This is a genomic window from Paraburkholderia sp. BR10872 (assembly GCF_040965835.1).
Lineage (GTDB): Bacteria > Pseudomonadota > Gammaproteobacteria > Burkholderiales > Burkholderiaceae > Paraburkholderia > Paraburkholderia nodosa_A.
The window spans coordinates 57,672-104,070 of sequence record NZ_JBFRCN010000028.1; the positions used below are offsets into that span (position 1 = coordinate 57,672).

Annotated in this window: 43 protein-coding genes, 1 tRNA gene and 1 riboswitch (1 of these 45 running past the window's edge); of the genes, 23 read left to right on the forward strand and 21 right to left on the reverse strand. The window is 66.0% G+C overall.

Annotation, left to right across the window (positions count from 1 at the left end; translation table 11 throughout):
• Both AB4Y43_RS21770 and ribB read left to right on the forward strand, forming a co-directional pair.
• A protein-coding gene (locus AB4Y43_RS21770) for a helix-turn-helix domain-containing protein (RefSeq protein ID WP_368728752.1) crosses the window boundary here: on the forward strand, positions 1–262 show its final stretch. Its footprint begins 404 nt before the window's first position; the window shows 262 of its 666 coding nt (coding positions 405–666); the start codon falls outside the window, past its left edge; its stop codon occupies positions 260–262.
• 113 nt (positions 263–375) lie between these two features.
• Positions 376–549, forward strand: a riboswitch (FMN riboswitch).
• A gap of 164 nt (positions 550–713) precedes the next feature.
• On the forward strand, positions 714–1,442 hold the full coding sequence (gene ribB, locus AB4Y43_RS21775; protein WP_069262877.1) for a 3,4-dihydroxy-2-butanone-4-phosphate synthase: 729 nt from the start codon (positions 714–716) through the stop codon (positions 1,440–1,442).
• Positions 1,443–1,453: 11 nt separating this feature from the next.
• On the opposite strand, the gene AB4Y43_RS21780 is transcribed toward ribB, so the two are convergent.
• Together AB4Y43_RS21780 and glpK are read right to left on the reverse strand one after the other, a co-directional pair.
• A complete protein-coding gene (locus AB4Y43_RS21780; protein ID WP_368728753.1) occupies positions 1,454–2,140 on the reverse strand; it encodes an HAD family hydrolase in 687 nt (228 codons plus the stop codon).
• A 141-nt stretch (positions 2,141–2,281) separates the two neighbouring features.
• Positions 2,282–3,817 (reverse strand): glycerol kinase GlpK, encoded by a 1,536-nt coding sequence (glpK, locus tag AB4Y43_RS21785; RefSeq protein WP_368728754.1) that lies wholly within the window; start codon positions 3,815–3,817, stop codon positions 2,282–2,284.
• Between the two features lie 210 nt (positions 3,818–4,027).
• Between glpK and AB4Y43_RS21790 the strand changes: the two genes are divergently transcribed.
• Positions 4,028–4,405 carry a hypothetical protein gene (locus tag AB4Y43_RS21790; RefSeq protein ID WP_368728755.1) on the forward strand — a complete coding sequence of 126 codons (378 nt, stop codon included), beginning with the start codon at positions 4,028–4,030 and terminating at the stop codon, positions 4,403–4,405.
• Between the two features lie 258 nt (positions 4,406–4,663).
• Here AB4Y43_RS21790 and AB4Y43_RS21795 read toward each other — a convergent pair whose 3' ends face one another.
• Entirely contained in the window at positions 4,664–4,861 is a 198-nt protein-coding gene (locus tag AB4Y43_RS21795; RefSeq protein WP_028205977.1) for a hypothetical protein, read from the reverse strand.
• A 632-nt stretch (positions 4,862–5,493) separates the two neighbouring features.
• On the opposite strand from AB4Y43_RS21795, the gene AB4Y43_RS21800 reads away from it, so the two are divergent.
• On the forward strand, positions 5,494–6,327 hold the full coding sequence (locus tag AB4Y43_RS21800; protein WP_368728756.1) for a ferritin-like domain-containing protein: 834 nt from the start codon (positions 5,494–5,496) through the stop codon (positions 6,325–6,327).
• A gap of 66 nt (positions 6,328–6,393) precedes the next feature.
• Here the strand turns inward: AB4Y43_RS21800 and AB4Y43_RS21805 are convergent, their stop codons facing one another.
• From AB4Y43_RS21805 to AB4Y43_RS21820, 4 genes are all read right to left on the reverse strand, one after another.
• A complete protein-coding gene (locus AB4Y43_RS21805; RefSeq protein ID WP_368728757.1) occupies positions 6,394–8,049 on the reverse strand; it encodes a DEAD/DEAH box helicase in 1,656 nt (551 codons plus the stop codon).
• A 257-nt stretch (positions 8,050–8,306) separates the two neighbouring features.
• On the reverse strand, positions 8,307–8,927 hold the full coding sequence (locus AB4Y43_RS21810; protein ID WP_368615901.1) for a hemolysin III family protein: 621 nt from the start codon (positions 8,925–8,927) through the stop codon (positions 8,307–8,309).
• Positions 8,928–9,197: 270 nt separating this feature from the next.
• A complete protein-coding gene (locus AB4Y43_RS21815) occupies positions 9,198–10,493 on the reverse strand; it encodes a c-type cytochrome (RefSeq protein WP_368728758.1) in 1,296 nt (431 codons plus the stop codon).
• A 22-nt stretch (positions 10,494–10,515) separates the two neighbouring features.
• Positions 10,516–11,283, reverse strand: a complete 768-nt coding sequence (locus AB4Y43_RS21820) for a c-type cytochrome (protein ID WP_069262871.1) — start codon at positions 11,281–11,283, stop codon at positions 10,516–10,518.
• A gap of 610 nt (positions 11,284–11,893) precedes the next feature.
• Between AB4Y43_RS21820 and AB4Y43_RS21825 the strand changes: the two genes are divergently transcribed.
• The gene (locus AB4Y43_RS21825; protein WP_368615903.1) at positions 11,894–12,820 is read left to right on the forward strand and encodes a CopD family protein; all 927 of its coding nucleotides are present in this window, start codon (positions 11,894–11,896) and stop codon (positions 12,818–12,820) included.
• A gap of 17 nt (positions 12,821–12,837) precedes the next feature.
• On the opposite strand, the gene AB4Y43_RS21830 is transcribed toward AB4Y43_RS21825, so the two are convergent.
• Both AB4Y43_RS21830 and dgoD read right to left on the reverse strand, forming a co-directional pair.
• A complete protein-coding gene (locus AB4Y43_RS21830) occupies positions 12,838–13,137 on the reverse strand; it encodes a hypothetical protein (protein ID WP_368615904.1) in 300 nt (99 codons plus the stop codon).
• A 283-nt stretch (positions 13,138–13,420) separates the two neighbouring features.
• Positions 13,421–14,569: a galactonate dehydratase gene (gene dgoD / locus AB4Y43_RS21835; protein WP_368728759.1), complete on the reverse strand. Its 1,149-nt coding sequence runs from the start codon at positions 14,567–14,569 to the stop codon at positions 13,421–13,423.
• Between the two features lie 73 nt (positions 14,570–14,642).
• On the opposite strand from dgoD, the gene AB4Y43_RS21840 reads away from it, so the two are divergent.
• Entirely contained in the window at positions 14,643–15,398 is a 756-nt protein-coding gene (locus AB4Y43_RS21840) for an FCD domain-containing protein (protein ID WP_342948436.1), read from the forward strand.
• A 174-nt stretch (positions 15,399–15,572) separates the two neighbouring features.
• On the forward strand, positions 15,573–16,589 hold the full coding sequence (locus AB4Y43_RS21845) for a diguanylate cyclase (protein WP_368728760.1): 1,017 nt from the start codon (positions 15,573–15,575) through the stop codon (positions 16,587–16,589).
• 91 nt (positions 16,590–16,680) lie between these two features.
• Here the strand turns inward: AB4Y43_RS21845 and AB4Y43_RS21850 are convergent.
• The 4 genes from AB4Y43_RS21850 to AB4Y43_RS21865 form a co-directional block, all read right to left on the reverse strand.
• Positions 16,681–16,757, reverse strand: a tRNA-Met gene (locus AB4Y43_RS21850).
• Positions 16,758–16,868: 111 nt separating this feature from the next.
• A complete protein-coding gene (locus AB4Y43_RS21855; protein WP_342948437.1) occupies positions 16,869–18,527 on the reverse strand; it encodes an MFS transporter in 1,659 nt (552 codons plus the stop codon).
• A gap of 321 nt (positions 18,528–18,848) precedes the next feature.
• A complete protein-coding gene (locus AB4Y43_RS21860) occupies positions 18,849–20,498 on the reverse strand; it encodes a sensor histidine kinase N-terminal domain-containing protein (RefSeq protein ID WP_368728761.1) in 1,650 nt (549 codons plus the stop codon).
• 12 nt (positions 20,499–20,510) lie between these two features.
• Positions 20,511–21,275, reverse strand: coding sequence for a response regulator transcription factor (locus AB4Y43_RS21865; protein ID WP_069262866.1), 765 nt, complete (start codon positions 21,273–21,275; stop codon positions 20,511–20,513).
• A 248-nt stretch (positions 21,276–21,523) separates the two neighbouring features.
• On the opposite strand from AB4Y43_RS21865, the gene recA reads away from it, so the two are divergent.
• The 8 genes from recA (at position 21,524) to AB4Y43_RS21905 (ending at position 30,159) form a co-directional block, all read left to right on the forward strand.
• On the forward strand, positions 21,524–22,600 hold the full coding sequence (gene recA, locus AB4Y43_RS21870) for a recombinase RecA (RefSeq protein WP_069262865.1): 1,077 nt from the start codon (positions 21,524–21,526) through the stop codon (positions 22,598–22,600).
• A gap of 32 nt (positions 22,601–22,632) precedes the next feature.
• Positions 22,633–23,541, forward strand: coding sequence for a recombination regulator RecX (gene recX / locus AB4Y43_RS21875; protein ID WP_368728762.1), 909 nt, complete (start codon positions 22,633–22,635; stop codon positions 23,539–23,541).
• A gap of 119 nt (positions 23,542–23,660) precedes the next feature.
• Positions 23,661–24,356 (forward strand): DUF2889 domain-containing protein, encoded by a 696-nt coding sequence (locus tag AB4Y43_RS21880; RefSeq protein WP_324160523.1) that lies wholly within the window; start codon positions 23,661–23,663, stop codon positions 24,354–24,356.
• 50 nt (positions 24,357–24,406) lie between these two features.
• Positions 24,407–25,573, forward strand: coding sequence for an ADP-forming succinate--CoA ligase subunit beta (sucC, locus tag AB4Y43_RS21885; protein WP_321930262.1), 1,167 nt, complete (start codon positions 24,407–24,409; stop codon positions 25,571–25,573).
• A gap of 97 nt (positions 25,574–25,670) precedes the next feature.
• Positions 25,671–26,552 (forward strand): succinate--CoA ligase subunit alpha, encoded by an 882-nt coding sequence (gene sucD / locus AB4Y43_RS21890; protein WP_069262862.1) that lies wholly within the window; start codon positions 25,671–25,673, stop codon positions 26,550–26,552.
• 187 nt (positions 26,553–26,739) lie between these two features.
• Positions 26,740–27,462, forward strand: a complete 723-nt coding sequence (locus AB4Y43_RS21895; RefSeq protein WP_069262861.1) for a TerC family protein — start codon at positions 26,740–26,742, stop codon at positions 27,460–27,462.
• A gap of 126 nt (positions 27,463–27,588) precedes the next feature.
• A complete protein-coding gene (locus AB4Y43_RS21900) occupies positions 27,589–28,200 on the forward strand; it encodes a pilin (protein WP_342948440.1) in 612 nt (203 codons plus the stop codon).
• A gap of 144 nt (positions 28,201–28,344) precedes the next feature.
• Positions 28,345–30,159, forward strand: a complete 1,815-nt coding sequence (locus AB4Y43_RS21905) for a PglL family O-oligosaccharyltransferase (protein ID WP_368728763.1) — start codon at positions 28,345–28,347, stop codon at positions 30,157–30,159.
• A 55-nt stretch (positions 30,160–30,214) separates the two neighbouring features.
• Here the strand turns inward: AB4Y43_RS21905 and AB4Y43_RS21910 are convergent, their stop codons facing one another.
• Together AB4Y43_RS21910 and moaC are read right to left on the reverse strand one after the other, a co-directional pair.
• Positions 30,215–30,565 carry a nucleotide pyrophosphohydrolase gene (locus AB4Y43_RS21910; RefSeq protein ID WP_368728764.1) on the reverse strand — a complete coding sequence of 117 codons (351 nt, stop codon included), beginning with the start codon at positions 30,563–30,565 and terminating at the stop codon, positions 30,215–30,217.
• 4 nt (positions 30,566–30,569) lie between these two features.
• The gene (gene moaC, locus AB4Y43_RS21915; protein WP_368728765.1) at positions 30,570–31,049 is read right to left on the reverse strand and encodes a cyclic pyranopterin monophosphate synthase MoaC; all 480 of its coding nucleotides are present in this window, start codon (positions 31,047–31,049) and stop codon (positions 30,570–30,572) included.
• Between the two features lie 181 nt (positions 31,050–31,230).
• Between moaC and AB4Y43_RS21920 the strand changes: the two genes are divergently transcribed.
• Positions 31,231–33,036 carry a M48 family metalloprotease gene (locus tag AB4Y43_RS21920; RefSeq protein WP_368728766.1) on the forward strand — a complete coding sequence of 602 codons (1,806 nt, stop codon included), beginning with the start codon at positions 31,231–31,233 and terminating at the stop codon, positions 33,034–33,036.
• Positions 33,037–33,044: 8 nt separating this feature from the next.
• Here the strand turns inward: AB4Y43_RS21920 and AB4Y43_RS21925 are convergent, their stop codons facing one another.
• The 6 genes from AB4Y43_RS21925 to AB4Y43_RS21950 form a co-directional block, all read right to left on the reverse strand.
• Entirely contained in the window at positions 33,045–33,680 is a 636-nt protein-coding gene (locus AB4Y43_RS21925) for a DUF2946 family protein (RefSeq protein ID WP_368728767.1), read from the reverse strand.
• Positions 33,673–34,743, reverse strand: coding sequence for a YheT family hydrolase (locus tag AB4Y43_RS21930; RefSeq protein ID WP_368728768.1), 1,071 nt, complete (start codon positions 34,741–34,743; stop codon positions 33,673–33,675). Before AB4Y43_RS21930 ends, AB4Y43_RS21925 begins: the two co-directional genes overlap by 8 nt.
• 27 nt (positions 34,744–34,770) lie before the next feature.
• Positions 34,771–35,217: a nuclear transport factor 2 family protein gene (locus tag AB4Y43_RS21935; protein WP_069262853.1), complete on the reverse strand. Its 447-nt coding sequence runs from the start codon at positions 35,215–35,217 to the stop codon at positions 34,771–34,773.
• Between the two features lie 311 nt (positions 35,218–35,528).
• Positions 35,529–36,554, reverse strand: coding sequence for a lipopolysaccharide heptosyltransferase II (gene waaF, locus AB4Y43_RS21940; RefSeq protein ID WP_069262852.1), 1,026 nt, complete (start codon positions 36,552–36,554; stop codon positions 35,529–35,531).
• 208 nt (positions 36,555–36,762) lie between these two features.
• The gene (locus AB4Y43_RS21945) at positions 36,763–36,957 is read right to left on the reverse strand and encodes a zinc-finger domain-containing protein (protein WP_028205950.1); all 195 of its coding nucleotides are present in this window, start codon (positions 36,955–36,957) and stop codon (positions 36,763–36,765) included.
• Between the two features lie 59 nt (positions 36,958–37,016).
• Complete coding sequence (locus AB4Y43_RS21950; RefSeq protein ID WP_083245133.1) at positions 37,017–37,940, reverse strand: branched-chain amino acid transaminase; 924 nt, start codon at positions 37,938–37,940, stop codon at positions 37,017–37,019.
• 494 nt (positions 37,941–38,434) lie between these two features.
• On the opposite strand from AB4Y43_RS21950, the gene AB4Y43_RS21955 reads away from it, so the two are divergent.
• From AB4Y43_RS21955 to AB4Y43_RS21985, 7 genes are all read left to right on the forward strand, one after another.
• Positions 38,435–39,634 (forward strand): phosphoglycerate kinase, encoded by a 1,200-nt coding sequence (locus AB4Y43_RS21955; RefSeq protein WP_368728769.1) that lies wholly within the window; start codon positions 38,435–38,437, stop codon positions 39,632–39,634.
• A gap of 429 nt (positions 39,635–40,063) precedes the next feature.
• The gene (gene pyk / locus AB4Y43_RS21960; protein WP_069262849.1) at positions 40,064–41,500 is read left to right on the forward strand and encodes a pyruvate kinase; all 1,437 of its coding nucleotides are present in this window, start codon (positions 40,064–40,066) and stop codon (positions 41,498–41,500) included.
• 397 nt (positions 41,501–41,897) lie between these two features.
• Positions 41,898–42,962: a class II fructose-bisphosphate aldolase gene (gene fba / locus AB4Y43_RS21965; protein ID WP_069262848.1), complete on the forward strand. Its 1,065-nt coding sequence runs from the start codon at positions 41,898–41,900 to the stop codon at positions 42,960–42,962.
• A 215-nt stretch (positions 42,963–43,177) separates the two neighbouring features.
• Entirely contained in the window at positions 43,178–44,068 is an 891-nt protein-coding gene (locus AB4Y43_RS21970; RefSeq protein WP_324160324.1) for a phosphoribosylaminoimidazolesuccinocarboxamide synthase, read from the forward strand.
• Positions 44,069–44,094: 26 nt separating this feature from the next.
• Positions 44,095–44,613: a 5-(carboxyamino)imidazole ribonucleotide mutase gene (purE, locus tag AB4Y43_RS21975; protein ID WP_028205944.1), complete on the forward strand. Its 519-nt coding sequence runs from the start codon at positions 44,095–44,097 to the stop codon at positions 44,611–44,613.
• 56 nt (positions 44,614–44,669) lie between these two features.
• Positions 44,670–45,887 (forward strand): 5-(carboxyamino)imidazole ribonucleotide synthase, encoded by a 1,218-nt coding sequence (locus AB4Y43_RS21980; protein ID WP_069262846.1) that lies wholly within the window; start codon positions 44,670–44,672, stop codon positions 45,885–45,887.
• A 14-nt stretch (positions 45,888–45,901) separates the two neighbouring features.
• A partial coding sequence (locus AB4Y43_RS21985) for an L-threonylcarbamoyladenylate synthase (RefSeq protein WP_368728770.1) occupies positions 45,902–46,399 on the forward strand: 498 nt, incomplete at its 3' end.

Sequence of the window (46,399 nt, forward strand, 5' to 3'; positions counted from 1 at the left end):
CGCGCCGCTGCATACCGAGTCCGGCGTGCGCCGCCCGCCCGGCACGACGGTGAACCTCGTGGTGAGCGAGGGCACGCTCGAAGTGAGCGTGCACGATCGGCGCCAGCTGCTCGCCACCGGCGACGCGATCGTCTTCGACGCCGACCAACCGCACAGCCTGCGCAACCCGGGCGACACCGAGGCGCGCGTGTTTCGCGTGACGCTCAACGCCGAGACGCCGCCGCGCTGGGACGTGCCTGCCGGGACGGCGCAGCCGGCATGAGCCGCGTCGCGCCTTCGAGAACATCGTCTAGTCGCAAGTTTTCGCGCTGCACAGTTGCGCAGCCTGTTGTATCCTTTGCCCGCCGGTTAAGTCAGGTAACAAGCCGGTAATCAGTGCGTCTTCAGGGCGGGGTGAAATTCCCCACCGGCGGTATGCCGGCCGCGCCGCAAGGCAAGGTCGACGAGCCCGCGAGCGCCTGCGCGAGCTTCAGTGTGTCGTGCGCAGGGTCAGCAGATCTGGTGCGAAGCCAGAGCCGACGGTCATAGTCCGGATGAAAGAAGATGTGCAGATGGTCATGTTTGCCCATCCGCCGCGGCGTTTCGGCCGGTGCGTGTGCGTCTCCGTTTTCGAGGCGCGCCACGTCACTGCCGAATCACGCGTGCCGGGGATTCCTGCCTGTTTGCAATGCCCTGAAACGTTTTTCGCCTAACTCTCGCGAGGAGCGTTTCACATGTCCCTTACTGCCAGTACCCCTCTCGCTTCATCCCAGGGCGCGCCGCTCGACGCCGCCGCCGATCTCCCGTTCATCGATTCAGAGCCGGTGCCGCCGCGCATTGCCGCCGCGTTGCAAGCCATGCGCGAAGGCCGCCCGGTCGTGCTGCAGGACGACCACGACCGCGAGGATGAGGCCGACCTGATCGTCGCCGCCGAACGCCTCACGCCCGAAACGATGGCGCTCTTCATCCGCGAATGCAGCGGCATCGTATGCCTGTGTCTCTCAGACGAAAAAGTGCGCGCGCTCGAACTGCCGCCGATGGTGGCCCACAACGAGAGCCGCAACCGCACCGCGTTCACGGTCTCGATCGAAGCGCGTGACGGGGTGAGCACGGGCGTGTCGGCCGCCGACCGCGTGACGACGATCCGCGCCGCGATCGCCCCGGACGCCAAGCCTGCCGATATCGTGCGCCCCGGCCACGTGTTCCCGCTGCGCGCGCAGAGGGGCGGCGTGCTGGCGCGCCGCGGCCATACTGAAGGTACCGTCGATCTGGCGGTGCTCGCGGGCCTCGCGCCCGCCGGCGTGCTGTGCGAGCTGATGAACCCGGATGGCACGATGGCGCGCGGCAAGCAGGTCGACGACTTCGCCAGGCTGCACAATCTGCCGGTGCTTTCGATTGCCGAGCTGGTGGCGTTTCGCGAGTCGCTCGCCGTGGCGCGCGAGCGCTGCGCCGAGCCGGCCTGAGGCGCGCAGTCTTACGACTGCACGTCGCCGAATTCGCCGCGCACGCCGGCCTCGACGAGCGCCGGCAGTTCTTCCATGTGGGCCATGATGCGCGTGATGCCCATCTCGCGCAGCACGTCGGCGTAGCCCGAAGGAATGTGGCTCGCGCCCACGAAAGCAATCGTCTTCATGCCTGCCGCGCGCGCGGCGTTCAAACCCGAAATGCTGTCTTCGACGACGATGCAGCGCGCCGGCTCCACGCCGAGCTGCTTCGCCGCATGCAGGTACACGTCCGGATAAGGCTTGGGCCGCGCAACCTGCTCGGCGCTGAAGATGCGCTCGCCGAAGATCGTGTCGAGGCCGGCGCGCCGCACCGAAGCGTGCACGCGCGTGAGCCGGCTGTTCGAGACGACGGCAGCAGGCAGCGCCACCCGGCGCAAGGCCTCGCGCACGCCGTTGATCGGGCTCACCGATTCGGCAATGGCGGCTTCGCAACGATGTTCGATGGTCTCGAGAAAGTCCTCGGGCATCGTGAGGTCGAAGCGCGCGGCGACGTCGGCGAGAAAGCGCGAGGTCTGCTGGCCGAACGCCGCATTCACGGCGGCGTGAAAATCGATGCCGGGAAAGGTGCTGCTGAGCGTATCGAACAGAACGCGGTCGGCGATGACTTCGCTGTCGACGAGCACGCCGTCACAGTCGCAGATGAGATGGTCGATCATGCGTGAAACGAGAGGCCGGGCAGCGCGCGGCCAGCGGTCGGCGGCCGGTGCATGCGCCTGAGCCAGGCAGGGGACAAGGTGGAAACCCCAATCATACGTGCTTTTGCTTTTTGAAAGCAGCGCACACGCGGCCTGGGATGCTCAGCCGTCGTCTGCTGCGTTTGCCTCGCGGGTGTCGGCCCACGCTTTTGCTGCCCCAATCGCGCGCTGCCAGCCGGCGAGGCACCTTGCCGCCTCGTCGCGCTGCAACGAGGGCGTGAAGCGGCGCTCGAGGCTCCAGTGCCGCTGGAGTTCCTCGATATCGCGCCAGAACCCCACCGCGAGCCCGGCCAGATATCCCGCGCCCAGCGCGGTGCTTTCGCTGGAGCGCGGCCGCAACACATCCACGCCCAGCAGATCGGCCTGGAACTGCATGAGCAGATCGTTCGCGCTGGCGCCGCCATCCACGCGCAGCTCGTTCACGCGCATACCGGAGTCGGCCTCCACGGCGGCGAGCACGTCGAACGACTGATAGGCAATCGAATCGAGCGCCGCGCGTGCGATATGCGCCGCGGTCGTGCCGCGCGTGAGCCCGAACAGCGTGCCGCGCGCATGCGCGTTCCAGTGCGGCGCGCCGAGGCCGGCGAACGCAGGCACTAGGTACACGCCGTCGCTGTGCGGCACGCTGGCCGCGAGCGGTTCGATTTCCGCTGCACTGCGAATGATGCCGAGTCCGTCGCGCAGCCATTGCACCACCGCGCCCGCGATAAAGATGCTGCCCTCAAGCGCGTATTGCGTTTGCCCGAGCGCTTGCCACGCGATGGTCGTGACGAGGTTGTGGCTCGATTCGACAGGCTGCGCGCCGGTATTCATCACGAGAAAACAGCCGGTGCCGTAGGTGTTCTTCACCATGCCGGGGCGCATGCACATTTGCCCGAAGAGCGCCGCATGCTGGTCCCCGGCCACGCCGGCAAGCGGGATTTCGGCCGCGAAAAGCGACGCCGCCGTGCGCGCATAGACCTCCGACGACGAACGCACCTCCGGCAGCATGCTGCGCGGAATCTCGAAGAGCGCGAGCAGGTCGTCGTCCCAGCGCAGCGTGTGGATGTCGAAGAGCATGGTGCGCGCGGCATTGGTGACGTCGGTGGCGTGCAGCGCGCCGCGCGTGAAGTGCCACAGCAGCCAGCTGTCCACGGTGCCGAACGCGAGACGGCCTGCGCGCGCCTTATCGCGCGCGCCCTCGACATGATCGAGAATCCAGCGGATTTTCGTGGCCGAAAAGTACGCGTCGATCGGCAGGCCGGTTTTCGTGCGCACCGTCGGCTCGAGGCCGCGCGCTTTCAGCTCGTCGCAATAGCCGGCCGTGCGGCGGTCCTGCCAGACGATCGCGTTGTACACGGGCTGACCCGTTGCACGGTCCCACACGAGGGTCGTTTCGCGCTGGTTCGTGATGCCGATGCCCGCAATCGCGGCGGCCCCGACGCCCGCGCGCGTGAGCGCTTGCGCCGCGACGCCTGCCTGGCTCGACCAGATGTCGCGCGGGTCATGCTCGACCCAGCCGGGTCGCGGGTAGCGTTGCGCGAACTCCTTCTGGGCGAGCGCGACGATTGCACCGCTGCGCTCGAGCAGCAAGGCGCGCGAACTCGTCGTGCCCTGGTCCAGTGCGAGGATGTACGACTCGGCGTGCGACTGAGGCATCGTGCAGTCTCCCTGGAGGGTGCGCGGGGGTACGCGCGTCGACCGGCGCGCAACGAGGCGCGTGCCATCGAACCCAGCATAGCCCGAAAGCGATTTGTGTTCGATTCGGCGCAAGGGAACGGTCAGGGTGTCGCTCGCACGGCGCGGTGCGACAATATTCGAGTCGGGATGCAGTCGTTCCAACCCGTCGAAAACGATAACGAGGCAATCATGCGTGCAATTGCAATGATCGGTGCAGCCGTGCTGCTCACGGGGTGCGTGGGCGCGCCGCCGGGCCCGGAAGGCGGGGGGCGCGCGCCGTCGCTCGCCGCTTTGCAGCAGATGTGCGGCGGCCAGGCGGTCGATTTCGGTGCCTATGCGCCGGGCGTCTACGCGGCCATTTTCGACGCGTGGGTCGCCAATCGCCGCGGCAGGCTGCCCCTGGACCAGTTTTGCGGTTTCCAGGCTCAGCTCGCGCAGCAATACAGCACGCTCGGCAAGAGCGGCAACGGCGAGGCGCGGGGTGAGTGGGTGAACTTCCTCAACGCACAGCGCGCCCAGGCGCTGAGCTGGCGGTCGGCGGTCGACCCCACGTTGAGAGCCGGGTAGGCGAAGGGTGCGGCGGCAGGGTGCGCGCATCCGCGCGTGCAAGTAGTGCAAACAGGCATGCGCAAAAAAATGGTCACGCGGGCATGAAGCGCGCGGGTCCGCGTGACCATGCACTGCAGGCGCGTACGTCTACTGCCGTGCGCCTGCATCGGGGACGTGCCCGACAAGCCGGGCTGGCGGACGATCCATGCGTCCGCGCAAATCGATAAAGGGCAATGGAGCCTGTGGCTGCGCGGGTGCTCGGCCCGCGGGATCAGGCTACGAACACCGTTTGATGGCGCGCAACGCAGAGTCGCCGATTTCGGTTAGTCGCCATTGCTGAAGGCCGGATGCAAGGCGCTCCAGTTGGACGAGCTGTCGTTCGAGCAAGGCGTCCAGTTCTTCTCGCTCCATGTCGAGCTGGTTGGGGGCGTCCTGCACTAGCAGCAGGGTGGCGAATTCATGCGGACTCAGCATCGTTCTCTCCGTGTTGCCGCATCAGAGGTCGCCGGTTGCGGCCCGCAGGGCGGCGCAGCGACAGGAATGCGGTGGTATGAGCGAAAGCCTGCGACCGTGCAGATCGACTGGCTGGAGGGACACCGGCAGCCGGGGCCGCCTGTGCGCGGCCAAAACGGCCTCCAGCCCGGGATCTACCTCGGGGAACTGGAGTGTAGTCAACGCCGCTGCGTTGTACAAACCACGCCCCGAAAATTTTCCCTTTGACATTCGAGCCCGCACGCAGCGGTGCTGCGAGCCGCCTGGATTCGCGAAATCACTTGAAGTTCATGCCGCAGCGCGGCACGCAGCGAGCGACTGCGCTTCGATACGCTACGCATCAAACGCACGGTATGCCCGTGGGTATTGCGTTTGCGCGTCGGTTAGTGATCGTCACATGACGTAACGCGAAGACGTCGTCAATTTCCGGAACTGCGGGAACTGGGCCCGGTCTGTGCTTTGTGACTGCAGCTGCGCGAAAGTACAGCTAAGATGGAAATAGGGATGGCTGGTAACGTTCACTGCCCGTGACTGGCGCAGTTCGCCGGGCCTCGGGCCTCCGGCCGGACGCCGCGCGTCGTGAGCGTAAAACGCCGCTTCGGGAGTAGGACACAATGCGTAACGACAATGAGCCTCGCCATGTGATGCCCTGGCGCATCGAAGACATCGATCTCACCCGTATCGACCGTCAACGCGCCGCCGCCAACGAAGATCTGATGCTGCTCCTCGCCGCCTCTTCGTTCATTGAAAGCGGCTCCGACCTCTACACGAGCAACCTGAACGTGTTCTTCAAAGGCGACCCCGAGGTCTCCGAGTGGCTCAACGGCGAATGGGAGCCCGAGGAGCTTCAGCATGGACGCGCGCTGAAGACGTACATCCAGTACGTGTGGCCCGAGTTCGACTGGGACGCGGCGTTTCAGGCCTTCATCGAAGAGTATTCGAAGACCTGTTCGTTCGAGGAGTTCGAGAAAACGCGCGCGCTCGAAATGGTCGCGCGCTGCGTGGTCGAAACCGGCACCGCCACGCTCTATCGCGCGATCGGCGAGTATTCGGATGAGCCCGTGCTCAAGGAAATCACCGACAACATCCGCAGCGACGAAGTGCGCCACTACAAGCACTTTTTCCGCTATTTCAAGAAGTACAACCAGATAGAAGGGCACGGGCGTCTCGCCGTGCTCGGCGCGCTCATGCGCCGCGTGATGGAGATCAAGAACGAGGATTCCGAGATCGCGCTGCGCCATGTGTACGCAGGCCGCTACCCCGAGCGCGTGCGCGACGAGGCCTATAGCCGTGAACTGACCGCGCGCGTGAACAGGCTGGTACGCCACAATCTGTCCGCCGACATGTGCGTGAAGATGCTGCTCAAGCCGCTCAACCTGCCCGCGAAGATCCGGCCCGGCGTGCACTATCCGCTCGCGAAGATCACGCAACACGTGTTCTTCCGCTAGGACATCGGCGCACGAAAACAAAAAGCCCGCTGCTGGAGCGGGCTTTTTCGTTTCTGGACGCGAAGATCAGCGGTCGCGCTGGCCCTTGCCGTCGCGGCGCGAATTGCCGCCTGGGCGGCCGCCGAGCAGCGCGCCCGGGTTGCCTTGCGGCTTGCGTTGTTGCGGGCGGCCCAGTGCGCTCTCGTGCGAAACGCCGCGCTGGCTTTCGCGACGCGTATGCTCGCCGCGCGCGCCTTGTGCGCCGTGATTCGCGCCTTGCTGTTTCACGGGCTTGGCGGTGCGCACGCCGCCGTTCGAGGCCGGCTTGGCCGGGCGCTGACCGCCGTTGCCGCCGCCGTTGGCTGTTGCCTGCGCGCGGTTGCCGTCGCGGCCGCCTTCGCGCTTGCCTTCGCGGTTGCCTTCGCGATTACCGCCGCGCGATTCACGCGACTCACGCGGTTCACGCGGTTCACGCGCCTGCGCGGGCCGTCCGCCGTTCGTGGCATTGGCGCCATTCGACGCACCGCGGCCCTGGCCTTGCCCCTGGCGCGGCGAGCGCCCTTGGGGCTGGCTGCGGCGCTGGATCGGCTCCGGCTTCGCGTTCGGGTCTGGCTCGAAGCCCGCAATGACCTCCTGGGGCACCGCGCGCTTGATGAGCTTCTCGATGTCCTTGAGCAACTGATGCTCGTCCACGCAGACGAGCGACACGGCTTCACCCGTCGCGCCCGCGCGGCCGGTGCGGCCGATGCGGTGCACGTAGTCCTCGGGCACGTTCGGCAGATCGTAGTTGACGACGTGCGGAAGCTGGTCGATATCGATCCCGCGCGCGGCGATGTCGGTCGCGACGAGCACCTGGAGCGTGCCGTCCTTGAACTCGCTCAAAGCGCGCGTGCGCGCCGACTGGCTCTTGTTGCCGTGGATCGCGAGCGCGCTGATGCCGTCCTTCGTGAGCTGCTCGGCGAGGCGGTTCGCGCCGTGCTTGGTGCGCGTGAACACGAGCACCTGAAACCAGTTGTGCTGGCGGATCAGGTGCGTGAGCAGATCGCGCTTGCGGTCGCGGTCGACGGGATAGATCTTCTGCGCAACGGTTTCGGCCGTGGTGTTGCGGCGCGCGACTTCGATCAGCGCGGGCGAGTCGAGCAAGCTGTCGGCGAGCGCCTTGATCTCATCGGCGAAGGTGGCCGAGAAGAGCAGGTTCTGGCGCTTGGGCGGGAGCTTCGCGAGCACGCGCTTGATGTCGTGGATGAAGCCCATGTCAAGCATGCGGTCGGCTTCGTCGAGCACGAGAATCTCGAGCTGCGACAGATCGATCGTCTTTTGCTGCATGTGATCGAGCAGGCGACCCGGCGTCGCGACCACGATATCCACGCCGCGCCTGAGCGCGTCGATTTGCGGATTGATGCCCACGCCGCCGAACATCACCGTGGACTTGAGCTTCAGATACTTGCCGTAGGCGCGCACGCTCTCTTCGACCTGCGCGGCGAGTTCGCGCGTGGGCGTGAGGATCAGTGCGCGCACCACGCGCTTGCCGTTCGCTGCCGGCGGCATGTCCGTGAGGCGTTGCAGGATCGGCAGCGTGAAGCCGGCGGTCTTGCCGGTGCCGGTTTGCGCGCCGGCGAGTAGGTCGCCGCCGCCGAGCACGGCGGGAATCGCTTGCGCCTGGATGGGCGTGGGCGTGCTGTACCCCAGTTCGTTGACTGCGCGGACCAGCGGTTCGGACAAGCCGAGAGAATCGAAAGACATAAACACCTGTTGTATTGCAGTAGCGCGGGCGTCGCTTCGCGGCCCGAAGGCGCGCTGCGCAGCCAAAGCGGTGTTGCCGGGTTCGAATGCGCCCGGTGAAGCCGCCTTTTCGCGTTGTTCGGACGGCGCGCCAGTGCGCGCGCCGCGTTTTTTCTTCATGGAACGGACAAGTCTATCGAGACCCGTCGTCTGGCGTTAAGTTGCATCATGCGGCCGCGGACACTGCGGCGGCCGTACGATGTCTTCGCATTGACGCGTCACGCGACGTAGCGCGCGACGCTCACGAATTGACAGACGCTCCCGGCGAGCACGAACAGATGCCAGATTCCATGTCCGTGCCGGATGCGCTCGTCATTGACGAAAAAATAAATGCCGACGCTGTAAATGACGCCGCCGGCCAGCAGCCACGCCGTGCCCGCGGCCGGCAAGGCTTCGACGAGCGGGCGAACCGCCACCACCGCGAGCCAGCCCATCACCACGTAGAGCGCCATCGAAAGCATTCTCGTGCGCCGCCCGAGCGTGAGTTCCTGGACGATGCCAAGGGCCGCGAGCCCCCAGCTCACGCCGAAGAGCGACCAGCCCCAGGGTCCACGCAGCGTCACCAGCGTGAACGGAGTATAGCTGCCCGCGATGAGCAGATAGATCGCGGCATGGTCGCACTTTTGCAGCACGGCCTTCAGGCGGATGCCGCGCACGCCGTGATACAGCGTCGAGATCGTGTACAGCGCGCACAACATCGCCCCGTATACCGCAAAGCTCACGACCTTGTACGCGTCGTGATCCAGCGCCGCGAGCGTCACGAGCGAGACGAGCCCCGCTACCGACAACATCGCGCCCACGAGGTGAGTAATGCTGTTCAGACGCTCACCGGCGTGCATGACGACCACTCCTTGTTCTTCCTGAGCGCAGCGCGCGCCGGCGGAACAGTGTTCCACCGCGTGCGGCGCCGTGCTCGAGCGCAGCGTTCAAAACCAGGCCTGACGGGCCACGGAGCCGCTTTCACCGCACGGCCCCGGCGCCAAATAGCGAAGGGCGCAGCCCGCGCACCGCGGACTGCGCCCTTATCAGGCAACCGTCACTATAACAGTAACCACTTGCGTGGGACCGCCGTAAGGGCGGAGGCCCTTACGGCGGTGGGCTGCTTTGCGTCAGTCGAGCGGAGACGAGCGCAGGTCCGCGACCTGTTGCGGGGACACCGGCGTGCCCTTGTTGCCCCAGGACATGCGGATGAACGTCACCACCGCCGCGACCTCCTGGTTCGAGAGCGACTGCCCAAACGGCGGCATGCCGTACGGGCGCGGATTGCCCCCCGTGCTTGGCGGATAGCCGCCGTTGAGCACCATGCGGATCGGGTTCACGGCCGAATGCATCTGGATCGACTGGTTGTTCGCAAGCGGCGGGAAGTTCGGCGGCATGCCGAGACCGTTCTCCGCGTGGCACTTTGCACACTGGTCATGGTAGATCTTCTGACCTTGCTGCAAGAGTTCGCCGCCCAACGCTTCCGACGTCTCCATCTGCATCGTTTCGGGCGCTTCCTTCTTCTGCGGGATGGTCTTCAGATACGAGGCCATCGCGTGGATGTCGTCGTCCGAGAGGTATTGCAGGCTGTTGTGGATCACGTCCGCCATCGGGCCGAACACGGCGCCGCGCTCGGAAACGCCGGTCTTCAGGAGGCTTGCGATGTCCCTGATGTCCCAGTCGCCGAGGCCGCCTTCACTGCCCGTGAGCGACGGCGCGTACCAGTTCTGCAGCGGGATCAGGCCGCCGGCGAAGGCCGCCGAGTTGACCGGGCCGCCCACCGCGTTGATCGACGTGTGGCACATGCCGCAGTGGCCGAGGCCTTCCACGAGATACGCGCCGCGGTTCCATTCGACCGACTTGGTCGGATCGGGCTTGTATTCGCCTTCGCGGAAGAACAGCGTGCGCCAGCCGATCAGCAGGTTGCGGTTGTTGAACGGGAACTTGAGTTCGTGCGGGCGGCTGGGCACGTTGACCGGCGGGACCGAGCGCAGATAGGCGAAGATCGCGTCGGCGTCGGCGCGCGTGACCTTGGTGTAGCTCGCGAACGGGAACGCCGGATAGAGCAGGCTGCCGTCCTTCGAGCGGCCCGTGTGCATGGCGCGATAGAAGTCGTCGGCGCTCCACTTGCCAATGCCGTACTGGTCGTCGGGCGTGATGTTCGGGGTGTAGAGCGTGCCGAACGGCGTGGCCATCGGCAGGCCGCCCGCGAACATCTGGCCGCCGCGCACGGTATGGCAGGCGATACAGTCGCCGGCGCGCGCGAGGTACTCACCCTTCTTGATGAGATCGGCCTGGTCGACGGGCGTCGCGGCCAGCGCCGCAGCGTTGTGCAGATAGTGGGTGCCCGACCAGAGCACTGGTACGAGGGCCGCGGCGGCGGCCACGATCACGGCGGAAAGTGCGAACAGGGACTTGCGGTTCATATTGGCTGTCTCCCCCGGCGCCTTATTGCGGTTCGCTGCCGCAGGCAAGCGGCGTCTTGAGTGAGCCAGCCGGCGCCGGCACGGGGTTCTGCGGCGCGCTCTGCGTGGAGAGCCAGGCCGCGACCGCGTTCACGTCTTCGTCGGTGAGACGCGTGGCGATCTCATGCATGCAGTCGGGCGCCTTCGCGTGCCGCGAGCCCGAGCGCCAGGCGCCGATCTGCGCACTGATGTAATCCATGTGCAGACCGACCAGACCCGGAATGGCCGGCTCCATGCCGGTGAGCTTCGCGCCGTGGCAGGCCGCGCAGGCGGGCACCTGTTTGGCCGGGTCGCCGTGCAGGACGATCTGCTGACCGCGTGCGAGCGTGTCGCTGCCGACCGAAGGTTTCGCGGGCGGCGGGTAGGGCGGCCGCTGCTGCGAGAAGAACGTTGCGATCTCGTGCAGGTAGTCGTCGGAGAGATAGGTGACCAGATAATTCATCGGAGGGTACTTGCGGCGCCCCTCGCGAAAGTTCATTAGCTGGTTGAACAGGTACTCGGCCGGTTTGCCGGCAAGACGCGGGAAGTAGTCGTTGTCGGTGCCCTGCCCATGCGAGCCGTGGCACGCGGTGCAGCCCTGCACGCGTGCGGCGATCGTGTCCGGGGCTTTGGCCTGCGGCGCGGAGGCCGCCGTCTGGGCATGTGCAGCGCTGAGAACGCCTGTCGTCCCGAGCAAAAGTGCTGCTGCCAGAGGCGCGACGAGCGGAATGAGCGGTCGGAAGATACGTCTTGGGGACACGCGTAACTCCATCTTTATCGTGGACCTGACCAGGCTTCGAACGGCCCGGCTTCCAGGCTGCGCGCGATGAAAGCAGCAGACCGTGCGCGCTGCGGCGACGCAGCAGATTCTAGCATCGGGAACTCATAGTGACCATTTGCCGCATGCACCACAAACGCCCTCCGATGGCTTCGAGGCGCCACCGCGACGTGCTTGCGGCCGATCGTCGCGTCGGTGCCGGTTATGATTCTGCACCTGTTCGCCAATCGGTGACACGGGGTTGTCCCGCACCCGCGCCCCATTCGGCGAGCCGCTCGTTGCCCGGTGCATGCATGTCATCATGCCGGGCGCATGCCGCCGCCACTTCCGGTCTCGTGCCTCGGCTCGATGCTCGCGCATGGAATGCGCGTTGAAGCCGCATCGAGCCCGCATTGAACCGAATGGCGCGGCGGCTATCGAAGCAGGCACCCTTGCGGGTCACGCGACGTGATGCTTGCGCGTGCTGCTGTTGCCGTTTTCATGTTGTTTCCTTGCCACTTGTCTCGATGACTCCAATTGCACTTTCCCTATCGTTGCATCCAGCCGACCGATCCCCTTCGCGCGAAGTCCGTGCGACCCGCAACACGCGGGAGGGCGAGGTCCGATGAAAGCTGACTGGCTCTGGATCGGGCAGGTCGCCATGGCGGCCATCGTCAACATCGCCTACGCATTCGCGCTCGGCTCGGCGTTCTATGGCGCCTGGCTCGACAAGGACGGCCGCACGCACGTCGCGCCCGCACGCCTCGCGTGGCTGCGTGCGCAACGCTCGCTGCGCGCCGCGGCGTTCGTGCTCGTGGCGGCGCTCATCATGTGGATGCTCTACGAGAGCGCGTCGGTCAGCGGCGAACCGTTGCCCAGCGCGTTCGGCGTGGTCGGCACGGTGCTCTCGCAAACGCACGTCGGACACGCGTGGACCGTCGCGTTCGTCGGTGCGCTCGTGCTGCTCGGCTGCGCGTTCGCGGCTTCGAGCGTGGCGCGCGACGGTGTGCTGTGGCTCGCGCTCGTCGCCATCGCCGCGGGGCGCGCGGGGCTCGGACACGCCGCCGATGCGGGCTTCGCCTCGGCTGCGCTCGGGCTGCATACCCTCCACTTGCTCAGCGCGAGCGCGTGGAGCGGCATCGTCATGGCGGGAGGGCTTGCCGTGCTGCCGGCGCTCGGCGCATCGACGGCACGCGGCGTGCTGATCCGCACGGCGGGCCAGATTTCGAATGTGGCGTTCTTCGCGGTGGGCTTCGTGATCGCGACGGGCGTGTTCGATGCGCTGCGCGGCAGCGGCGGCTCGATCGACGCCATCGTCGGCAGCACCTGGGGCCGCGTGTTGATGCTCAAGGCTGTGCTCGTGCTGCTCGCGCTCGCGATGGGCGGCTTCAACCGGCTCGTGGCGATGCCCGAGTTGCGGCGCGCGGCGTCGACGGCGGCGGCGCGCCGGTTCGTCAACGTGATCCATCTCGAAGCCATCGTGATGATCGGCGTGCTGGTGGCCGCAGCCGCGCTCGCGCACAGCGTGCCGGCCTACGTGTTGCAGGGCTGAAACGTCGTCGCCGCAACTTATTCGTAGCCGAGCCGGTGACTGAGGATCGGTGAGAAGAAGAGGGCGAGGGCGCAGCCCGTGGCGTTGCCTTCGAGCTCCGCGAGCGCAGCCACGGAGGTTGGATTAGCGATCAGCGCGATCAACTGCGGCGCACACCATAGCGCCGCGGCGCCGATCGCGGCGTACTCGATCCAGCGAATGCGCCAGCCGCGCGTGAAGGCGATTGCGGCAGCGAGCACGCGCAGGAAGCCGAAGGCGACGAGTGCGCCGACGGCGGCTTGTTCGCGGATCAGATAGTCGGGAAGCGACGCGTCCATGGAGTCCTTTGCAACACCGAGGTTGGGTTGCAAAGGAATCTGCAAGGAGCAGGCCAGTGGGTGGCGTTCGCGCTCGGCGCGTGTCTTCGATGATGGCCGCGCCTTGCGCGGCGCGGCATTCCATGAACTGGCTGTGTGCGCAAACGACATAAGGCGTGCGCGCGTCTCGCGAGCGCGCGCGCCGAAGCCCGCAAAGCCACGCGAAATGTTACGTCGCCGAAACGCGCAGCATCGAGCGCGTCACTTCACGCTGCGCGCCGCGCGTTCGGCGTTCATCTGCGCATCACCATTCGGCGACGCTGCCATCTTCGTGACGCCACACCGGATTGCGCCAGCGGTGACCGGTCTTCGCCATCTCGCGCACCTTCTCCTCGTTCACGTCGATGCCGAGACCCGGGCCCTGCGGAATCGAGACGAAGCCGTCTTCGTACTTGAAGACTTCGGGATTCCTGATGTAGTCGAGCAGGTCGTTGCCCTTGTTGTAGTGGATGCCGAGGCTCTGCTCCTGGATGAACGCGTTGTAGCTCACGGCATCGATCTGCAGGCAGGTGGCGAGCGCGATCGGTCCGAGCGGGCAGTGCAGCGCGAGCGCGACGTCATAGGCTTCGGCCATCGCGGCGATCTTGCGGCACTCGGTGATGCCGCCCGCGTGCGAGGCGTCGGGCTGGATGATGTCCACGTAGCCGCCCGCGAGAATGTGCTTGAAATCCCAGCGCGAATACAGGCGCTCGCCCAGCGCGATCGGCGTGCTGGTCTGGTTGACGATGTCGCGCAGCGCCTCGACGTTCTCCGAGAGCACGGGCTCTTCGATGAACATCAGCTTGAACGGATCGAGTTCCTTCGCGAGCACCTTGGCCATCGGCTTGTGCACACGGCCATGGAAGTCCACGCCGATGCCGACGTTCGGGCCCACGGCCTCGCGCACGGCCGCGACGTTGTTGATGACGCCCTGCACCTTGTCGAAGGTGTCGATGATCTGCAGTTCTTCCGAGCCGTTCATCTTCACGGCCTTGAAGCCGCGCTCGACTACGGCGCGCGCGTTGTTGGCGACGTCGCTCGGACGGTCGCCGCCGATCCACGAATACACCTTGATCTTGTCGCGCACCTGGCCGCCGAGCAGCGCGTGAACGGGCACGCCATGATGCTTGCCCTTGATGTCCCAGAGCGCCTGATCGACGCCGGCAATGGCGCTCATCGAGATCGGGCCGCCGCGGTAGAAGCCCGCGCGATGCATCACCTGCCAGTGGTCTTCGATGAGGAGCGGGTCCTTGCCGATCAAATAGTCGGCGAGTTCATCGACGGCGGCGGCTACCGTATGCGCGCGCCCTTCGACGATCGGCTCGCCCCAGCCGACGATCCCCTCGTCCGTTTCGATCTTCAGAAAGAGCCAGCGCGGCGGGACGACGAAGGTTTCGAGCCTGGTGATTTTCATGCGGTGTCTCCATGACCTTGAGCGGTAGGGCGGCGCTCGCATCACGCGCGAGCGGCAACGTCTTCATCCGCCCATGCTACTGCAAAATTCGCCTTTAAGTGCTATTAATAGTATTATTTCGCAACGCTTCCCAATATCCAGGAGAACGGCGATTCAACGCGATCTGCACGGCACGGTGGCCTACGAACTCGGCAGCGCGATCCTGCGCGGCGACTACCCGCCCGCGACGGTCCTGCCGCGCGAAGCCGAACTCATGGCAACGTTCGATGTGAGCCGAACGGTGCTGCGCGAGGCGCTGCGCACGCTCACCTCGAAAGGGCTCGTGGAGTCGCGTCCGCGCGTGGGCACGCGGGTGCGTGCGCGCGAAGCGTGGAATCTGCTCGATGCCGACGTGCTCGACTGGTACGCGCGCGTGGCGCCGCCGCTTGCTTTTGCGCTCAAGCTCCAGGAAATGCGCGAGATGATCGAGCCGTTTGCGGCAGGGTTGGCCGCGAACGCGCATGATTCCGATGCGCTCGCGTCGATCGCCGCCGCGCACGAGGCCATGGCACAAGCGCGCAATGTGGACGAATGGGTGCGCGCCGACCTGCGCTTTCATCTCGCGGTGCTGGGCGCTTGCCGCAACGAATTGCTGGTGCCGCTCGGCACGCTGATCGAGCGCACGCTCGAAGGCCAGTTGCGCGTGAACGCAAAGCGCGCGGAGGTGTTCAACGCCGCGCTGCCCGACCACACCCTCGTGTACGAGGCGATCGTGCAACGCGACGCCTATGCGGCGAGCCGCGCAATGGCGGCGTTGCTGCGCCTCACGCGCGAGCGCATCGAGCGATGAACGCGTATGCCGAATGGGTGTCTTCGCAACGAATCGCGAAAAACGCAGCGAATTGCAGATGTAAAACGATTGCGCTGGCGCATGCAATGACGTTTGCTATGCTTTAGCTCGATCGAACGGCGCCGTGGCTTTCAGTGCCGTCAGCAAGTCAAAGGCAAGGCTAACGGTTAAGCGATGAAGAAGAGCGAAGCGAAAGACACGCAACTGGACAACGCAACCCTGCTGGAAATCATCAAGGCGCAGTCGGACATCGCGAAGCTCGGGCTCGATCTCGGCGGCGTGATGGCCTACGTAGCGGAGCGCACCGAGCAGCTCACGCGAGCCCAGGGTGCGGTCGTCGAACTCGCCGAGGGCGAGGACATGGTCTACCGCGCGGCCTCGGGCAACGTCGCGAACCTCCTCGGATTGCGCCTCGCGCGTGAAACGAGCCTGTCGGGCATGTGCGTGCGCGAGGGCGAGATCCTGCGCTGCGACGACTCCGAAACCGACCCGCGCGTGGACCGCGAAGCGTGCCGGCGCGCCGGCCTGCGCTCGATGATCGTCACGCCGCTCAAGCATCTCGAGACGACGGTCGGTGTTCTGAAAGTCACGAATTCGGAAGTCGACGCCTTCAAGGACGAGGACATCCGCACGCTCTCGCTGATGTCCGAACTCATCGCCGCAGCCATGTTCCACGCCGCGCGGCACGAGACGAGCGAGCTCTATCTGCGCGCGACGCATGACGCGCTCACCGGTTTGCCCAATCGCGCGCTCTTTTACGATCGCCTGCGCCAGTCGGTGGACCTCGCGCTGCGCTCGTCGGGCGGACTCGGCGTGCTCAATCTCGACATGGACGGCCTCAAGCCGATCAACGACCGCTACGGGCATCGCGCCGGCGACGCGGCGATTCGCGAGACCGCGACGCGCATTGCGCGCCACAGCCGCCGCGTGGACACGGCCGCGCGCGTGGGCGGCGACGAGTTCGCCGTGATCCTGCCCGGCATCGTGGGGCGCGGGGACGCCGAGGCGTATAGCCGCCGGCTCGTGGACACTGTGGGCGAGCCGTTCGAGTTCGAAGGACATCGCATCGATCTCGGCGTGAGCGTAGGCGTTGCCATCCTGCCCGACGACGGCACCGAGATGACGGCGCTGATCGAATACGCGGATCGTTCGATGTACGAAACGAAGCGGGAGCGCAAGCAGATCAGGTGAATGCCGTGCGGTCCGGCGGACTCCGGTTCGCCACGCACGCGGCAATGAAAAAAGCCGCTGTCCTTGTGGGACAGCGGCTTTCTTTTGCAACTGGTGGCGAATCAGGGATTCGAACCCCGGACCTGCGGATTATGATTCCGTCGCTCTAACCGGCTGAGCTAATTCGCCGAAGAAAAGAATTATCGCGGTACAGCCGGAGGCTGTCAACCCCCTTCGTCATCTTTTTTGCAGGGAAGGCGGCCGCCGGGCGAGAAGCCCCACCCGGCAGCGCTCACAGCCTCAATCCTGCGCGTAAATATCCGAGTCCTTGGTTTCCTTCACGAACAGCATGCCGATCACGAAGGTGCCCAGCGCGATGATGATCGGATACCAGAGGCCCGAGTAGATATCGCCGCGCGCCGCCACGATCGCGAAGGCGGTCGCCGGCAGGAAGCCGCCGAACCAGCCGTTGCCGATGTGATACGGCAGCGACATCGAGGTGTAGCGGATGCGCGTCGGGAACATCTCCACCAGCATCGCCGCGATCGGCCCGTACACCATGGTCACGAAGATCACGAGGATCGTGAGCATCACCACCGTCATCGGCCAGTTGAGCTGCGCGGGATCGGCCTTGAGCGGATAGCCCGCCGCTTTCAGCGTAGCCGCGAGCGTCTTCTCGAACAGCGCGCCGGCTTCCTTGGCGCCGGGCGCCCGGCCGTCAAACGTGTCGATGGTCGTGTCGCCCACCTTGATTTGCGCGAGCGTGCCTGCCGGGGCGGCCACGTTCTCGTAGTTCAGGCCGGCCTTTGAAAGTGCGCTCTTGGCGATGTCGCACGAGCTCGTGAATTTCGAGGTGCCGACCGGGTTGAACTGGAACGAGCATTCGGCCGGATCCGCGATCACGACGATGGGTGCGCGTGCGGTCGCGGCTTCGAGCGCGGGGTTCGCGTAGTGCGTGATCGCCTTGAAGATCGGGAAGTAGGTGAGCGCCGCGATCAGGCAGCCAGCCATGATGATCGGCTTGCGGCCGATCTTGTCGGAGAGCGCGCCGAAGAACAGGAAGAACGGCGTGCCGATCAAGAGCGCCACCGCGATCAGGATGTTGGCGCTGGCGCCGTCCACCTTGAGCGTCTGCGTCAGGAAGAAGAGCGCGTAGAACTGGCCCGTGTACCAGACCACGGCCTGGCCGGCCGTGACGCCGAAGAGCGCGAGCAGCACGACCTTGAGATTCTTCCACTGGCCGAACGCTTCCGTGAGCGGGGCCTTCGAGACCTTGCCCTCGGCCTTGATGCGCTTGAATGCCGGCGATTCGTCGAGTTGCAGGCGGATCCACACCGAAACCGCGAGCAGCAGGATCGAGGCGACGAACGGAATGCGCCATGCCCATGCGGCGAACTGCTCTTCGCCGGTGAAGGTGCGCACGCCGAGGATCACGAGCAGCGAGAGAAACAGGCCAAGCGTGGCGGTCGTCTGGATCCACGAGGTGTAGAAGCCACGTCGTCCGGCCGGCGCGTGTTCCGCGACGTAGGTCGCGGCGCCGCCGTACTCGCCGCCGAGCGCGAGGCCCTGCAGCAGACGCATGCCGATGAAGATCACCGGCGACGCAATGCCGATCGACGCATAGCCGGGCAGGAAGCCGACCACGAAGGTCGAGATACCCATGATGACGATCGTGACGAGGAACGTGTGCTTGCGGCCCACGAGGTCGCCGAGGCGCCCGAACACGATCGCGCCGAACGGACGCACGGCAAAGCCCGCAGCGAAGCCGAGCAGCGTGAAGATGAAGCCGGCAGTGGGATTGACGCCGGAAAAGAAGCTCTTGCTGATGAAGGCCGCGAGCGATCCGGCCAGGTAGAAGTCATACCACTCGAACACGGTGCCGAGCGACGACGCGAAGATCACGCGTTTTTCGTCGCTGGTCATCGGCGCGTGCGAGACTTGTCCGCCAACGGTTGCCATAGATGTCTCCAGTATTGATATGCGTGTGGTCCGTCGGGCAGGCGACTCGTAGACCCGCGGTCCTGCGGAGCATTATTGGAATGGAAACTTACGGGCTTCTGACGCGGGTGTGGGTTTCTGAGTGTAGCGTCGGCGTGGGCTGGAATCGGATAACTTCGCTGAATTCGCGAGCAAAATCAGGCATCGATCGGCAAGTATCTTCTAACGTGCAGATTTTGACTCGCCCGAAGCGTATCGGGTAAGGGTAAGTCCCATCCCGGTTTTCTGACGCAGTCCGTCAGTTTCGCGGTGGTTTCGCCGCCAAAGCGCCGGCAATGCCGCTCAGGCCTGCGTACGCAAGCGCAGCGTCACGCGCACGAGCGTGCCGGCGAGGCGCGGCGTGTCCTGATAGACGTGATCCTCGATAGCGAGCATGCCGCCGTGCATCGTGGCGATCTCGCGCACGATCGCGAGCCCGAGCCCGCTGCCTTCGCCGTCGCGCCCGAGAATGCGGTAGAAGCGCTCGAGCACGCGTTCGCGCTCGGCGCTCGGAATGCCTATGCCCGTATCTTCCACCTCGAGATGGACCATGCCCGCCGAGGGCTCGGGCCGCACGCGCACGGTGATGCGCCCGCCCGCGGGCGTGTAGCGGATCGCGTTGTCGATGAGGTTCGAGAGCATCTCGCGCAGCATCACCGGGTTGCCGTCCACTTCGATGCGCGCCCCCGCTTCGCCATCGTCTTCCTCACTGCCGCCGGCCGTTTCTGGGCCTTCGTAGCCGAGGTCCATCTGCTTGGCGAGCGCCGGCTGCACCCAGTCGCGCACGGCGTGGCGCGCCACGTCGGCCACGTCCACCGAGGTGAAGACCTGTCCGGACATGCGGTTCTCCGCGCGCGCGAGTGCGAGCAGCTGGGTGACGAGCCGTGCGGCGTGCTCGGAGCTCGTCGCGATCTGCTCGAGCGAGCGGTGCACTTCGGCGGGCGCGTCCTGGCGCAGCGCGAGCTCGGCCTGGGTGCGCAAGCCCGCGAGCGGCGTTTTCATCTGATGCGCGGCGTCGGCGATGAAGCGCTTTTGCAGTTCCATGTTCTGTTCGAGGCGCGTGAGCAGGTCGTTGAACGAGGTGACGAGCGGCTCGATTTCGGGCGGCGCGCGGCGCGCTTCGAGCGGCGAAAGATCGTCGGGGCGACGCATGCGGATGTTCGACTGCAGCGCGTGCAGGGGAGCGAGGCCCCGCGAGAGCCCGAACCACACGAGCAGGATCGCGAGCGGCAAGATCACGAACTGCGGCAGGATCACGCCCTTGATGATGTCGTTGGCGAGCTGGCGGCGCTTGTCGAGCGTTTCCGCGACCTGCACGAGCACGGGTTGACCTTGCCGATCGCCGACGCTCGGATGCGTCGGCTCCACGGTCGTATAGGCGACGCGGATGTCGATGCCATGCAGCGTGTCGTCGCGGAATTCGACGAGGCCCGGCGGCGGGCGGTCGTCATCGTGCGGCAGCGGCATGTCGCGATCGCCGCCGATCAGCTCGCCACGGCTGCCGAGCACCTGATAGAACACGCTGTCGACGTTATCGGCGCGCAGGAAGTCGCGCGTGGAGGCGGGCAGTGTCAGCTCGGCCACGCCGTTGACGGGCTGGATCTGGCGCGCGAGCACATAGGCGTCGGTTTCGAGCGCGCGGTCGAACGGGGCGTTGGCGATCGATTTCGCCACGAGATACGTGACCGCGATGCTCATCGGCCAGAGCAGCAGCAGGGGCGCGAGCATCCAGTCGAGAATCTCCCCGAAGAGCGAGCGCGGGCGGGCCTCGGCGGCGGCTTCGGCTTCGTCGGGCGGGGCGAACGGATTGGCGTAGCGGGCGTCGCGCGCGTCGTCGTCGAGGGCGTCGGCCGCGAATGCGGTCGCGCCCGAAACGCTGTCGCCGGCCGGGCCCGCAACGCCTGCGGCGCCCTTGGGCGGCACGGCGCGCGCGATGGGAGGACGCCCGGCCATCGTCGATCCTGCCTACTTGAAGTGGTGGCTGGCGGGCATCGCCGGCGCGGCGTCGGGCGTGCCGGCCTCGGTCCGGGCGGGCGTCTGGCCTGCGCCGGCCTGCGCTTCCTTCGCCTCCTTTTCGAGGCAGTAGCCGAGCCCGCGCACGGTCACGATGCGCACGCCGCCCGCTTCGATTTTCTTGCGCAGCCGGTGCACGTAGACTTCGATGGCGTTATTGCTGACTTCTTCGCCCCATTCGCACAGATGGTCGACGAGCTGCTCCTTCGAGACGAGCCGCCCGAGCCGCTGCAGCAGCACTTCGAGCACGCCCAGTTCGCGCGCGGAAAGATCGAGCACCTGGTCGTTGATGCGCGCAATGCGCCCCACCTGGTCGAACGCCAGCGCGCCGTGCCGCACGACGGTCGGGCCGCCGCCCGCACCCCGCCGCGTGAGCGCACGCACGCGCGCTTCGAGCTCGTTGAGCGCGAAAGGCTTGGCCATGTAGTCGTCGGCGCCGAGGTCGAGGCCTTTGACGCGCTCGTCCACGCTGTCGGCGGCGGTGAGGATCAGCACGGGCAGGTTGGAATTGCGCGCGCGCAAACGGCGCAGCACTTCGAGGCCCGGCATTTTCGGCAGGCCCAGATCGAGGATCAGGAGGTCGAACGACTGCATCGACAACGCGGTATCGGCATCCACGCCGCTACGCACGTGATCAACGGCATAGCCAGATTGGCGGAGTGATCTCACGAGTCCATCCGCGAGTATGCTGTCGTCTTCGGCAATGAGGATTCGCATGTTGCGCCAGCGTCGCCTTCGAGGCTTTTAGACCTCGTAGTCAGGCTCGTAACACCCGCGCCGCGCCGCGTCCTTGAAGGCGCGGCCAGGCGACGCGCGGCGGTCTCCCGAAATTCGCGGTTCTGGATAGCCAGAAAGGCTTGCCAAAACCACTGTTTTTTTATACAGTGTCTGCGTTCGTGTGCATTAGCCCGAATGAGGCGTGCGCATGGTCACGAGACGCCGTTCATCATAGCAAAGGACGATTCATGGAAGATAGCAAGAAAGGCTCGGCTGGGCTGACTGCTGAAAAGAGCAAGGCGCTGGCCGCCGCGCTCGCGCAGATCGAAAAGCAGTTCGGCAAGGGGTCGATCATGCGACTCGGCGACGGCGAGGCGGTCGAGGACATCCAGGTAGTCTCCACCGGGTCGCTCGGCCTCGACATCGCACTTGGCGTGGGTGGTTTGCCGCGCGGCCGGGTGGTCGAGATCTACGGTCCGGAATCGTCGGGTAAGACCACGCTCACGCTGCAGGTCATCGCCGAAATGCAAAAGCTCGGCGGCACGGCGGCGTTCATCGACGCGGAACACGCGCTCGACGTGCAATACGCCGCCAAGCTCGGCGTGAACGTGCCCGAACTGCTCATCTCGCAGCCGGACACGGGCGAGCAGGCGCTCGAAATCACCGACGCGCTGGTGCGCTCGGGCTCGATCGACATGATCGTGATCGACTCGGTCGCGGCGCTCGTGCCGAAGGCGGAAATCGAAGGCGAAATGGGCGACTCGCTGCCGGGTCTGCAGGCGCGTCTGATGTCGCAGGCGCTGCGCAAGCTCACCGGCACGATCAAGAAGACGAACTGCATGGTGATCTTCATCAACCAGATCCGCATGAAGATCGGCGTGATGTTCGGCAACCCGGAAACCACCACGGGCGGCAACGCGCTCAAGTTCTATTCGTCGGTGCGTCTGGACATTCGCCGCATCGGTTCGATCAAGAAGAACGACGAAGTGATCGGTAGCGAAACGCGTGTGAAGGTCGTGAAGAACAAGGTCTCGCCGCCGTTCCGCGAAGCCGTTTTCGACATTCTCTACGGCGAGGGCATCTCGCGTCAGGGCGAAATCGTCGACCTCGGCGTGCAGGCCAAGATCGTCGACAAGGCGGGTGCGTGGTACAGCTATAACGGCGAGCGCATTGGCCAGGGCAAGGACAACGCACGTGAATTCCTGCGTGAGAACGCGGACATTGCTCGCGAGATCGAAAACCGCATCCGCGAGTCGCTTGGCGTGAGCACGATGCCGGACGGCGTCAAGGACTCCGGCGAAGTCGAAGTCGCTGACGAAGAGTAAGTCCACCAGGCTCTCGTAGATAAGGCAAGCTGATGCGCAAGGGCGGGTCACCCACGTCCTCGCCTTCCGGCGAGCAGGCTAACCCGCACGCGGGTTCGCCTGCGGACAGGGGCGCCGAGCGGCGCTCCGCCGTCAAGCCTGCCGACTCGCGCACGAGCCGTTCTGGCCATTTGAGCCGCGACGCCCAGGCGGGCGATCGCGGTTTTGCGCATTCTGGCGCCGCGTTTTCTTCGCCCGCCGATCTCAGCGACGATGGCGGCGCGGTCTTCGAAGTCCCGTTCGAGGCGTTCTTCAGCGGGGCGGATGAAGAGGCGGCAAACGTGCCGCCAGAACCGCTGTCCGAACCCACATTCAAGCGATCGCGTCGCGCGCCGCTCGAAACAGCGCGCGAATCCAGCGCGCCGCAAGCCGACCAATACGAGCGCAGCTCGGCCAGCCGCGCCGCACGCGCCAGCGAGCGCGAAAAGTCGTCCACGCCGAAGCAGCGCCCCGAGCGCTCCCTCAAGGGCCGCGCGCTCGGCTATCTTTCGCGCCGCGAATACAGCCGCGCCGAACTCTCGCGCAAGCTCATGCCGTACACCGAGGACGCCGACGCACTCGAAGTGCTGCTCGATTCACTCGAACGCGAGGGCTGGCTCTCCGACGCGCGCTTTGCCGAAAGCGTCGTGCACCGGCGCGCGTCGCGCGTGGGGGCAGGGCGTATCGTCAGCGAACTCAAGCGCCACGCGGTGGGCGAAGCGCTCATCGAAGAGGTGAGCTCGCAACTGCGTGAGACCGAGCTCGTCCGCGCCCGCACGGTCTGGCAGAAGAAGTACGGCCAGTTGCCCGAGACGCCCGCCGAACGCGCGCGCCAGGCGCGCTTTCTCGCGGCGCGCGGCTTCTCGATGTCGATCATCGGCAAGATCCTCAAGGGAATCGACGAAGACTGGTCCGATAACTGAGCCGGCCGTCTCGAAAAATCCGCTCAGGCAAGTCCCCGCCCGGCCTGTGTGTTCGCGGCTGTCTCAAATACTCGGTATGTTAAAATCACGAGGTTTTCCAATCCGGTCTTACCTTTAGCATGCCGCTTTCTCCGCCCGTGCCCCGCCAGTTGCGCCATCAGCGCGCCATCCGGGCGGTTGCCTATGAGCGCGAAGACGGCCTGTGGGACATCGACGCGTGCCTGACCGACCACAAGCCACGCGACGTGCCGCTCGCCGCCGGTGTCCGGCCCAATGGTCTGCCGATCCATGAACTCTGGCTGCGTATTACGATCGATCGCAAGCTCAACGTCGTCGACGCCGAAGCGTCGTCCGACTGGGTGCCTTACGACGGTCAGTGCCAGAACGCCAATCCCGCCTATCGGGCCCTTATCGGGCTCAATCTCCTCGACAATTTCCGCCGTGAAGCGGGCCGGCTCCTCGCCGGCACGGTCGGCTGCACACACCTCACAGAAATGTTGGGCGTTTTGCCGACCGCTGCGATCCAGGCGTTCGTCGGGGCAGTGTGGGACACATCGAATGGCTCGCCGGGTGAAGCGCCCGGACCGGAACTCGGCAAGACCGCCGGAGGCAACGAGGCCGCCGGTGAAAAGCCGCCCTTCCAGCTGGGCCGCTGCCACGCGCTGCGGTTCGACGGGGAGGCGGTGAAGCAGTTTTATCCGCGCTGGTATGGCCATGTGCCGCGTTCGATCGCACGCGGCGCGGAAACCCCCAGCGTGCGCGACAGCCGGAGCCCGGGCCAAGAGGGCAGGGCCGACGCCGTCTCGCATGAATAACGACAGCGGAATCGAAGTTCACTCCAACTCTCAGACTGAAGGAATCACGCATGAAGATTCACGAGTACCAGGGTAAGGAAATCCTGCGGAAATTCGGAGTCGCGGTCCCGCGCGGCATCCCGGTGTTTTCGGTGGATGACGCGGTCAAGGCCGCTCAAGAGCTGGGCGGTCCGGTTTGGGTCGTCAAGGCGCAGATCCACGCTGGCGGCCGCGGCAAGGGCGGTGGCGTGAAGGTTGCCAAGACGATCGAGCAGGTCCGCGAATACGCGAACCAGATCCTCGGCATGCAGCTCGTCACGCACCAGACCGGTCCGGAAGGCCAGAAGGTCAACCGTCTGCTGATCGAAGAAGGCGCCGACATCAAGCAGGAACTGTATGTCAGCCTCGTCGTCGATCGCGTGTCGCAAAAGATCGTTCTGATGGGTTCGAGCGAAGGCGGCATGGACATCGAAGAAGTCGCCGAAAAGCACCCGGAACTGATCCACAAGGTCATCGTCGAGCCGTCGACGGGTCTGCTCGACGCTCAGGCCGACGACCTCGCCGCGAAGATCGGCGTGCCGGCTGCTTCGATTCCGCAAGCCCGCGCCATCCTGCAAGGCCTGTACAAGGCATTCTGGGAAACCGACGCATCGCTGGCTGAAATCAACCCGCTGAACGTCTCCGGCGACGGCAAGGTCATCGCGCTCGACGCGAAGTTCAACTTCGACTCCAACGCACTGTCCCGTCATCCGGAAATCGTCGCTTACCGCGACCTGGACGAAGAAGATCCGGCTGAAATCGAAGCCTCGAAGTTCGACCTCGCGTACATCTCGCTCGACGGCAACATCGGCTGTCTGGTGAACGGCGCAGGCCTCGCCATGGCGACGATGGACACCATCAAGCTGTTCGGCGGCGAGCCGGCGAACTTCCTCGACGTGGGCGGTGGCGCCACGACCGAGAAGGTCACGGAAGCGTTCAAGCTCATGCTCAAGAACCCGGGCCTGAAGGCGATCCTCGTGAACATCTTCGGCGGCATCATGCGCTGCGACGTGATCGCAGAAGGCGTGATCGCTGGTTCGAAGGCCGTGAACCTGAACGTGCCGCTCGTCGTGCGCATGAAGGGCACGAACGAGGACCTCGGCAAGAAGATGCTGGCCGAATCGGGCCTGCCGATCATTTCGGCAGACAGCATGGAAGAAGCCGCGCAGAAGGTCGTCGCGGCTGCCGAAGGCAAGTAATTTTCACCGGACACGAATGGCGGCGTGCCGGCGCGAAATCCGCAACGCAAGGCGCGGATGACGCGACGCGCGGCGCCAAACGAAAAGAGGTCAATACATGTCGATTCTGATCAACAAAGACACCAAGGTCATCACGCAGGGCATCACCGGCAAGACCGGTCAGTTCCATACCCGCGCGTGCCGTGAGTACGCAAACGGCCGCGAAGCGTTCGTCGCTGGCGTGAACCCGAAGAAGGCCGGCGAAGATTTCGAAGGCATTCCTATCTACGCGAACGTGCGTGAAGCGAAGGACGCCACCGGCGCGACCGTTTCGGTCATCTACGTGCCGCCGGCAGGCGCTGCTGCTGCGATCTGGGAAGCCGTCGAGGCCGATCTCGATCTCGCGATCTGCATCACGGAAGGCATTCCCGTCCGCGACATGATCGAAGTCAAGGACCGTATGCGCCGCGAAGGCCGCAAGACGCTGCTCCTCGGCCCGAACTGCCCCGGCACGATCACGCCGGACGAGCTGAAGATCGGCATCATGCCGGGTCACATTCACCGCAAGGGCCGCATCGGCGTCGTGTCGCGTTCGGGCACGCTGACGTATGAAGCGGTTGCCCAGCTGACCGCGATCGGCCTCGGCCAGTCGTCGGCAGTCGGCATCGGCGGCGACCCGATCAACGGTCTGAAGCACATCGACGTCATGAAGATGTTCAACGACGATCCGGATACGGACGCCGTGATCATGATCGGCGAAATCGGCGGTCCGGACGAAGCGAACGCCGCCGAGTGGATCAAGGACAACATGAAGAAGCCGGTGGTTGGCTTCATCGCGGGCGTCACGGCGCCTCCGGGCAAGCGCATGGGCCACGCCGGCGCGCTGATCTCGGGCGGTGCGGATACGGCCGACGCGAAGCTGGAAATCATGGACGCGTGCGGCATCAAGGTGACGCGCAACCCGTCGGAAATGGGTCGTCTGCTGAAGGCGATGCTGTAAATTCGAAATGCGCCGCCACTCGTGCATCATGTATGCGCGGGCGGCCGGCGTTTTTTGATATGCTTGCGGAATCCTTTCACGAGGTTTCCGAACAAAGAGCGAGGGAGCCAGTCATGGCCTCCTCGCTTTTTTATTTGGCTCGCCGTATGAGCCGCCTATCCTGAGTCACGGCTGAGTCTTCGTCTCCATGCTCGAGTTTTTCGCGACGCTCCACTGGGGCGCTGTCATCCAGATCATCGTCATCGACATCCTGCTCGGCGGCGACAACGCCGTGGTGATCGCGCTCGCCTGCCGCGACCTGCCTTCGCAGCAGCGCATGCGCGGCATTCTGTGGGGCACCGCGGGCGCGATCGCGCTGCGCGTGGTGCTGATCGCCTTCGCCGTGGTGCTGCTCAACGTGCCGTTCCTCAAGTTCACAGGCGGCCTGCTGCTGCTGTGGATCGGCGTTCGGCTGCTCGCGCCCAGTCAACTCGAGCACGCCAACGTGAAGCCTGCCGAGAAGCTGATGGGCGCGATCAAGACGATCGTCGTTGCCGACGCGGTGATGAGCCTCGACAACGTGGTCGCGATTGCCGGCGCTGCCGAAGCGGCCGATCCACGCCATCGCATCGCACTCGTGATCTTCGGGCTGATGGTGAGCATTCCGCTCATCGTGTGGGGCAGCCAACTCGTACTGAAATTGCTCGACCGCTACCCGGTGATCGTGACGCTCGGCGCCGCGCTGCTCGGCTGGATTGCGGGCGGGCTCATCGTCAACGATCCCGCCGGCGACCGCTGGCCGCTGCTCGATACGCCCGCGGCCGAATACGGCATGTGCGTGGCGGGGGCCGTGTTCGTCGTCGCGCTCGGGACCTGGCTTCGGCGCCGCAACGCGCAGCGCAGCGCGACGCAGGGGCCGCAGTCGCACTGAGCGCGCATGGCTGTGCCATAGTGCCTGGGCCATCTGGCCGACTGCTGCGCAGCACGGGCCGCCGATACGATCAAGACGCCTGTTCACGACTGTGAGCAGGCGTTTCTTGTTTCAGGAGCCCTGACGATGATCGTATCCGCACTTCCCATGAACCCGCAGCCGCCCAACGGCTGCGCGTGTTTTGCCAGACTCTCGCGCCTCGCGAGCATTGCCGGGCGCTGGACCGCGCGCGGCTTCACGCTGATCGAACTGATGATCGTGCTCGCGATCGTCGGTGTGATCGCGGCCTACGCCATTCCCGCGTACCAGGATTACCTCGCCCGCAGCCGCGTGGGCGAGGGCCTTTCGCTCGCGGCTTCCGCGCGCCTCGCCGTGGCGGAGAACGCCGCGAGCGGCAACGCGTTCGGCGCGGGCTACACGGTGCCGCCCGCCACGCGCAACGTGCAGTCGCTGCATATCGATGACACGACCGGTCAGATCACGGTCGCTTTCACTTCGCGCGTGGCGCCCGAGGGCAGCAACACCATCGTGCTCGTACCCTCGGTGCCCGACAACGCCGATGCGCCCACCGCGCGCGTCGTGCTCGCCCAGGGCAGTGTGCAGGGCGGCACGCTCACGTGGGAGTGCTTCGCAGCGGGCAAGACGGCTTCGTCTCTTGGCGCGCCGGGCACGGGCCCATCGCCCACGGACGCCGCAACGCTGGCGGGCAACCTCGCACCGCCGGAGTGCCGCGCATAAGGTTTGCGCATCGGTGCGGGGGCAACCGTGAGCGCTTTCAAGCCCACTCGCGCAGCGCACGCGGATGCGACCCGACCGGCCGCACCCGCACAGCGGGGGAAAAGTTTTGTATAGTGCCCCGTTGCTGAACGCCCCCGCCCAACCATGCCTTCCAATTTTGCGCGTTACCTTACGTTCGTCTTGCTGGCCCTCGCGTTGACGCTGCCCTATGCGGTCGTCAACCACACCTATCCGATTCCGACTTTCTACGCGGAATTCGTTGCACTGACACTTTATGTGCTGATGGGCGCCGCGACGTTGCTGCTCATTCGCCCGGCGCGCGCAGGCGAGGGCTTCGCATCGCCCACGGTCGCGCTCGTGCCGCTCTTCTTCGGTCTGTTGCTGATCGTGCAGACGTTCGCACTGCCGCTTGCCGAGCCTTCGATGAACTGGCTCGGCGCCGGTTATCTGCTCGCCGCGTTCCTCGCGACGCACGCGGGCTACACCATCACGCGCGCGCGCCTCATGCAATCGGCGCTCGTGTGGGCGGCTTTCGCGCTGCAGTTCGGCGGCCTCTTCGCCGTATTCACCCAGGTGATCCAGCTCTTTCACCTGGAGACGAAGGTCACGCCGCTCGTGGTGGCGTACAACATCACGGTCGATCGCCGGCCGTTCGGCAACATGGCGCAGGCCAATCACCTCGCCACCTATATCGCCTTTGCGATGGCGGGTGCGATGTACCTCGTCCTCACGCGGCGTTTGAACATCCTGCTGTGGGGCGTGCTGACCGTGATCTATTCGGGCGGTCTCGCGCTCACCGTGTCGCGCGGGCCGTGGCTGCAGATGGGCGTGATTTTCGTCGCGGGTCTGTGGATCGCGCTCACGGGATGCCGCAGCGAAGGCGACGAGGGACGCGGTGCGGGTGCGGGCCGCAAGGCCGGCGGCGTGCGCGCCTGGGCCGTCCCGTTCGTGCTCGTGCTGATCTTCTTCGGCATGAATGCATTCGTGCGCTGGGCCAACGTCCACTACGGCCTGGACCTTGCGCAGTCCGCCGCCGAGCGCATGAAGGACGCCAGCCAGATCGCGCCGCGCCTCGCACTGTGGCGCTACGGCTGGACGATGTTCAAGTCGCATCCGGTGCTAGGCGTCGGCTGGGGCGATTTCCCGGTGCACCAGTTCGAGCTGGCGCGCTCGCTTGGCGGCGTCGAGATCGCCAACAACGCGCACGACATCTTCCTCGACCTGCTCGCGAAGACCGGCCTCGTCGGTCTTGCCATCGTCGTGATCGGGCTCGTCGCGTGGTTCGTGCGCGGGCTGCGCGCGCCGCATACCGCCGAGCGCGTGTTCGGCTTCATGCTGATCGGCGTGCTCGTCATGCATGCGCTCGTCGAATATCCGCAGCAGTACATGTTCTTCCTGCTGCCGGCGATGTTCGTGTTCGGCCTGCTGGAGACGAAGCCGCTGCGTGTCGTGCCGCCGCGCGTCTCGCTCGGCGTGTATGCGGTGGTCGTGTTCGGCGGCGTCGCGGCGCTGTACCCGGTGCTGCGCGACTACAACCGCGCCGAGGTGCTGTATTACGGTCAGCACCCGGCGCGCGACTACGGCGACGATCCTTCGCGCCTGTTCGGCGCTTGGGGCGACTACGGTATGGCCACGCTGTTGCCGATGAACGCCGCGAGCCTGCCGAGCAAGCTTTACGCGCACCAGCGCGCCATCGCGCTGCTGCCCGGCGAAACGGTGCTGCGGCGCTACGCGGTCTTGCAGGCGCTGGATGGCGATACGGCGGGCGCTTTCGATACGGTGGAGCGTCTGCGCATTTTCGCCACGGAACTGCACGACTGGCAGACGCAACTCGCTTCGCTCTACGGCCTGCTCGACGAGCAGCCCACGCTCGCGGACTTCAAGGCGCAACTCGTCAAGAAGTACGGGACGCCGGCGAAATCGGTCGAACAGGACGACGAGGACGATTCGGACGATTGAGTCTCACAGCGCGCGCGTGAAGGGGCGGTGAGTCAGCTCGCCGCCGCTCCGGCAATCAAAGCTCGGAATATTTTGCGGCGCTGCCTTTTGCCTTCTCCACGGGATAGCGCTGCGCGTTCAGCTTGAGCTTTTCCGCCGCCGCTTCGACCAGATCGATCCCGGCGGTATGGGCGACCAGCAACAGGTAGATGAACACATCCGCGCATTCGTGCTTGAGATGCGTGAGCTGCGCGGGATCGGCGATCTGCGCGTCGATCTGCGCGTCGGTCTTCCACTGGACCGTTTCCAGCAGCTCGCCTGCCTCGATGCTGGTTGAGACGATCAGGTTGCGCAAGGTGTGAAACTGCCTCCAGTCGCGCTCGTCGCGAAAGGCCAGAACCTGCGCGAGCAGTTCGTCGAGCGTCATGGCGTCAGCGCTCCGCCACCCATTCTCCCGACTTCCCGCCGTGCTTTTCCAGCACGCGCACATCGGTGATCGTCATGCCGCGATCCACTGCCTTGCACATGTCGTAGACGGTCAGCAGTCCGACCTGCACGGCGGTCAGCGCTTCCATCTCCACGCCCGTGCGGCCGAGCGTTTCCACCTGCGCCGTGCAGTGAACCCCGGGCATCGTTTCGTCGAGCACGAAATCCACTTTCACTCGCGTGATGGCGAGCGGGTGGCACAGCGGAATCAGATCCGAGGTGCGCTTCGCCCCCTGGATCGCGGCGATACGCGCAACGCCGATCACGTCACCTTTTTTCGCGTGGCCGTCGCGGATCAGCGCGAAGGTTTCCGGCAACATGCGGATCGTGCCGCTCGCGAGCGCGATGCGCTTCGTCTCTGCCTTGCCGCCGACATCGACCATATGGGCGTCGCCGGCTGCGTCGAAATGCGTGAGTTCAGGCATGGTGGTTCTTCCTTGAGGGGTACCTATCTTAACAGTGCGGCACGCCGCGCTTTCTACGCGTCTTGCCGTGCCGCAAGAGTTGTAAGGCGGGCTACAATCGATGGGTTGGCGCAAGCGCGCGGGCGGTCCGCACCGGGTGCGCCGCCGCGCCGGTGTTCCGCATTCCCCGATCCTGTCATCAATGCGTCTGAAACGGCTGCTTGCTGCATGGTTGTGCGCGTCGCTTACGGTTTCGCCGCAAGCGTACGCGCAGGCGTCGAATGCCGCCGTCCTCAAGCCCGGCGCGGCCCCGCCGATGGCCGCGCAGCCGGCACCGGCCCCCTCCAGCCCGGCACCGAACGCGGCCAATGCGGCGCCCGCACTCGTCAGCGGCCCGTTCGACGACTCGGCTGACCCCGTCGTCCCCGCCTCGATCGCGCAGGGCGTGTTCGGCACTTACGGCGGCGTGCAGAGCCGCTTTTCGGCCCAGGGCCAGGCAGGCGCAGCTTCCTCGTCGTCGAGCGGCAATACCAGCGTGCGCGCCCCCGCCTGGGTGCCGCAACTGCCCGACCTCGGCGACGGCTCCGGCGGCGCGCTCACGCCGCAGGCCGAGCGCCGTATCGGCGAGCGCGTGATGCGCGAGATTCGCCGCGACCCCGACTATATCGGCGACTGGCTCGTGCGCGACTACCTCAATTCGGTGGCCGCGCGCCTCGCGGCGGCCGCCAGCGCGCAGTTCATCGGCGCCTATCGGCCCGACTTCGATCTGTTCGCGATCCGCGACGGCCAGATCAACGCCTTCTCGCTGCCGGGCGGCTTCATCGGCGTGAACTCGGGGCTCATCGTCGTCACCCAAACGGAGTCCGAACTCGCCTCCGTGCTCGGTCACGAAATGGGCCACGTCTTGCAGCGGCACATCGCACGCATGCTTTCGCAGAGCGAGCGCACGGGCCTGGCCGCGCTGGCCGGCGTGCTGTTCGGCATTCTCGCGGGCGTGCTCGCGCATAGCGGCGATCTCGGCGCCGGGATTGCGCTCGGCAGCCAGGCGTATGCCGTGGACAGCCAGTTGCGTTTCTCGCGCGCCGCGGAGCACGAGGCCGATCGCGTGGGCTTCCAGCTGCTTACGGGGGCGGGCTACGACCCGTGGGGCATGGTGGCGTTTTTCGAGCGGCTCGAGCGCGATTCGATGGAAGACACGGGCGTGCCGGCCTACGCGCGCACGCACCCGCTCACCGGCGAGCGCATCGCCGACATGCAGGACCGCGCGCGCCGCGCCGCTTACCGTCAGCCGCGCCAGGCGCCCGAGTACGGTTTCGTGCGCGCACGCGTGCGTGTGCTTCAGGACCGCACGCGCAACGAGTACATCGACGAGGTTTCGCGTCTGCGCTCGGAGCTCGAGGACCGCACGGCGCTCAACGTCGCCGCGAACTGGTATGGCATTGCCTACGCGCAGTTGCTGCTGGAGCGCTACGACGACGCCACGGCGTCGCTCGCGAACGCGCGCGCGGCGTTCGCGAAGTTCGAGGCCGCGGATGGCAGCAAGACGCGCAGCTCGCCGAGTCTCGACGTGCTCGCCGTGGATATCGCGCGCCGCTCAGGCCGCACCGACGACGCCGTGCGGCTGGCCGAGGCCGCGCACAAGGCGTGGCCAGGCTCCCACGCGGCTACCGATGCGCTGCTGCAGGCGCTGATCGCGGCGCGGCGCTTCAAGGAGGCGCAGACGCTCGCGCGCAGCGAAACCGAGGCCGAACCGCAGCAGGACGCCTGGTGGCTCTATCTGGCGCAGGCGAGCGCCGGACTCGGCGACGCGCTCACTCAGCATCGGGCGATGGCGGAGAAGCTGGCGCTCGACGGCGCGTGGCCCTCGGCTATCCGTCAGCTCAAGGAGGCGCGCGACATGAAATCGGTGGGCTACTACGATCTGTCGACGATCGAAGCGCGCCTGCACGACTTCGAGGCGCGCTACCAGCAGGAGCGCCAGGACGAGAAGGACGAGGGCCGCGGCTAAGTCGGGGCTCAGTCCGCGGATGCAGGCGGCGTGCCGCTCGCGCCGTGCCCCGCGGCCTGCGCTTCGCGCTCGGCGCGCGCCGGGCTCGCCACGAAGGCGAAGCGCGTGCTCACGTCGGCGCGCTTGACCGGCTGCAGCGGCAGCGCGGCGCCGGCGCGCCAGTGGAAGGTGCCGCTGTGGGCGTCGTCCGCGAGCGTGGCGTGGTCGGTGAAGAGGTCGAGGTCGTGGTCGTGCAGCAGCGCCGCGCGCGGCGGCGAACTCGCATCGGCGAAGATCACGCTGCCCGCTTCATCGAGGTAGGCGGCCACGGGCTCGAACGCTTGACCGCCCTGATCGGTGAGGATCAACGCGTCGTCGCCCTCGTGACCCGCGGCGAGACGCACGATCCACGGCGTGTATTCGAGTTCGACGTACACGCGCTGCGGCCCGTTCTGGAAGTACCACTGGCCGTGTTCATCGCGCTCGTAATTGCGGTTGATGAAGCCGAGCAGCGCTTCGTGGCGGATCGCGGTGCCGGGTGCGTTCTGCGCCTGGGCGGCCTCGTCGCGCATGCGCCAGTTGCCGCGTGCGTCGAGCAGCAGCCAGCCCGTGCAATGCGGGACGTTGGGCCAGCGCGCGAGCGCCTGTTTGACGATGTCATCCATGAGAGACGAAAGGCGAGAGATAAGCAAACACGCGCTGCGAAAGCCAGTCGCTGCGGCCAGGGAACGGTCCCGTCATGAAGCCGACGTGGCCGCCGTGCGCGGGCTGATCGAGTTCGACGGCGGCGCTCACTTCGTGGCGCGCGGGCAGCGCGCGGCCCGGCAGGAACGGATCGTTGCGCGCGTTCAGAATGAGCGTGGGGACGGCGATTTCGCCGAGCTTCGGACGGATCGTCGCTTGCGTGTAGTAGTCGTGGGTGTCGCGAAAACCGTGCAGCGGCGCCGTCACGACATTGTCGAATTCGTACATCGTCCGGCTGGCGAGCACGGCTTGCGCGTCGAACAGGCCGGGGTACTGCTCGAGTTTCTGGAGCGCCTTCACTTTCAGCGTTTTCAGGAAGCTGCGCGTGTAGATCATGCCGAAACCCTGCGTCAGCATCTCACTGCCTGCATGCACATCGAGCGGCGTGGAGATCGCCGCGGCGGCCGCGACGATCGCGGCGTCTTCCCGACGCTGGGCAAGCCAGTGCAGCAGCACGTTGCCGCCGAGCGACACGCCCGCGACCACGAGCGGCCCCGCGTGGCGGGCAGCGAAGCGGCGCAGCACCCAATCGACTTCGGCGGAATCGGCGAGATGGTAGAAGCGCGGCAGCAGGTTCAGCGGTCCGCTGCAGCTGCGAAAGTGGGGGATCGCCGCATGCCAGCCGCGCGCCTGCGCGGCGGCAGCGAGCGCGCGCGCGTAGTGGGAGCTCGAGCCGCCTTCCAGGCCGTGGAACAGGACGAAAAGCGGGGCGTTGTGTAAATCCGCACCGGCACGCTTGCCGTCCAGCCAGTCCACTTCGATGAAGTCGCCATCCGGTGTGTCCCAGCGCTCGCGGCGGTAGGCGGGCGCGGGCAGGCGCGAGAACAGCGCCGGCACGATGGTCTGGATGTGCGCACCGGGCAGCCAGAACGGCGCGCGGTAGTCGTTGTCGTAGTGGGGGCCGAGCAGGGCGGTCTGGGCATCGAGCGCGGCCGCGACGCGGGCTGCGTCGCCGGGCCTGCTGGTGTCGTCGGTCGTACTCATCACTGCCCCCTGCTTTGCGCCCTTATGTCAGTGCAGCGCGCCCTGGCCGTGGCGCAATCTGGCCGAGAACTGGGTGGCTGCGTCGTCGGGCATGCGGCTCGCGTGAATGTGCGCAATTCGCCACTCGCCGCGCTCGTGAACCATCACGTAGGTCGTGAAGACCATGGTGGGAATCGCGCTGGGATCGACCGGACGGTGCGCTTCCACGATCGCGTAGACCACGGTGCCGAGGCTGTCGTACACACGGATGTCGAGCGGCTCGATCGACACCGGCGCCGCTTCGAGCTGTGCGGCGAGGCCCGCGCGGATGCTCGGCAGGCCGTGCAGATGCGCGCCTTCCGCCGTGATGCAGCTCACGAACTCTTCATCGATCCACAGACCCATCAAGCTGTCGATGTTGACTTCCGCGACGGCCTGGTAGTACGCGTTGAGGGTGTCCGCGGCGGCTTCGAAGATGTGGGCAAAACGTGGCATGGCTCGTTGGTCTTGTGCGCTCGGTGTCGCATTCGGCGTCTACCTGGGCGCGGGTTGGCGATTGATCGGTTGCGTCGTTGTGCGGCTGTCGCTGCGTGCCGCGCGTTTGCCGCGAGCATGCCGCTTTCGCGAGACAGGCCTGTGACGTGCTCCGATGCGGCGCATGGGTCCCTCCCGCGCCTCGTTGCCTCTATTGGGCGCGCGCAACGCGCATGGCGTCCGTTGCGTGGCGCACATCCATTTGTGTGCGCGATGTTTTCAGCGTGGCGGGCGGCACATAGCCGCCCAACGCTGCTGGCGATGCCTGTTGCTTATCGCTGCCCGAGCAGCATGCCGCGTAGATCGCCGAAAACCTGCTCCGGGCTCAGTTCGCGCAGGCAGTTCAGATGCCCGAGCGGACACTCTCGCGCAAAGCAGGGACTACATTCGAGATGGAGCCATTGTACCTTTGCAAGCTCGGACAAGGGCGGCGTGTGGCGCGGATCCGTCGAACCGTACAGCGCGACGAGCGGCCGACGCAGCGCGGCGGCCACGTGCATCAGGCCCGAATCGTTGGTCACTACGGCGTTCGCGCGCGAGATCAGTGCGCACGCCTCGCCGAGCGCGGTCTGCCCGCACAGGTTGCGCACGTTCGGCGCGCGATCGGCAATCGCCTGGGCGAGCGGGGCGTCCTTCGGCGAGCCGAGCGCGACGATCTGCGTGTACGGGAACGACTGCCCCACCATCTTCGCGAGCGCCGCGAAATGCTCGGGCGGCCAGCGCTTGGCCGGGCCGTACTCGGCGCCGGGGCAGAACACGAGCAGCGGCACGCGCGTATCGAGATTGAAGCGCGCCGACACGCGCGACGCCTCGTTCGGATCCGACTCGAGGCGCGGCATCGGCAGGTCGTCGGGCACGCTCGCGCCGGGCGCGTAGGCGAGCGCGGCGTAGTGGCTGACCATCGGCGGGCGCTCGTCCTTGGGCGGATTCGCATGGCGCACATTCAAGAGGCCGTAACGGTTCTCGCCCGTGTAGCCAATGCGCAGCCCGATATTGGCGAGCCACGGGATCAGTGCGGACTTGAGCGAATTGGGCAGCACATAGGCAGCGTCATAGCGTTCGGCGCGCAGATCGCCCGCCAGTTGCCAGCGGCGCAGCAGCTGCAGCTTGCCGTGGCCGAGGTCGGTGGCGTAGACGTCGCGGATCTCGGGCATGCGCTCGAGCACGGGCGCAACCCAGGTTGGCGCGAGCGCATCGATCTGAATGCGCGGGTGCAGTTTCACGAGCCGCGAAAAAAGCGGCTGCGCCATCAGTGCGTCACCGATCCAGTTCGGTGCGATTACCAGCGCGCGGCGCATCGGGAGTCAGGGTCCGGAGAGGGTAAAGGTTGCACGTGCGGCTTGCCCGCCTCGCGCCGGCTCGGGCCGGCATGGGGGCGGATTGGGCCGCGCGCGAAACACGGTTGGGAAAATGACGAGAAGCCGCGCGCCGGTGAACGGGCGGCGGCAGCACGTAAAACGCGCCGCCGCATGCAACGACGGCGCGCGGCGAGTGAGGCGAAACGCGTCAGTGGCCGTGGACGACCTCGCCCGCGCGCAGCTTGTAACGCGTGCTGCAGTACGGGCACTTCGCTTCGCCGTGGGTCACGTCGAGGAACACGCGCGGGTGGTTGCTCCAGCGCGGCATCGACGGATTCGGGCAGTAAGCGGGCAGATCCTTGGCCGAAAGTTCGACCAGCGGCATTTCCTTGATTTCGCTCATGAGGACGATTCTCTGTGTAGCTGTGGGGGCCAGGCGTTGGCTCGCCCGGACCTTTTGTCTTAGACCTTCGCGAGCCAGCGCGCGTACTTGTCGTTCTTGCCCGAAACGACGTCGAAGAAGGCCGATTGCAGCTTCTCCGTGACCGGGCCGCGCGAGCCGCTGCCGATGGTGCGGTTGTCGAGCTCGCGGATCGGCGTGACTTCGGCGGCGGTGCCCGTGAAGAACGCTTCGTCGCAGGTGTACACCTCGTCACGCGTGATGCGCTTTTCGATCACGGGAATGCCCATGTCGCGCGCGAGCGTGATGACCGTGTCGCGCGTGATGCCGTCGAGGCACGACGCGAGGTCCGGCGTGTACAGCTTGCCGTTGTTCACGAGGAAGAAGTTCTCGCCCGAGCCTTCCGAGACATAGCCGTCCACGTCGAGCAGGAGCGCTTCGTCGTAGCCGTCGGCGGTGGCTTCCTGGTTGGCGAGGATCGAGTTCACATACCAGCCCGAAGCCTTGGCGCGCACCATCGACACGTTCACGTGATGGCGCGTGAACGAGGACGTCTTCACGCGGATGCCCCGGGCGAGGCCGTCTTCGCCGAGATAGGCGCCCCACGGCCATGCGGCGATGGCCACGTGGATGGTGTTGCCCTTGGCCGAAACGCCGAGCTTTTCCGAGCCGACCCAGATGATCGGGCGGATGTAGCACGACTCGAGCCTGTTCGCGCGCACGACTTCGAGCTGCGCGTCGGCGAGCGTCTTCGCGTCGAACGGCACGTCCATCTGGAAAATCTTGGCTGAGTTGAGCAGACGCCTGGTGTGCTCGGCGAGGCGGAAGATCGCGGTGCTGCCGTCGGCGGTCTGATAGGCGCGTACACCTTCGAAGACACCCATGCCGTAGTGCAGCGTGTGGGTCAGCACGTGAATGTTGGCGTCGCGCCAATCAATCAGCCTGCCGTCCATCCAGATCTTGCCGTCGCGGTCGGCCATTGACATACGAATCTCCAGACAAGTGCAGTAAATATCGGGCTTATATAGGGGTTTCGCCGCGCGCCGCGTGGCTGCGGGTGGCAAAGACGATTATTTTAGCGTCATTTGACGCCTTCCAGCGCGCCCGCGGGCGTGTGGGGCGGGGATTTCGGGCGATTTTAGGGTCGTTTCGCGCGCGTTCCGCCCGAATATTTTTCGGGTGTAGCCCATGCTGCATCGCAGCAAATCGCGCGAACGCCCGCCCGGCGAGCAGCGTCTGCCCAAATACGGGAGATTCGCCTGGACACGTCTCTGATCGTCCTGGCTATCAGCTAAAATACCGATCTCGCAATCGATGCCGGCTCGTGCCAGCGACGAGCAGCGACATGGAGCCGCGACCCGAAACAGCGTTCAAACCGGATCCCGCGCCGTGCCGTCCCGCACGTCTTGCCGCGCCAGAATGAGGCCCGCGGCGCCGCATCGCCTTGCCACCGCCTTCCCACCATCAAGATGACATGCCCATGAACAAGGTTCTGCGTCTTTCCGATCTGATCTCCGAAGGCAAATTGAAGGGCAAGCGCGTATTCATCCGCGCCGACCTGAACGTGCCGCAGGACGACCACGGCAACATCACCGAAGACACCCGCGTGCGCGCCTCCGTGCCGGCCATCAAGGCCGCACTCGACGCCGGCGCGGCCGTCATGGTCACCTCGCACCTGGGCCGCCCGACCGAAGGCGAGTTCAAGCCCGAAGACTCCCTCGCGCCGGTCGCGAAGCGTCTGGCCGAACTGCTCGGCCGCGACGTGCCGCTGGTCGCGAACTGGGTTGAAAACGGCGTGAACGTCGAGCCGGGCAACGTGGTGCTGCTCGAAAACTGCCGCGTCAACAAGGGCGAGAAGAAGAACTCGGACGAGCTTTCGCAAAAGATGGCGAAGCTCTGCGATATCTACGTGAACGACGCGTTCGGCACCGCCCATCGCGCCGAAGCCACGACCTACGGCATCGCGAAGTACGCGAGCGTCGCCTGCGCGGGTCCGCTGCTCGCGGCCGAACTCGACGCGCTCAGCAAGGCGCTCGGCGCGCCCAAGCGTCCGCTGGTGGCCATCGTGGCGGGCTCGAAGGTTTCGACCAAGCTCACCATCCTCAAGTCGCTGGCCGAGAAAGTCGATCAGCTGATCGTCGGCGGCGGCATCGCCAACACGTTCATGCTGGCCGCGGGCCTGAAGATCGGCAAGTCGCTCGCCGAAGCCGATCTGGTGGACGATGCGAAGGCCATCATCGACGCGGCGCGCGCGCGCGGCGCCTCCGTGCCGATCCCGACCGACGTCGTGACCGCGAAAGAATTCTCGCCGACGGCCAGGGCCGAGACGAAGAACGTGGCCGACGTAGCCGACGACGACATGATCGTCGACATCGGTCCTGTCACCGCCAACGCGCTCGCCGCGCAACTCGCGCAGGCCGGCACGATCGTGTGGAACGGCCCGGTCGGCGTGTTCGAGTTCGACCAGTTCGGCAACGGCACGAAGACGCTTGCGGATGCGATCGCCAGTTCGGGCGCGTTCTCGATCGCGGGCGGCGGCGACACGCTCGCAGCCATCGCGAAGTACAACATCGCCGACAAGGTCAGCTATATCTCCACCGGCGGCGGCGCCTTCCTCGAGTTCCTCGAAGGCAAGAAGCTGCCGGCGGTCGAAGTGCTCGAAACGCGGGCGGCTGGTTAAGTGGCGCCGCGCGCCCCGGCCGGGAAGGCCATGAGCAAACTTCCTCGTGCAGGCGCAAAGAAGTCGCGCAGCGCAGCCGGGGCCGCAGCAAAACAGAAGGGGCGCACAGCGCCCCAGGCAGAGACGGACCAGGCGGGGGCCGACGCGACCCCCGCCGCCGCTGCCGAAAACGATCTTGCGGCGACGCAGTCGACTGCTGAATCGACAGCCGCACAGAATCCGACAGGGCGCACAGCCACGCCCGCATCGAATACGACTACGCATGTAGACAGCGCCGTAGCGGCTCATGTGAGCCCTGCGGCGTCCTCCAAGAAAGCGACGCCGGGTACACCCGGTGCGCGTTCCGGCGCATCCGCACCCGCGGCGCAGCCGGCCAGCACTTCTCGCAGCAACGGTTTTCCCAGCGATCCTATCCAGACGAGGAGACTCATGCATCGCGCCACCAAGATTGTCGCCACCATCGGTCCGGCTTCCAGCACGCCGGACATCCTGCTGAAAATGATCCGCGCAGGACTGGACGTGGTGCGCCTCAACTTTTCGCACGGCACCGCCGACGACCATCGTCAGCGTGCTGAAATGGTGCGGGACTGCGCCCGCCAGGCTGGCCGCGAAGTTGCGATCATGGCGGACCTGCAAGGCCCGAAGATTCGCGTCGGCAAATTCGAGAATGGCAAGACGACGCTCGAGCCGGGCCATCCGTTCATCCTCGACGCCGAATGCGAGCTCGGTAATGACGAGCGCGTCGGTCTCGACTACAAGGATCTGCCGCGCGACCTGAAGCCGGGCGACATCCTGTTGCTCAACGACGGCCTGATCGTGCTCGACGTCGCGCGCGTGATCGGCAGCGAGATCCACACGATCGTGCGCGTGGGCGGCGACCTGTCGAACAACAAGGGCATCAACCGCCAGGGCGGCGGCCTGACGGCGCCCGCGCTCACCGCGAAGGACATGGAAGACATCCGCACGGCCATGTCGCTGGGCGCGGACTTCGTCGCCGTGTCGTTCCCGAAGAACGCCACCGACATGGAAATGGCGCGCCAGCTCGCGAACATCGCGGGCGCGCCTTACGGCATCAAGCCGAAGATGATCGCGAAGATCGAGCGCGCCGAGGCGATTCCGGCGCTGCAGGAAATTCTCGATTCGTCGGACGGCATCATGGTCGCGCGCGGCGACCTGGCCGTGGAAGTGGGCAATGCCGCCGTGCCGGCGCTGCAAAAGCGCATGATCCGCATGGCGCGCGACTCGAACAAACTCGTCATCACGGCCACGCAGATGATGGAGTCGATGATCCACGCACCGGTGCCCACGCGCGCCGAAGTCTCGGACGTCGCCAACGCGGTGCTCGACGGCACGGACGCCGTGATGCTCTCGGCCGAATCGGCCGCGGGCAAGTACCCGGTGCAGACCATCGAGGCCATGGCCGCGATCTGTCTGGAAGCGGAGAAGTCGGAGCAATCCGAACTGGACAAGGACTTCCTCGACCGCACCTTCACGCGCATCGACCAGTCGATCGCCATGGGCGCCTTGTTCACGGCCTATCACCTGGGCGCGAAGGCGATCGTCGCGCTTACGGAGTCGGGCTCGACCGCGCTCTGGATGTCGCGTCACTGGACCCATGTGCCGATCTTCGCGCTCACGCCGCGTGCAGGCAGCGAGCGCGCCATGTCGCTCTATCGCAATGTCACGCCGCTGCACCTCGATACGAGCAGCGACCGCGACACGGCGCTCCAGCAAGCCATCGAAGTGGTGGTCAGCAAGGGCTACGCGTCGCACGGCGACATGGTCGTGCTGACCGTGGGCGAGCCGATGGGGCAGCCGGGCGGCACGAACACACTGAAGATCGTGCGCGTCGGCGACGTGCTCTAACTTCGGTGCGGTAACCTCGCGGCGATTTTTTTCGCTTTATTTTCGCGACTCCCGAAAATAAATGCGGACGGCTTCGACTGGTGCCACACTGGTATCAGGTCGACGTAAGATCGGTGCCGTTTAGGCGCTTTTTCCCCGCAATTGAAGCCCGTACGCCATAGAAACGGCGCACGGGCTGTCAACGCTTTTTGCATCTTCTCGCGGTTCTGACGCTCCGATACGCCAATTTCATGCCAGTTACGTGCCTGGTGCCGGGATCGGACGCGCTTCGCGATAAAATCACGCCATCGAGCCCGCGGCAGGTCACGCGGGCGGCGGCTGCCAGGCCGCCCTCGACCGGCTGCGCAAGACAGTCGGCGCCAGAAGCATTTCGTTTCAAATCAAAGGAGTAGCAACAATGCCTCTCGTATCAATGCGTCAACTGCTGGACCACGCGGCTGAACACGGTTATGGCCTGCCCGCGTTCAACGTGAACAACCTGGAACAGGTCCAGGCGATCATGGAAGCCGCGAACCAGGTCGGTTCGCCGGTGATCATGCAGGCATCGGCCGGCGCGCGTAAGTACGCGGGTGAGCCCTTCCTGCGCCACCTGATCGAAGCCGCGGTCGAGTCGTATCCGCATATTCCGGTCGTGATGCATCAGGACCACGGCCAGTCGCCGGCAGTCTGCATGGCAGCGATCCGCAGCGGTTTCACCAGTGTGATGATGGACGGCTCGCTCGAAGCCGACGGCAAGACCGTCGCATCGTACGAGTACAACGTCGAAGTTTCGCGCAAGGTCGTCGAAATGGCGCACTCGATCGGCGTGACGGTCGAAGCGGAACTGGGCGTGCTCGGTTCGCTGGAAACGATGAAGGGCGACAAGGAAGACGGTCACGGCGCCGAAGGCACCATGACGCGCGAGCAGCTCCTGACGGACCCGGAGCAGGCCGCCGACTTCGTGAAGCTCACGCAGTGCGACGCGCTGGCCATCGCCATCGGCACCTCGCACGGCGCGTACAAGTTCTCCAAGAAGCCCACGGGCGACATTCTGTCGATCCAGCGCATCAAGGAAATCCACGCGCGCATCCCGAACACGCACCTCGTGATGCACGGTTCGTCGTCGGTGCCGCAGGAACTGCTGGCCGAGATCCGCGAATTCGGCGGCGACATGAAGGAAACGTACGGCGTGCCGGTGGAAGAGATCCAGGAAGGCATCCGTCACGGTGTGCGCAAGATCAACATCGACACCGACCTGCGTCTGGCGATCACGGGCGCGATCCGTCGCTATATGTATGAAAACCCGTCGAAGTTCGACCCGCGCGACTACCTGAAGCCGGCTCGCGAAGCCGCGAAGAAGGTGTGCCTGGACCGCTTCCTCGCGTTCGGCTGCGAAGGCCAGGCCGGCAAGATCAAGCCGGTTTCGCTCGACAAGATCGCCGAGAAGTACAAATCGGGCGAACTCGCGCAGATCGTTCGCTAAGCGAGCTTCTGTGCCGGGCGCTGTGCGCCTCGAGTAGCAAACATCGCCGTTTCCGCCTGTTTTGGGGGAACGGCGATGGGCTTTTCCGGGAAATTTGCCGGTTTTTGGTTTACCCTCGCAATACCTTCGGTTTTACGGTTTCCGCGCGCGGTTGCAACCGCGATTCTGGACCGAACCCGCCTCCGTTTCGATTGTCCTTTTAGCGAATCACGACGATGTCTACCCTCTACGAATCCACGCTCCGCTCGCTGCCGCTTCTCGGCCGCGGCAAGGTCCGCGACAACTATGCCGTGGGCAACGACAAGCTGCTGATCGTCACCACCGACCGTCTGTCGGCGTTCGACGTCATCATGGGCGAGCCGATTCCGCGCAAGGGCGAGGTGCTCAACCAGATGGCCGACTTCTGGTTCGAAAAGCTCAAGCACGTCGTGCCGAACCACCTCACGGGCGTCGCGCCTGAAACCGTCGTGGCCGCCGACGAAGTCGAGCAGGTCAAGGGCCGCGCCGTCGTGGTGAAGCGCCTCGAGCCGATCCTCGTGGAAGCCGTGGTGCGCGGCTATCTGGCCGGCAGCGGCTGGAAGGACTATCAGGCAACGGGCGCCGTGTGCGGTGTCGAACTGCCGCCGGGCCTGCAGAATGCACAAAAGCTGCCCGAGCCGATCTTCACGCCGGCAGCCAAGGCCGAAATGGGCCACCACGACGAGAACATCACGTACGAAGAGATGGAACGCCGCATCGGCACCGAGCTCTCGCGCACCATCAAGGAAATTTCGATCAAGCTGTACAAGGAAGCCGCCGACTACGCGGCCACGCGCGGCATCATCATCGCCGACACGAAGTTCGAATTCGGTCTCGACAACCACGGCCAGCTGTATCTGATGGACGAGGCGCTCACCGCCGACTCGTCGCGCTTCTGGCCGGCCGACCAGTATCAGGTGGGCTCGAACCCGCCGTCGTTCGACAAGCAGTTCGTGCGCGACTGGCTCGAAACCCAGGACTGGAAGAAGGAGCCGCCGGCACCGAAGCTGCCCGACGAAGTGATCGCCAAAACGTCGGCAAAGTATCAGGAGGCGCTCGAGCGTCTCACGGGTCAAAAGCTCGCGTGAGCGAGAAGAGGGAAAAAGGAAGCACAATGAGCGAAGTTCAGACGGCTCACCAGCATGCGGCGCCGCTCGTCGGCGTGTTGATGGGCTCCAGCTCCGACTGGGACACGATGAAGCACGCGGTCGCGATCCTGCAGGAGTTCGGCGTCGCGTACGAGGCCAAGGTGGTCTCGGCGCACCGCATGCCCGACGAGATGTTCGAGTACGCGGAAAAGGCGCGCGAGCGCGGCCTGCGCGCGATCATCGCCGGCGCGGGCGGCGCGGCGCACCTGCCGGGCATGCTGGCGGCCAAGACCACGGTGCCCGTGCTGGGCGTGCCGGCGGTCAGCAAGTATCTGAAGGGCGTGGATTCGCTCCACTCGATCGTGCAGATGCCCAAGGGCGTCCCGGTCGCGACCTTCGCCATCGGCGAGGCGGGCGCGGCCAATGCGGCGCTCTTCGCCGTCTCGATCCTGAGCGTGACCAACACCGAATACGCGAACAAGCTCGCGGCCTTCCGTGTGCGCCAGAACGAAGCGGCGCATGCCATGGTGCTGCCCCCGCTTTGATCGTCCCGCTTTGATCGTCCCCACGCGCCGCGGCCACCCCGCGGCCGACCACGAAGATGACTCCTGACAATTCACCGGTTTCACCGATCCTGCCCGGCGCCTGGCTGGGCATGGTGGGTGGCGGCCAGCTCGGCCGCATGTTCTGCTTTGCCGCGCAGGCGATGGGCTACCGCGTCGCCGTGCTCGATCCCGACGCGACGAGCCCCGCGGGCACCGTGGCCGACCGCCACATCTGCGCCGCGTACGACGACGAAGCGGCGCTCACCGAACTCGCGCGTCTGTGCGCGGCCATCTCGACCGAGTTCGAGAACGTGCCCGCCGCGAGCCTCGACACGCTCGCGAAGTCGACCTTCGTGAGCCCGGCTGGACGCTGCGTGGCGGTGGCGCAGGACCGCATCGCCGAGAAGCGCTTTATCGCGGCGGCCGGCGTGCCGGTCGCGCCGCACGTGGTGATCGAGTCGTCGCAGGCGCTCGCCGGCATCGACGACAAGACGCTCGCCGCCGTGCTGCCGGGCATTCTCAAGACCGCGCGCATGGGCTACGACGGCAAAGGCCAGATTCGTGTCTCCAACGCCGAAGAAGTGCGCGAGGCGCATGCGTCGCTCGGCGGCGTGCCGTGCGTGCTGGAAAAGCGCCTGCCGCTGAAGTTCGAGGTGAGCGCGCTGATCGCTCGCGGCACGAACGGCAAGGCCGTCGTTTATCCGCTCGCGCAGAACACGCACCGCAACGGCGTGCTCTCGCACACCATCGTGCCCGCGCCGGACGCAAGCCCGGCGCTCGTGCAGCAGGCCCAGCAGGCGGCGATCCAGATCGCGGCGAAGCTCGGCTATGTGGGCGTGCTGTGCGTGGAGTTCTTCATCCTCGAAGACGGCTCGCTCGTCGCCAACGAAATGGCGCCGCGCCCGCACAACTCGGGCCACTACACGACCGATGCGTGCGCCACGAGCCAGTTCGAGCAGCAGGTGCGCGCCATGACGGCCATGCCGCTCGGCGACACGCGCCAGCACTCGCCGGCCGTGATGCTGAACATTCTCGGCGACGTGTGGTTCCCCTGCGCCGTGGGCGAGGCGAAGCCCCAGAAGGGCGCCGCGCCCGTCACGCCGCCGTGGGACCAGGTGGCCGCGATGCCGGCCGCGCGCCTGCATCTGTACGGCAAGGAAGAAGCGCGTGCGGGCCGTAAGATGGGCCACGTGAACTTCACTGCGCCGACGCTCGACGAAGCGCGCACGGCCGCACGCGACTGCGCGCGCCTGCTGCACATCGCCACGAGCTGAGGTTGAGCCGCATCATGTCTGATCAGCAGAACGCGCCGCACGATGGCGCGCCGACTCTGACCGATGCCGACATCGAGCACGCCGCCGCGCTGCTCGACGCGGGCGAGCTGGTAGCGTTCCCGACCGAGACCGTCTATGGTCTGGGCGGCGATGCGGCGAGCCCCGAGGCAGTCGCGCGCATTTACGCGGCCAAAGGGCGGCCGGCGAACCATCCGGTGATCGTGCACTTGCCGCCCGGTGGCGACCCGCAATACTGGGCCGCTGAATGGCCCGAGGCCGCGCAAAAGCTCGTCGACGCGTTTTGGCCCGGCCCGCTCACGCTGATCGTCAAACGCCACGAACGCATTCCCGATGCCGTGAGCGGCGGTCAGGACTCGGTGGGGCTGCGCTGCCCGTCGCATCCGGTCGCGCAGCAGCTGCTGGCGGCGTTCTCCGCGCGTCGCGGCGGTCATGGCGGCGTGGCGGCGCCGTCGGCGAACCGCTTCGGCCACGTGAGCCCGACCACGGCGCAG

Bases quoted from the DNA above. Each gene is read 5' to 3' on its own strand.
- recA (WP_069262865.1), top strand. From the start codon at position 21,524: ATGGAAGATAGCAAGAAAGGCTCGGCTGGGCTGACTGCTGAAAAGAGC.
- purE (WP_028205944.1), top strand. From the start codon at position 44,095: ATGAGCGAAGTTCAGACGGCTCACCAGCATGCGGCGCCGCTCGTCGGC.
- AB4Y43_RS21830 (WP_368615904.1), bottom strand. From the start codon at position 13,137: ATGGACGCGTCGCTTCCCGACTATCTGATCCGCGAACAAGCCGCCGTC.
- AB4Y43_RS21800 (WP_368728756.1), top strand. From the start codon at position 5,494: ATGCGTAACGACAATGAGCCTCGCCATGTGATGCCCTGGCGCATCGAA.
- AB4Y43_RS21795 (WP_028205977.1), bottom strand. From the start codon at position 4,861: ATGCTGAGTCCGCATGAATTCGCCACCCTGCTGCTAGTGCAGGACGCC.
- AB4Y43_RS21910 (WP_368728764.1), bottom strand. From the start codon at position 30,565: ATGACGCTCGACGAACTGCTCGCGCAGGTTCTGGCCTTTCGCGACGAG.
- sucD (WP_069262862.1), top strand. From the start codon at position 25,671: ATGTCGATTCTGATCAACAAAGACACCAAGGTCATCACGCAGGGCATC.
- recX (WP_368728762.1), top strand. From the start codon at position 22,633: ATGCGCAAGGGCGGGTCACCCACGTCCTCGCCTTCCGGCGAGCAGGCT.
- AB4Y43_RS21845 (WP_368728760.1), top strand. From the start codon at position 15,573: ATGAAGAAGAGCGAAGCGAAAGACACGCAACTGGACAACGCAACCCTG.
- AB4Y43_RS21840 (WP_342948436.1), top strand. From the start codon at position 14,643: ATGCTACTGCAAAATTCGCCTTTAAGTGCTATTAATAGTATTATTTCG.
- AB4Y43_RS21900 (WP_342948440.1), top strand. From the start codon at position 27,589: ATGATCGTATCCGCACTTCCCATGAACCCGCAGCCGCCCAACGGCTGC.
- glpK (WP_368728754.1), bottom strand. From the start codon at position 3,817: ATGCCTCAGTCGCACGCCGAGTCGTACATCCTCGCACTGGACCAGGGC.
- moaC (WP_368728765.1), bottom strand. From the start codon at position 31,049: ATGCCTGAACTCACGCATTTCGACGCAGCCGGCGACGCCCATATGGTC.
- AB4Y43_RS21820 (WP_069262871.1), bottom strand. From the start codon at position 11,283: ATGGAGTTACGCGTGTCCCCAAGACGTATCTTCCGACCGCTCATTCCG.
- AB4Y43_RS21895 (WP_069262861.1), top strand. From the start codon at position 26,740: ATGCTCGAGTTTTTCGCGACGCTCCACTGGGGCGCTGTCATCCAGATC.
- AB4Y43_RS21790 (WP_368728755.1), top strand. From the start codon at position 4,028: ATGCGTGCAATTGCAATGATCGGTGCAGCCGTGCTGCTCACGGGGTGC.
- AB4Y43_RS21955 (WP_368728769.1), top strand. From the start codon at position 38,435: ATGAACAAGGTTCTGCGTCTTTCCGATCTGATCTCCGAAGGCAAATTG.
- AB4Y43_RS21980 (WP_069262846.1), top strand. From the start codon at position 44,670: ATGACTCCTGACAATTCACCGGTTTCACCGATCCTGCCCGGCGCCTGG.
- AB4Y43_RS21970 (WP_324160324.1), top strand. From the start codon at position 43,178: ATGTCTACCCTCTACGAATCCACGCTCCGCTCGCTGCCGCTTCTCGGC.
- AB4Y43_RS21950 (WP_083245133.1), bottom strand. From the start codon at position 37,940: ATGTCAATGGCCGACCGCGACGGCAAGATCTGGATGGACGGCAGGCTG.
- AB4Y43_RS21905 (WP_368728763.1), top strand. From the start codon at position 28,345: ATGCCTTCCAATTTTGCGCGTTACCTTACGTTCGTCTTGCTGGCCCTC.
- waaF (WP_069262852.1), bottom strand. From the start codon at position 36,554: ATGCGCCGCGCGCTGGTAATCGCACCGAACTGGATCGGTGACGCACTG.
- AB4Y43_RS21880 (WP_324160523.1), top strand. From the start codon at position 23,661: ATGCCGCTTTCTCCGCCCGTGCCCCGCCAGTTGCGCCATCAGCGCGCC.
- AB4Y43_RS21815 (WP_368728758.1), bottom strand. From the start codon at position 10,493: ATGAACCGCAAGTCCCTGTTCGCACTTTCCGCCGTGATCGTGGCCGCC.
- AB4Y43_RS21865 (WP_069262866.1), bottom strand. From the start codon at position 21,275: ATGCGAATCCTCATTGCCGAAGACGACAGCATACTCGCGGATGGACTC.
- AB4Y43_RS21925 (WP_368728767.1), bottom strand. From the start codon at position 33,680: ATGGATGACATCGTCAAACAGGCGCTCGCGCGCTGGCCCAACGTCCCG.
- AB4Y43_RS21860 (WP_368728761.1), bottom strand. From the start codon at position 20,498: ATGGCCGGGCGTCCTCCCATCGCGCGCGCCGTGCCGCCCAAGGGCGCC.
- AB4Y43_RS21810 (WP_368615901.1), bottom strand. From the start codon at position 8,927: ATGCACGCCGGTGAGCGTCTGAACAGCATTACTCACCTCGTGGGCGCG.
- ribB (WP_069262877.1), top strand. From the start codon at position 714: ATGTCCCTTACTGCCAGTACCCCTCTCGCTTCATCCCAGGGCGCGCCG.
- AB4Y43_RS21920 (WP_368728766.1), top strand. From the start codon at position 31,231: ATGCGTCTGAAACGGCTGCTTGCTGCATGGTTGTGCGCGTCGCTTACG.
- AB4Y43_RS21780 (WP_368728753.1), bottom strand. From the start codon at position 2,140: ATGATCGACCATCTCATCTGCGACTGTGACGGCGTGCTCGTCGACAGC.
- AB4Y43_RS21945 (WP_028205950.1), bottom strand. From the start codon at position 36,957: ATGAGCGAAATCAAGGAAATGCCGCTGGTCGAACTTTCGGCCAAGGAT.
- AB4Y43_RS21855 (WP_342948437.1), bottom strand. From the start codon at position 18,527: ATGGCAACCGTTGGCGGACAAGTCTCGCACGCGCCGATGACCAGCGAC.
- pyk (WP_069262849.1), top strand. From the start codon at position 40,064: ATGCATCGCGCCACCAAGATTGTCGCCACCATCGGTCCGGCTTCCAGC.
- dgoD (WP_368728759.1), bottom strand. From the start codon at position 14,569: ATGAAAATCACCAGGCTCGAAACCTTCGTCGTCCCGCCGCGCTGGCTC.
- fba (WP_069262848.1), top strand. From the start codon at position 41,898: ATGCCTCTCGTATCAATGCGTCAACTGCTGGACCACGCGGCTGAACAC.
- AB4Y43_RS21935 (WP_069262853.1), bottom strand. From the start codon at position 35,217: ATGCCACGTTTTGCCCACATCTTCGAAGCCGCCGCGGACACCCTCAAC.
- AB4Y43_RS21825 (WP_368615903.1), top strand. From the start codon at position 11,894: ATGAAAGCTGACTGGCTCTGGATCGGGCAGGTCGCCATGGCGGCCATC.
- AB4Y43_RS21930 (WP_368728768.1), bottom strand. From the start codon at position 34,743: ATGAGTACGACCGACGACACCAGCAGGCCCGGCGACGCAGCCCGCGTC.
- AB4Y43_RS21805 (WP_368728757.1), bottom strand. From the start codon at position 8,049: ATGTCTTTCGATTCTCTCGGCTTGTCCGAACCGCTGGTCCGCGCAGTC.
- sucC (WP_321930262.1), top strand. From the start codon at position 24,407: ATGAAGATTCACGAGTACCAGGGTAAGGAAATCCTGCGGAAATTCGGA.